The organism is Shewanella halotolerans (assembly GCF_019457535.1).
Taxonomy (GTDB): Bacteria; Pseudomonadota; Gammaproteobacteria; order Enterobacterales; family Shewanellaceae; genus Shewanella; species Shewanella halotolerans.
On the sequence record NZ_CP080417.1, the window covers coordinates 3,629,679 to 3,687,349 of the forward strand.

Annotated in this window: 52 protein-coding genes (2 of these 52 cut by a window edge); 23 read left to right on the forward strand and 29 right to left on the reverse strand. The window is 54.8% G+C overall.

Features of this window, described 5'->3' with window-relative positions; translation table 11 throughout:
• Nucleotides 1-602: the 5' portion of a ferredoxin--NADP reductase gene (locus K0H81_RS15785; protein WP_220058937.1), read on the reverse strand. 139 nt of this gene lie to the left of the window's left edge; 602 of the gene's 741 nt are visible here — the first part of the coding sequence; its start codon is at nt 600-602; its stop codon lies off the left edge, out of view.
• A 129-nt stretch (nt 603-731) separates the two neighbouring features.
• The gene (locus K0H81_RS15790; RefSeq protein ID WP_220058938.1) at nt 732-1,313 is read right to left on the reverse strand and encodes a DUF5610 domain-containing protein; all 582 of its coding nucleotides are present in this window, start codon (nt 1,311-1,313) and stop codon (nt 732-734) included.
• Between the two features lie 152 nt (nt 1,314-1,465).
• Between K0H81_RS15790 and K0H81_RS15795 the strand changes: the two genes are divergently transcribed.
• The gene (locus K0H81_RS15795) at nt 1,466-2,002 is read left to right on the forward strand and encodes a phosphoglycerate mutase family protein (RefSeq protein ID WP_220058939.1); all 537 of its coding nucleotides are present in this window, start codon (nt 1,466-1,468) and stop codon (nt 2,000-2,002) included.
• 113 nt (nt 2,003-2,115) lie between these two features.
• Entirely contained in the window at nt 2,116-2,325 is a 210-nt protein-coding gene (locus K0H81_RS20270; protein ID WP_258406311.1) for a hypothetical protein, read from the forward strand.
• Nucleotides 2,326-2,355: 30 nt separating this feature from the next.
• Here the strand turns inward: K0H81_RS20270 and K0H81_RS15800 are convergent, their stop codons facing one another.
• On the reverse strand, nt 2,356-2,613 hold the full coding sequence (locus K0H81_RS15800; RefSeq protein ID WP_220058940.1) for a hypothetical protein: 258 nt from the start codon (nt 2,611-2,613) through the stop codon (nt 2,356-2,358).
• A 75-nt stretch (nt 2,614-2,688) separates the two neighbouring features.
• Nucleotides 2,689-4,464, reverse strand: a complete 1,776-nt coding sequence (locus K0H81_RS15805; RefSeq protein ID WP_220058941.1) for an ABCB family ABC transporter ATP-binding protein/permease — start codon at nt 4,462-4,464, stop codon at nt 2,689-2,691.
• 291 nt (nt 4,465-4,755) lie between these two features.
• Here K0H81_RS15805 and K0H81_RS15810 point away from each other — a divergent pair, with 291 nt between their 5' ends.
• Nucleotides 4,756-5,040, forward strand: coding sequence for a hypothetical protein (locus K0H81_RS15810; protein WP_041406420.1), 285 nt, complete (start codon nt 4,756-4,758; stop codon nt 5,038-5,040).
• A 125-nt stretch (nt 5,041-5,165) separates the two neighbouring features.
• Here the strand turns inward: K0H81_RS15810 and aroG are convergent, their stop codons facing one another.
• Complete coding sequence (gene aroG, locus K0H81_RS15815; RefSeq protein WP_220058942.1) at nt 5,166-6,218, reverse strand: 3-deoxy-7-phosphoheptulonate synthase AroG; 1,053 nt, start codon at nt 6,216-6,218, stop codon at nt 5,166-5,168.
• Nucleotides 6,219-6,595: 377 nt separating this feature from the next.
• Here aroG and K0H81_RS15820 point away from each other — a divergent pair, with 377 nt between their 5' ends.
• Entirely contained in the window at nt 6,596-7,405 is an 810-nt protein-coding gene (locus tag K0H81_RS15820; protein WP_258406312.1) for a substrate-binding periplasmic protein, read from the forward strand.
• A 199-nt stretch (nt 7,406-7,604) separates the two neighbouring features.
• On the opposite strand, the gene K0H81_RS15825 is transcribed toward K0H81_RS15820, so the two are convergent.
• The 4 genes from K0H81_RS15825 to K0H81_RS15840 form a co-directional block, all read right to left on the reverse strand.
• On the reverse strand, nt 7,605-8,786 hold the full coding sequence (locus K0H81_RS15825; protein ID WP_220058944.1) for a tetratricopeptide repeat protein: 1,182 nt from the start codon (nt 8,784-8,786) through the stop codon (nt 7,605-7,607).
• A 92-nt stretch (nt 8,787-8,878) separates the two neighbouring features.
• Complete coding sequence (locus K0H81_RS15830) at nt 8,879-9,205, reverse strand: hypothetical protein (protein WP_220058945.1); 327 nt, start codon at nt 9,203-9,205, stop codon at nt 8,879-8,881.
• A 118-nt stretch (nt 9,206-9,323) separates the two neighbouring features.
• The gene (locus K0H81_RS15835; protein ID WP_220058946.1) at nt 9,324-10,574 is read right to left on the reverse strand and encodes an ammonium transporter; all 1,251 of its coding nucleotides are present in this window, start codon (nt 10,572-10,574) and stop codon (nt 9,324-9,326) included.
• A gap of 12 nt (nt 10,575-10,586) precedes the next feature.
• A complete protein-coding gene (locus K0H81_RS15840) occupies nt 10,587-10,925 on the reverse strand; it encodes a P-II family nitrogen regulator (protein WP_011864652.1) in 339 nt (112 codons plus the stop codon).
• 252 nt (nt 10,926-11,177) lie between these two features.
• Here K0H81_RS15840 and K0H81_RS15845 point away from each other — a divergent pair, with 252 nt between their 5' ends.
• Nucleotides 11,178-11,720 carry a hydrolase gene (locus tag K0H81_RS15845; RefSeq protein WP_220058947.1) on the forward strand — a complete coding sequence of 181 codons (543 nt, stop codon included), beginning with the start codon at nt 11,178-11,180 and terminating at the stop codon, nt 11,718-11,720.
• Nucleotides 11,721-11,825: 105 nt separating this feature from the next.
• On the opposite strand, the gene nrfA is transcribed toward K0H81_RS15845, so the two are convergent.
• Nucleotides 11,826-13,226, reverse strand: coding sequence for an ammonia-forming nitrite reductase cytochrome c552 subunit (gene nrfA, locus K0H81_RS15850; protein ID WP_011864650.1), 1,401 nt, complete (start codon nt 13,224-13,226; stop codon nt 11,826-11,828).
• A 247-nt stretch (nt 13,227-13,473) separates the two neighbouring features.
• Between nrfA and narQ the strand changes: the two genes are divergently transcribed.
• A complete protein-coding gene (narQ, locus tag K0H81_RS15855; protein ID WP_220058948.1) occupies nt 13,474-15,177 on the forward strand; it encodes a nitrate/nitrite two-component system sensor histidine kinase NarQ in 1,704 nt (567 codons plus the stop codon).
• A gap of 61 nt (nt 15,178-15,238) precedes the next feature.
• The gene (locus K0H81_RS15860; RefSeq protein ID WP_011864648.1) at nt 15,239-15,868 is read left to right on the forward strand and encodes a response regulator; all 630 of its coding nucleotides are present in this window, start codon (nt 15,239-15,241) and stop codon (nt 15,866-15,868) included.
• A 128-nt stretch (nt 15,869-15,996) separates the two neighbouring features.
• Here K0H81_RS15860 and K0H81_RS15865 read toward each other — a convergent pair whose 3' ends face one another.
• The gene (locus tag K0H81_RS15865; protein ID WP_144203928.1) at nt 15,997-16,371 is read right to left on the reverse strand and encodes a YacL family protein; all 375 of its coding nucleotides are present in this window, start codon (nt 16,369-16,371) and stop codon (nt 15,997-15,999) included.
• 217 nt (nt 16,372-16,588) lie between these two features.
• On the reverse strand, nt 16,589-17,353 hold the full coding sequence (fkpA, locus tag K0H81_RS15870) for an FKBP-type peptidyl-prolyl cis-trans isomerase (protein WP_144203929.1): 765 nt from the start codon (nt 17,351-17,353) through the stop codon (nt 16,589-16,591).
• Nucleotides 17,354-17,532: 179 nt separating this feature from the next.
• Between fkpA and K0H81_RS15875 the strand changes: the two genes are divergently transcribed.
• From K0H81_RS15875 to K0H81_RS15900, 6 genes are all read left to right on the forward strand, one after another.
• On the forward strand, nt 17,533-18,501 hold the full coding sequence (locus K0H81_RS15875) for a WD40 repeat domain-containing protein (protein WP_220058949.1): 969 nt from the start codon (nt 17,533-17,535) through the stop codon (nt 18,499-18,501).
• A 13-nt stretch (nt 18,502-18,514) separates the two neighbouring features.
• Nucleotides 18,515-18,727 (forward strand): SlyX family protein, encoded by a 213-nt coding sequence (locus K0H81_RS15880; RefSeq protein WP_011864644.1) that lies wholly within the window; start codon nt 18,515-18,517, stop codon nt 18,725-18,727.
• Between the two features lie 64 nt (nt 18,728-18,791).
• Nucleotides 18,792-20,201: a COG3014 family protein gene (locus K0H81_RS15885; protein ID WP_258406313.1), complete on the forward strand. Its 1,410-nt coding sequence runs from the start codon at nt 18,792-18,794 to the stop codon at nt 20,199-20,201.
• Nucleotides 20,202-20,226: 25 nt separating this feature from the next.
• Nucleotides 20,227-20,820: a penicillin-binding protein activator LpoB gene (gene lpoB, locus K0H81_RS15890; protein WP_011864642.1), complete on the forward strand. Its 594-nt coding sequence runs from the start codon at nt 20,227-20,229 to the stop codon at nt 20,818-20,820.
• A gap of 242 nt (nt 20,821-21,062) precedes the next feature.
• Nucleotides 21,063-23,648: an ERAP1-like C-terminal domain-containing protein gene (locus K0H81_RS15895; RefSeq protein ID WP_220058950.1), complete on the forward strand. Its 2,586-nt coding sequence runs from the start codon at nt 21,063-21,065 to the stop codon at nt 23,646-23,648.
• Nucleotides 23,649-23,793: 145 nt separating this feature from the next.
• Complete coding sequence (locus tag K0H81_RS15900) at nt 23,794-24,006, forward strand: hypothetical protein (RefSeq protein ID WP_011864640.1); 213 nt, start codon at nt 23,794-23,796, stop codon at nt 24,004-24,006.
• A gap of 82 nt (nt 24,007-24,088) precedes the next feature.
• On the opposite strand, the gene K0H81_RS15905 is transcribed toward K0H81_RS15900, so the two are convergent.
• Both K0H81_RS15905 and K0H81_RS15910 read right to left on the reverse strand, forming a co-directional pair.
• The gene (locus tag K0H81_RS15905; protein ID WP_011864639.1) at nt 24,089-24,655 is read right to left on the reverse strand and encodes a phosphoribosyltransferase; all 567 of its coding nucleotides are present in this window, start codon (nt 24,653-24,655) and stop codon (nt 24,089-24,091) included.
• 262 nt (nt 24,656-24,917) lie between these two features.
• Nucleotides 24,918-26,690, reverse strand: a complete 1,773-nt coding sequence (locus tag K0H81_RS15910; RefSeq protein WP_220058951.1) for an alkaline phosphatase D family protein — start codon at nt 26,688-26,690, stop codon at nt 24,918-24,920.
• A gap of 358 nt (nt 26,691-27,048) precedes the next feature.
• Here K0H81_RS15910 and K0H81_RS15915 point away from each other — a divergent pair, with 358 nt between their 5' ends.
• Entirely contained in the window at nt 27,049-27,468 is a 420-nt protein-coding gene (locus K0H81_RS15915; RefSeq protein WP_220058952.1) for a CBS domain-containing protein, read from the forward strand.
• A gap of 40 nt (nt 27,469-27,508) precedes the next feature.
• Here K0H81_RS15915 and K0H81_RS15920 read toward each other — a convergent pair whose 3' ends face one another.
• Both K0H81_RS15920 and K0H81_RS15925 read right to left on the reverse strand, forming a co-directional pair.
• Nucleotides 27,509-28,198 (reverse strand): LrgB family protein, encoded by a 690-nt coding sequence (locus tag K0H81_RS15920; RefSeq protein WP_220060876.1) that lies wholly within the window; start codon nt 28,196-28,198, stop codon nt 27,509-27,511.
• A gap of 13 nt (nt 28,199-28,211) precedes the next feature.
• Entirely contained in the window at nt 28,212-28,631 is a 420-nt protein-coding gene (locus K0H81_RS15925; protein ID WP_011864635.1) for a CidA/LrgA family protein, read from the reverse strand.
• A gap of 100 nt (nt 28,632-28,731) precedes the next feature.
• Here K0H81_RS15925 and K0H81_RS15930 point away from each other — a divergent pair, with 100 nt between their 5' ends.
• Nucleotides 28,732-29,625 (forward strand): LysR substrate-binding domain-containing protein, encoded by an 894-nt coding sequence (locus tag K0H81_RS15930; protein WP_220058953.1) that lies wholly within the window; start codon nt 28,732-28,734, stop codon nt 29,623-29,625.
• A 4-nt stretch (nt 29,626-29,629) separates the two neighbouring features.
• Here K0H81_RS15930 and K0H81_RS15935 read toward each other — a convergent pair whose 3' ends face one another.
• Both K0H81_RS15935 and K0H81_RS15940 read right to left on the reverse strand, forming a co-directional pair.
• On the reverse strand, nt 29,630-30,277 hold the full coding sequence (locus tag K0H81_RS15935; protein WP_220058954.1) for a peptidylprolyl isomerase: 648 nt from the start codon (nt 30,275-30,277) through the stop codon (nt 29,630-29,632).
• 110 nt (nt 30,278-30,387) lie between these two features.
• Nucleotides 30,388-31,311 carry a DUF808 domain-containing protein gene (locus K0H81_RS15940; protein ID WP_220058955.1) on the reverse strand — a complete coding sequence of 308 codons (924 nt, stop codon included), beginning with the start codon at nt 31,309-31,311 and terminating at the stop codon, nt 30,388-30,390.
• A gap of 330 nt (nt 31,312-31,641) precedes the next feature.
• Between K0H81_RS15940 and rpiA the strand changes: the two genes are divergently transcribed.
• Nucleotides 31,642-32,301, forward strand: coding sequence for a ribose-5-phosphate isomerase RpiA (rpiA, locus tag K0H81_RS15945; RefSeq protein ID WP_144203939.1), 660 nt, complete (start codon nt 31,642-31,644; stop codon nt 32,299-32,301).
• Between the two features lie 79 nt (nt 32,302-32,380).
• Here the strand turns inward: rpiA and K0H81_RS15950 are convergent, their stop codons facing one another.
• A complete protein-coding gene (locus K0H81_RS15950) occupies nt 32,381-33,022 on the reverse strand; it encodes an NAD(P)-dependent oxidoreductase (protein WP_220058956.1) in 642 nt (213 codons plus the stop codon).
• Between the two features lie 118 nt (nt 33,023-33,140).
• Between K0H81_RS15950 and K0H81_RS15955 the strand changes: the two genes are divergently transcribed.
• From K0H81_RS15955 to K0H81_RS15970, 4 genes are all read left to right on the forward strand, one after another.
• Nucleotides 33,141-34,046, forward strand: coding sequence for a LysR family transcriptional regulator (locus tag K0H81_RS15955; protein ID WP_220058957.1), 906 nt, complete (start codon nt 33,141-33,143; stop codon nt 34,044-34,046).
• Between the two features lie 247 nt (nt 34,047-34,293).
• Nucleotides 34,294-34,887, forward strand: a complete 594-nt coding sequence (locus K0H81_RS15960) for a LysE family translocator (RefSeq protein ID WP_220058958.1) — start codon at nt 34,294-34,296, stop codon at nt 34,885-34,887.
• Between the two features lie 66 nt (nt 34,888-34,953).
• Nucleotides 34,954-35,241, forward strand: coding sequence for a helix-hairpin-helix domain-containing protein (locus K0H81_RS15965; RefSeq protein WP_220058959.1), 288 nt, complete (start codon nt 34,954-34,956; stop codon nt 35,239-35,241).
• A 144-nt stretch (nt 35,242-35,385) separates the two neighbouring features.
• On the forward strand, nt 35,386-36,573 hold the full coding sequence (locus tag K0H81_RS15970) for an AAA family ATPase (RefSeq protein WP_220058960.1): 1,188 nt from the start codon (nt 35,386-35,388) through the stop codon (nt 36,571-36,573).
• An 80-nt stretch (nt 36,574-36,653) separates the two neighbouring features.
• On the opposite strand, the gene K0H81_RS15975 is transcribed toward K0H81_RS15970, so the two are convergent.
• The 5 genes from K0H81_RS15975 to nagB all read right to left on the reverse strand — a co-directional run bounded on the left by K0H81_RS15975 (nt 36,654) and on the right by nagB (nt 41,104).
• Complete coding sequence (locus K0H81_RS15975; RefSeq protein WP_220058961.1) at nt 36,654-37,028, reverse strand: PH domain-containing protein; 375 nt, start codon at nt 37,026-37,028, stop codon at nt 36,654-36,656.
• 40 nt (nt 37,029-37,068) lie between these two features.
• Entirely contained in the window at nt 37,069-38,982 is a 1,914-nt protein-coding gene (locus K0H81_RS15980) for a peptidase U32 family protein (protein ID WP_144203945.1), read from the reverse strand.
• 167 nt (nt 38,983-39,149) lie between these two features.
• Nucleotides 39,150-39,467 (reverse strand): cupin domain-containing protein, encoded by a 318-nt coding sequence (locus tag K0H81_RS15985; RefSeq protein ID WP_144203946.1) that lies wholly within the window; start codon nt 39,465-39,467, stop codon nt 39,150-39,152.
• Nucleotides 39,468-39,484: 17 nt separating this feature from the next.
• Nucleotides 39,485-40,021, reverse strand: a complete 537-nt coding sequence (locus K0H81_RS15990; RefSeq protein ID WP_220058962.1) for an SRPBCC family protein — start codon at nt 40,019-40,021, stop codon at nt 39,485-39,487.
• 276 nt (nt 40,022-40,297) lie between these two features.
• Entirely contained in the window at nt 40,298-41,104 is an 807-nt protein-coding gene (gene nagB / locus K0H81_RS15995; RefSeq protein WP_220058963.1) for a glucosamine-6-phosphate deaminase, read from the reverse strand.
• A gap of 318 nt (nt 41,105-41,422) precedes the next feature.
• Between nagB and K0H81_RS16000 the strand changes: the two genes are divergently transcribed.
• A complete protein-coding gene (locus K0H81_RS16000; RefSeq protein WP_258406466.1) occupies nt 41,423-41,971 on the forward strand; it encodes a pseudouridine synthase in 549 nt (182 codons plus the stop codon).
• A gap of 39 nt (nt 41,972-42,010) precedes the next feature.
• Here K0H81_RS16000 and K0H81_RS16005 read toward each other — a convergent pair whose 3' ends face one another.
• From K0H81_RS16005 to prfB, 3 genes are all read right to left on the reverse strand, one after another.
• Entirely contained in the window at nt 42,011-44,491 is a 2,481-nt protein-coding gene (locus K0H81_RS16005; protein ID WP_258406315.1) for a sensor domain-containing protein, read from the reverse strand.
• A gap of 297 nt (nt 44,492-44,788) precedes the next feature.
• Nucleotides 44,789-46,291: a lysine--tRNA ligase gene (gene lysS / locus K0H81_RS16010; RefSeq protein ID WP_144203950.1), complete on the reverse strand. Its 1,503-nt coding sequence runs from the start codon at nt 46,289-46,291 to the stop codon at nt 44,789-44,791.
• 12 nt (nt 46,292-46,303) lie between these two features.
• Nucleotides 46,304-47,402 (reverse strand): peptide chain release factor 2 gene (gene prfB, locus K0H81_RS16015; protein ID WP_186300663.1). Its coding sequence is split into 2 segments (ribosomal slippage): nt 46,304-47,326 and nt 47,328-47,402, totalling 1,098 coding nucleotides; the frame shifts between segments, so codons are not numbered across the junction.
• 189 nt (nt 47,403-47,591) lie between these two features.
• Here prfB and K0H81_RS16020 point away from each other — a divergent pair.
• Both K0H81_RS16020 and fdhF read left to right on the forward strand, forming a co-directional pair.
• Nucleotides 47,592-48,572, forward strand: a complete 981-nt coding sequence (locus K0H81_RS16020; RefSeq protein ID WP_220058965.1) for a pentapeptide repeat-containing protein — start codon at nt 47,592-47,594, stop codon at nt 48,570-48,572.
• 265 nt (nt 48,573-48,837) lie between these two features.
• On the forward strand, nt 48,838-53,070 hold the full coding sequence (gene fdhF / locus K0H81_RS16025; protein WP_220058966.1) for a formate dehydrogenase subunit alpha: 4,233 nt from the start codon (nt 48,838-48,840) through the stop codon (nt 53,068-53,070).
• Between the two features lie 130 nt (nt 53,071-53,200).
• Here fdhF and K0H81_RS16030 read toward each other — a convergent pair whose 3' ends face one another.
• Together K0H81_RS16030 and K0H81_RS20335 are read right to left on the reverse strand one after the other, a co-directional pair.
• Entirely contained in the window at nt 53,201-54,865 is a 1,665-nt protein-coding gene (locus K0H81_RS16030; protein ID WP_220058967.1) for a methyl-accepting chemotaxis protein, read from the reverse strand.
• A 334-nt stretch (nt 54,866-55,199) separates the two neighbouring features.
• Nucleotides 55,200-57,671, reverse strand: partial view of a S8 family serine peptidase gene (locus K0H81_RS20335; protein WP_220058968.1) — the final stretch only. Its footprint extends 2,646 nt past the window's final position; the window shows 2,472 of its 5,118 coding nt (coding positions 2,647-5,118); its start codon lies beyond the right edge, outside the window; it ends in the stop codon at nt 55,200-55,202.

The window sequence follows — 57,671 nt, forward strand, 5'->3', positions numbered from 1 at the left end:
AGCTTGAGCCCAACCTGCTGCTCGATCACACCACTCTCGACGCCTTGGGTGATGCGGCAACTGAGCGCGCCTTCCACCGGCTCCCGAGTCACGGAGGTGACTAAGGTAAACTTTCCGGGATACTTGGTCTGGAACGCCTTAAGCTCTTCATAATAGGCGAGATCCTCTTGATAGCGTACGCCATAGACTAAGATCACCCGCTCAAATCGCTGCCAGGGCTCATTGGTTCTCATCATGGAGATAAAAGGGCCTACCGCGGTTCCCGTAGCAAAAAACCACATATGCTTGCCCTGGGCAGGGAGCTCATCCAGCGTCATGAATCCCGCCGCCTTGGTGGAGATATCGACGCTATCCCCCGGAGCCAATGCCTGCAACCTAGGCGACAGCAGGCCATCGTCAACACTGACCGCCAGCACCTCCAGCAGCGGCGCATCGGGCGCATTGACCAGTGAATAGGCCCTGGCGACACGTCTGTCGTCGATATGCAGCGACAACTTAATGAATTGCCCGGCAATAAATTCGCCGATATCGGCCGACAGCTTCAGAGTAAATAACTGATCGCTCCAGTCAATCCGCTCTACAACCTTTGCCTCTCCCCACATATCGCCACCTCTGCTGGCATCAATCGATACTGATACTCCCATGATTCATAGATTTTCTATCCGAGTCAAGATAACAAAAAACCCCTTATCTTAAGGGGTTTATCGAAATCAAATGGGAGTCAGAAGGCCTTATTCTTGCTCTGTCTCTTGATTGAAACTGTCTCTGAATGCCTGCAGCCCTTCCTGTACTAAGCCATAGGTCTTGTCGACCCCAGCCGCAATATCGCCTTCAAGCACCTTGAGTCCGGAGAGGATATCTTTGGCCTCATCGAAACCTTGATCTATGGCGCCGCCAATAATGTCCATGAAGGAGCTGAGCTGCTCATCGAAGGACATGCTGCTGTTTTGCTCTTGATGTATGGCGAAGAATTGAGTCGCGAAGCTGACGATGCGCTCGGCCGTCGCCTCGGGAGAGGTATCCACCCCTTGAGCCGCCGCCGTTTCGATGGCGTGCTCACCCATGGTCGGTGCCAGCTCTTCATTAATCGCCTCAATCGCCGCCTTATACAGCAGCTGCATAGGCTCATTGCCCGCGCTCAAGTTCACCTCTTGCTGCGCTTCCAGGATCGCCGTATTCATCAGCTGTTTACTGGCCGCCAAGGCCGTCTTGTTCTTGGCCACTTCGGAGACTTGTTGACCATGGTTAGTCGTCGAATCTGTCTTGTTGTGCGCCGCCGCAGATACGGCTCCGCCGTGATTTTGAATCTCCATAATCGCCTCGCTCACCAAATTAAAATAACTCTCAGCTATTATTATCGTCCATTTTGTAAGCAACTTTAGCGCAAAGGCCCAATTAATCTGTCATCGGCAATACAGCCAAAATGCGATATGCTAGCCAATTCGTTAATTAAATAGGGGTTCCCATGTTACGACTCATCAGCTTTGGACTTCTCGCCCTAGTAGCTTACCTGCCTATGGCACAGGCCAATCCAGCGATCGCCAGCAAGACGGTAATTCTGGTGCGTCATGCCGAAAAAGCCGACCAGGGACGCGACCCTAGCCTGAATGACGCGGGCAAGTTGCGGGCACAAGCATTGGTTGAAAGCTTGGGCGATACCCCACTCAGCCTGGCCATATCCACACAATTTAAGCGCACCCAGGAAACCTTAACGCCGCTCATAACCGCCAGAGGAATTCCTTTAGTTGTCATCGACGCAGGCAGGGATATGGACAAACATATTGCGACCATTGCCGACAAGGTGATGGCGCAGCAGGGCAATGTGATCATCGCCGGTCACTCCAATACAGTGCCACTGATCATCAAGGCACTTCGAGGACCCGAGATACCTCAATTGAGAGAGGATGAATATGACAATTTATTTATCCTTTCCCTGCCCCAAGATGGCGCAAGTAGCCTGATAAAAACCCAATATGGTGCAACTTCAGGCAATACCCAATAAGGATTAGACATTAGTCTAGATAGCGCTAGCTTTATGAACTAAACTTGATTACATTAGCGATATATGGAATAGCAGCACGCGCTGGCGTTTAGCGCAGCCACGGAGAATCACTGGTGAGTAATTCGTTTTTTGGAGCGGGAAATAAAAGTAAACCTTTGTCGGTTAGCTGTCAAAACTGCAACCGATTAACGGTTATCGAAGGCGAGACCATCTGCTTCAAGGGTGGAGAGATCATTAGACTGACCCCCTATGAGCCGAAAAATACCAAGCTCAGCCTCCTCTGTGACGGTTGGAAGCCGATCAACACCTCAAAGACAGCCTAATCCTTCTGCCAACCACTGTGGCGGCAAACCCTACATCATCCCCGCATAGTCATTCGCGCAGTGCTTTACCTCACGCGTAAGGCCTTCGATTACGGTCGAGGGCGGGATCATGGCAAGGGTCAGGCCCCGTGTCGTGACCCTCAGGTAGGAACTCAGCTGAGCATAGACTACCACCAACTCCTCCTGTCCCAATCCCCGCTCTCTTAAGGTCGCCATGATGGCAAGCCAATCGGTATCAACGATCCGTGCCTGGCCTTCGATACTTGCATGTATAGGGATGTTTTTCATGGGACCGCCTCCGTAGGTTAGTTATTAACAAATATTATGCAAATCAAACCTGAACGAATACTTAATCCCACACAATTAATGCTGATTTTGTACGGTCCACAATTTCTTATACAGGCCATCGGCCGCCAACAGGCTCTGGTGATCGCCACGCTCAACTATCTTGCCCTGACTCAGCACCAAGATCTGGTCGGCATCCACGACCGTCGACAGCCTGTGGGCGATAACCAGACTCGTATGCCCCTTGGCCATCTCCTTGAGCGCATTGAGGATCGCCTGCTCCGAATGGCTGTCCAGCGAAGAGGTCGCCTCGTCGAACACCAGTAATGGAGAACCCTTGAGGATCGCCCTGGCGATCGCCACCCTCTGTTTCTCGCCGCCGGAGAGTTTTAATCCGCGCTCACCCACCTTGGTGTGCCAGCCTTCACTGAGTTGTGAGACGAAGTTTGACAGATGCGCCAGCTCTATCGCCGCCTTCACCTGCTCATCGCTCGCCCCCGGCAGACCATAACGAATATTCTCCAATAGGGAGTCGTTAAACAACACGGTATCTTGCGGCACTATGGCGATGGCGCTACGCAGCGCGTGTTGAGTCAGCGCCTTGGTATCATGGCCATCTATAGTGATCGTCCCCTGCTGCGTCTCATAGAAGCGAAACAACAGCTTCACTATGGTAGATTTCCCCGCGCCACTATCCCCCACTATCGCCACCTTGTGACCGGCGGGGATCTCGAAACTCACATCGGACAAGATAGGCCTGTCACCGTAACGAAAACTCACGCCCTCAAATTTAAGGCTCCCTTGGGCGATATGGGGCGATGTAGCATCGGGGGCATCCTCAATCTTGGGCTGCCTGTCTAACAGGCTAAACATGCGTTCTATGTTGGCCAGGGCGCCGCGGATCTCACGATAGACGAAGCCTAAAAAATTCAGTGGCATAAACAGCTGCATCATAAAGGCGTTGATCAGCACAAAGTCACCTATGGTCATGGCTCCCTGGCTCACCTGAGTTGCCGCCAGCGCCAACATCAGCGTCATCGCCAGCGAGATGATCAGCGCCTGACCGGCGTTGAGCGCAAACAATGAGAGCCGATTCTTACGCTTGGCCACTTCCCAGCGCTCGAGGGCATGATCATATTGCTCAGATTCATAGGCCTCGTTGTTAAAGTATTTCACCGTCTCATAGTTAAGCAGGCTATCTATGGCGCGGGTATTGGACTGAGAATCGGCCATCGCCGCCTCACGCACGAAGCCAGTACGCCATTCAGTGGCGAAGATAGAGAAGAGAATATAGGCGACAACGGCGCTCAGGGTAATTAACGCAAACGCCCAGCCATAGTTATAAAGCAAGATACCCACCACCAGGGCGATCTCAAGCAGGGTCGGCACTATATTGAATACCATGAAGCGCATCAGGAAGCTGACCCCGCTGGTACCGCGCTCGATATCCCGCGACAGTCCCCCGGTACGCCGCTCAAGATGAAACGCCAGATCCAACCTGTGCAGATGGTCAAACACAGACAAGCCAAGGCGTCTTATCGCCCGCTCGGTGACCCGGCCAAATAGTGTGTCTCTCACCTCTGAGATCACCGTATTGAGCAGGCGCAGGCTGCCGTATGCGAGCACCAGGGCGATGGGTACGGCGATCATCTGCTCGACTGAGGCCTCACTCAGGGTATCCACCAGCTGTTTGAGTACGAATGGCAGGCCGACACTCGCCATTTTGGCCACCACAAGACAGGCCAGCGCCAGCACGACCCGCCCCTTAAATTCCAACAAATAGGGCCAAAGCAATTTCAGGACATGCCAGTTCAGTTTATCGATAGGACCATCAAAATAGAGCGTGGGACGCATGGCAACTCCAGCTAGCATCAAGATAAGGACGATGGCATTTAGGTGAGGTTAAGATAAAAGCCATAACATACACCATCTTACCTCAGTAGACTTACCCGCCACTAGCTCAATTATCCGCCTTTGCCAAGGGGTTAGCATTTTGCCTTAGATAAGGAGGTCAATTTCAGACTTTTGGCGCAGTCCCCCGTACAAACAGGTACAACTTTAGACTGATTAAATGATGGCAAAACCAGAAAAAAGCATTATTCTTGAGAGAATAATTATCAGTTTAGTGTTTCAACGGGGTAATTATTGTTATCTCTTGCCGGAGATTTTGATAATCTCAAGATCAGCTTAAGGCAGTTCAAGCTGAGTAAAAAGCAGAGCGGGAATAACCCCAAATTTTTAAAGGAAGCCGATATGCCACAATCATCTGACGTGCAATACCCTCCATTGCCATTGGTACAAACTTGGGTATGGATGATGACAGAATCGAACAGCCCAGAAATCCAACAAAAGGGTCAAAACAATTTAATATCGTCTTTTGGCAGTCTTGCTAAAGCCAACGAATATCTGGTGAAACAACAAGCCAAATAAACAGGCCAGCAAAACGCAAAAAAGGAAGCCAATTGGCTTCCTTTTTCATATTAGGGTCGGCATAGCATCAAGCGACTGTCGCTAACTCCGCAACCAACAAAACCTTGGGCAAAGCTGGCATAGCGTTAGCCGCGGCGCTCGAGCACACACTGATTCAAATTTGCCAGCAAGGTTTCGGTATCTTCCCAACCGATACAGGCATCTGTGATGCTCTGGCCGTAACACAGCGGCTGCCCTTCGATATAGTCCTGACGTCCCTCAACCAGGTGACTCTCAACCATCACACCGAAAATCGCCCGCTCACCGGCGCTTATCTGACTAGCCACATCCTCGCCCACCAGCATCTGGCGCTTAAACTGTTTGCTGCTGTTGGCATGGCTAAAGTCCACCATGATATTTTGCGGCAGCTTGGCCTTAGCCAACTGCTCGCTGATCGCCTGCACGTGCTCGGCGCTATAGTTAGGCTCCTTGCCGCCACGTAGAATGATGTGACAATCTGGATTGCCCTTGGTGGAGACGATCGCCGAATGGCCATACTTGGTCACCGACAGGAAATGGTGCGGCGCACTCGCGGCGCCTATAGCGTCGATAGCCACCTTGATGGTGCCATCGGTACCATTCTTAAAACCAACGGGGCAAGAGAGGCCAGATGCCAGCTCTCTGTGTACCTGTGACTCTGTAGTGCGAGCACCGATAGCGCCCCAACACATGAGATCCGCCACATATTGGGGCGTGATCATATCCAAAAATTCACCCGCGGTCGGCACACCTAACTCATTGAGATCTAAAAGCAGTTTTCGAGCTGTGCGCAGGCCATCATTCAACTTGAAGCTATTGTCCATGTAAGGGTCGTTGATCAAGCCCTTCCAGCCCACTGTGGTGCGCGGTTTCTCGAAATAGACGCGCATCACTACCTCGAGTTGATCCTTATATTGCTCGCGTAATTTGGCGAGCCTCTCACCATATTCCAGCGCTGCCTTAGGGTCGTGGATAGAACAGGGACCAATGATCACCAGCAGACGATCATCTTCTTTTTTCAGGATATTGTGAATATTCTGCCGCGCGTTAAACACTGTTGCCGATGCATTTTCGCTTGCCGGAAATCGCTCGAGTATGGCGACAGGGGGTAACAACTCTTTAATTTTATTAATGCGAACGTCATCAGTTTGATAATACATGATATTTATTTTCCACTCCGGCTCTGGATTAAATAAGGGTCTCTCTATTGCACTACTGATTTCAATTTATCCAGTATCCACAGCTATTGCAACCAAACATTAATAAAATAAAGAAGATAAAAATAACCATCTGTTATATAAGATATAAATATTATTTTTAATTAAAACTTCCTCAGCTAAGCGTGCTAGAAAAAACAGAAGTAACAAAACAAAGTGTTAACATTTATCTGGAAATCGACCAAAAGCCTATCTATAGTAGATTATTAATGGTCATGAGAGAGTCATATTTAGGCTCTCGATACCGCGCCGATGGCGCTACAGCCCCTGTTGAGGTAACCATCAACCCGATGAGAAGATTGCTGCTGGCATCTGGTTTTATGCTAGTTTCTAACCCACTCCTGGCACAAAATGCTAATACTGAGATCTCCTTTGCGGTCAGCAACACCATACCCCCTTACTTCTTTGCTAACGGTCAAAGCGGAATTCAATATGAGCGTCTCGCCTCCGCGTTAGCCAAGCAGTCCCTATCGATCGGCCATATCTATCTGTCACCCAATAAGCGTGCCTTTCGTCAGGTCGCCGGCGGCAATGTCGACTGCCTCATCAATGCGCCGGAAAACCTGGTTGGTCTCTACTACACCCGAAGCCTAATCAGCTACCAAAACAGCGTGTTTACACTGGCCAGCAATAAACTTGTGATCGACTCGGTTGCCGATCTGGCCGGGATCTCTGTCATGGGGTTTCAGAACGCGACCCAATACTTAGGTAGAGACTTCTATCAGATGGCGCTCAGTAACCCACAATATGGCGAATCCAATAGTCAGAAGAGTCAGGTGATGATGCTGTTTTCCGGGCGGGTCGATGCCATCATCCTAGAGGGGCGCATCTTCGACTACTACCGCGAGCAACTCAAGTTTAGAGTCGACACCCAACAGCCAACCTCTCGCCACTCCCTATTTGCAGCGGCGCCACGCAAGATAGCCTGCCACAGTCAGTCCATAGCACAAAAGATAGATCTCGGTATAGCACAACTGGATAGAGAAGAAGCCGAGGAGATGAGGAAAAGCATTCCCTCTGCGCCCGACCCCAAACTCGAACCAGAGCCAGAGCCAGAGCCAGAGCCAGAGCCAGAGTCTAAGCCTAAGTTGAAACTTGAACCAGAAAAGATGCCTGAAGATCTCAAGTAACCCGCCAGTTATTCATGCGGCTAGCGATTCATTGAGTGAACTAATTATACGATCTATAAACCAAGGCATACATGCCTGTTTGCCTTGGCTTATGGAAGGCTTAATCTTTGAATGACCTGTCTATGAATAAACTGGTCTGTGAAAAACCTTCTCTCTGAATAACATTTTCTCTAAATAACCTTTTCTCTGAATAAACAGACTAATGGATCCCTTGATGGGACTGCATCGCCTGCAGCTTGGCCTGATAACGTCGCTGATTATATTCATCCACCGACAGCGACAATGCCTTTTGCATATTCAGCTTAGCCCTGCGCTCATCGCCCGTGGCCCAATAGGCTCTGGAGAGACCAAAGTAAAACTCATGGCGATAATCGGCCTTCTCTACCGCACGTTTATACCAGGTTAGCGCCGTCTGATATTCATGCTCCGAGTAGGCTTGCTGCGCCATGTCATAGTAGTAATAGGGATTGCGGATCCTGACCAGTTCAAGGGTCTTATGCACCTTGGCCCACTCCTCTAACCTGTCTTGACTGGCGAGTAACACCCCATAGTTAAACAGGGCGTTCATATCCTCGCTATCTCGGGAAAGCGCCAGCTTATAGAGACTTTCCGCCCTATCATCCAGCCCCTTGTAGCGATAGAGGATCGCCAGGGTATTCAAGGCGGGAATAAAATCGGTCTTTAACATCAGGCTCTGTTTCAGGTAGGCATAGGCCTGATCGTAACGTCCCTCCACCAGAGACTCTGCCGCGACATTGTTATAGAACATCGCCATGACAGTGGTTCTGTCGATACGCCGCTTGGCATAGCCACGCATGGTACGCTCGGGCAGAAAATCTATCTGCAACGCATTTTTGTCGGCAAGGAAGGTATCACTCGTCTCTCTTGGAATTAGGCGCAGATTGATATGACCATTTACTAAATAGAAGTCACCGGCCTTGTCCCACACGGGCGGCACCTCGACCTCTTGAAACTCGACATCGACCCCCAAGGCATCGGCGAGCGAGGCACTGAGCAGCACCAGCGACAGGCAGTTACCGGCGCGCGCATTAAAGGTATCCGCCGGGATCTTTGTTAGATTATCTTGGTATTTGAAACCGCCTTTATCGGCGTTGATGTAGTTAGCTAGCCACAAGTTAGCGGCAATATAGTCTCGCGCCATTCGGCTGCGCTTATAATCTTGCCGCAGATCGATCGTTACCTGAGTCGGCAGCGCAAATAGCTTATCCGGCGTGACTTGAACCGCAACCGCCGCGAATTCATCGTCGGCAAAGTACTGATCGATATTAGCGAGGGTTTCCTTACCCGGGCCGCTGGCACAACCGCTCACTATGAAGAATAACAACAAGATAGCGCGCTTATACTCAATTAGCCTTTTCATATTAAACCTACGCTGATGAGGGCACCGTAAGATCTATCATAAAGTAGGCTTTTTCATTTTGCCCCACGCAAAGCGTTACAAAATATTAACAATCACTGAGATTCTGGCGGATCGACCTGAATATAGAGCTGTTGAGGATTTTCGCCCTCGGTTTGATACAGATAGGGGCGATAGAACCTCACGCCGCAACGATAGTAGGCATAGGGCAACTTAAACAACACGCAGCCTAGGGGCAGACTCTGTAATATCTCAATCTGCTGCTGCAAACGCAGGGATTCCCGCCACTCAAAGTCCTGCAGCACCTTGTCGCGCACGGCGAAGGCATCGAAGGGTTCGCTCGACTTACGCACCACCACCTGTCCCGCCTGCAACTGAATTGAGACCAGCAACGAAAACAACACCCAAAGAGACAGCTTCATGTTAGCGCTCCTCACACCACACTTTTCGATAGCATAATACAAAAGACAGGGTCCGCACCATGAGGTACGGACCCTATTAATTCTACTATCAGTTTTGGCAATCTGTTTTGACTAGCGGTTAGTTGGCACTCTTGAGTGAGACAAACTCTGGGTAAGCATCGATGCCACAATCCGATGCATCCATACCGTTGTACTCTTCCTCTTCCGAAACACGGATCCCCATGGTGATCTTGAGGATATACCAGGCCGCAAAGGAAACCCCGAATACCCAAGCAAAGATGACCGAGGCGCCATAGAGCTGACCCAGCACGGTCGCATCGGCATTTGACAGCGGCACCAGCATCACACCGAACAGGCCGGCAACCCCATGCACCGAAATTGCCCCGACAGGATCGTCAATCTTGACTCTGTCGAACATCACGATGGAAAAGACCACCAGACCGCCGGCCACCATGCCGATAACCCCGGCCAGAGGCAGTGATGGAGACAAAGGATCTGCGGTGATAGCCACCAGGCCCGCCAATGCGCCGTTTAAGATCATGGTGAGATCTGCCTTACCCCATACCATCTTACACACCACCAGGGCAGAGACAGCGCCGAAGGCGGCTGCAGAGTTGGTGTTAACGAAGATCTTCGCCACCGCCGACGCGTTCTCGGCATCAGACACCAGCAGCTGAGAGCCACCGTTAAAGCCGAACCAACCCATCCACAGGATGAACATACCTAAGGTTGCCATCGGCAGGTTAGAACCAGGGATAGGATTCACCTGACCGTTAGGGCCATACTTGCCCTTACGAGCGCCGAGTAACAAGACACCCGAGATAGCCGCAGCCGCGCCCGCCATGTGTACTATGCCACTACCGGCGAAATCGACAAACCCAGCCTCAGAGAGGAAACCGCCGCCCCAGGTCCAGTAACCTTCGACAGGATAGATAACCCCAGTCATCACCACGGAGAAGATCAGGAATGCCCACAGCTTCATACGCTCGGCAACGGCGCCGGAGACGATAGACATAGCGGTCGCCACAAACACCACCTGGAAGAAGAAATCCGATTCCAGCGCGTGATCGGCATCGCTTGCCTGAGCACCAATGAGGCTGGCAAACGATGGCAACCAGCCACCCTCGGCATTATCCACATACATGATGTTGTATCCCACCACCAGATACATGATACAGGCGATGGAGTAGAGACAGACGTTCTTGGTTAAGATCTCTGTGGTGTTCTTGGAGCGCACCAGACCCGCTTCCAACATGGCAAACCCGGCTGCCATCCACATCACCAGCGCGCCTGAGATCAAGAAATAAAAGGTGTCGAGAGCAAACTTTAACTCAGATACTGTCGCACCTAGTGTTACTAACTCTTCCATTGGAATTCCCCCTTAAAGTGCTTCGTTATCGAGTTCGCCGGTACGGATACGGATCACCTGATCGAGATCCGTCACGAAAATCTTGCCGTCGCCTATCTTGCCCGTATGCGCCGCAGCGACGATTGACTCGATAAGGTGATCGACGTTTTCAGCCTTAGTGGCGATATCCAGTTTGACCTTAGGCAGAAAATCCACCTGGTATTCGGCGCCACGATAGAGCTCTGTATGGCCTTTCTGACGTCCGAACCCCTTCACCTCGGTCACCGTCATCCCCTCAATCCCCAACCCTGCAATGGCTTCTCGCACATCATCGAGTTTGAATGGCTTGATTATTGCGCTGATTAATTTCATTACCGCCTCCGACTCATCTTAGTATTCTTGCTGATGCCAAAGGCAATTCAATCATCAGGCCAACATTACAAAACCTTAACATTCATAAACTTAGTAATAACGACGCCCTTCATGCTGCATATAAATGCACCAATTGGGTGCGACTATGCACAGAGCGCACAAAAATAGCGCAGTCGCCTATTCGACTTATGACGGATTGGGTGGCGAAATTATCCGGGTATGATGGAGTCATCACCCATAGAGGAGCGCCCTATGTTGCAACCACAGGAATGTGTACTCATCATCGTCGATGTTCAGGGAAAGCTGGCCACCCTGATGCACCAGGCTGAGGAACTCGAAACCCGGCTCACCACACTGATAAAGGCGGCCGAGCTGTTTGATATCCCTGTCGTCTGGCTGGAGCAGCTGCCCGATAAGCTGGGGGCCACTAGCCCGGCATTGGCCGAGCTGCTTACGCCTCATTATCAACCTATCCCTAAGGCTCATTTTAGCGGCTGGCACGCCGAGCTCTTCAGGCAGGCACTGCAGCGGTATGGCAGGCCCAAGGTGTTGCTCGCGGGCATAGAGACCCACATCTGCGTCTACCAGACCTGCCGGGATCTGCTGGACAACGAATATGAGGTGCACTTGGTAACCGACGCCGTCTCCTCGCGAACCGAGGCCAATAAGCAGTTAGGCTGTGAGATGATGACCCAGAACGGCGCCTTGCTAACCAATAGCGAGTCTTTATTATTCGAGTTACAGGCAGAGGCTAGTGGCGACAGATTCCGGGCCCTGCTGAAGATGATAAAGTAGTGACGAAATAAAGCGGTGAAAATATAAGATCGTGCAAGTATAAAGTCGTGAAGATATAAAAAAGCCCCGGATAACCGGGGCTTTTACTATGCAGGGGGGGAGAAATTAGTAAGTTGCTTCGCGCTTCTTAGCTTCGGCATCCCACTTAGGCAGTACAGTCTTCTTGAACTCTGCCTTGTCGGCATTCAACTTGTTCATGTCCATACCCAGTGCAGCTTGCGCCTTGGCCTTGGTAGAAACATCTGGGAAGGCGATAGGCTGCTTAACACCTTTAGTTGCTAGCAGTTGAGCTAGTTTGATGCGTGCATCACCAGCCTTATCAACCGCAGTACCTAAGATGCGTAGCGCTTCGTCAGCTGCGTGAGCCGCAACACCGTGAGAAGCGGTTGCATAGTCCCAGCGCCATTGTGCATGACGGATATCCATTAAGATTGGCTTCATTTCAGCTTCAGTTGCACCTGCATCCCAAGCCGCTTTAGCTTCGAAGTGCGCCTTAACTAGCTGAGACTCGGCACGTGCCTTAAGGTCAGCAACCTTAACTTTGCGCTCCTTCGTCAGGTTAACCATGAACTCTTTGCTTTGAGTATGACAAGTCGCACAAGTCTCTTCAAAGCGATCGAATGGGTTACCTACTTTATGGTCGGTAAACTTACGACCTTCAGCATTCTTCACCTTAGGCATATGACAGTCAGTACAGGTCACATTGTTCTTACCATGTACGCCTAGCTGCCAAGTTTCATAGCCTGGGTGCTGTGCTTTCAGCATAGGTGTCTTAGATACGGCGTGAGTCCAGTCTTTGAACTCCATATTGTCGTAGTAGACTTCCATCTGCTCAACAGTTGTGCCCATATCCCAAGGGAACTTAACAAAACCTTTGCGATCTTTGGTCTTCTCGAAGTAGTACTCTACGTGACACTGACCACACACCATAGACTGCTTGTCTTTCTTAGAAGCCTTGTCAAATGGAGTGCCTAGTGTTGCCATGGCGCGCTCGGCGAATGGACGAGACATACGCAGTTTAGAAGAGCCTTTCTCATGACAGTCAGAACAACCGATAGTGTTCACGATTTCTGCGCCGCCTTTGTACCACTTACCAGTGAAGTAGCCATCTTCGCCCTGCTCCTCGATCACGCGAGGCACGTCTGGGCTCTTACATGACCAACATGCCATTGGCATTGGACCATCTTCGGCAGACTTAGGTGCACCGGTACGCAGTGTGTTACGTACGTCGGTTACCGCATACATATGACCACGAGGTGCATTGTAATCTTTGGCGAAGCCGTAACCTGCCCACAACACAACCAGGCTAGGAACTTCTTCAAGCATATCGACAACTTCTTTGCTTTCGGCTGTGTCATGCCAGCTGTTGTACTGCTTAGAAAACTTATCTTTGTAGACTTCGTTACGTGGCTCAGTCTTGTCACTTGCCATCACGCCGGTAGCCATCAGGCCAGCGGCGACCAAAGCACTCAGTGCAAAGGTTTTTGTAGTTAATGTTCTCACCATCTCATCTCCGTGTTACTTTTTATAGTAGTCTTAAAAACCACAACATCTCCAAGGCCAAAGTTAGTCCCTTAACCCCGTTAAAAATATACCCCTTATGGGGTATCCGGGTTAAAACTTGAGGCAGATCATAATGTGAATGTGTTGTTGGTCACATTTTTATCACCTTGTTAATTTTATCAGCAATTGCTAAACAAGTATCATAGTCCAAATTTCCGATTTTTCCCTATAATTTAATGAGTTCTAATACATGAAGAAAGGCAGCCTCACCTCCACCATATTAAGGTTAATGCTGGCCTTAATTTTACTTTCCAGTGGACTCGCCACCTTCGCCATAGCTAATTTGGCTTATAGCCTGGGAGACGCCAGAGCCATCAACGCCTCCGGCTCTCTGCGTATGCAGAGTTACCGTCTGATGTTTTACGCCAACTCTGGCAGCGAGGGAGCCGACGACAAAATTAGAGAGTTTGAGGCCACCCTCCACTCGGATGCGCTGAAACGCTCACTCGACTGGATGACGCCGGACGATCTCGCCTCCCAGTATCTGTTGGTTATCCAGAAGTGGCAGGTGATGAAGCAATATATCGAAGAGGAGAACTCCCGCCTCTATGTATCCGCCCTCAAAGATTTCGTCGACACCATAGATCTCTTCGTGCTGGAAACAGAGGAGTTCGCCGCCTTCAAGCTCAAGCTACTGGCCGCCAGCCAGATCACCGGCCTGGGCCTCATGTTACTGATTGCCTTCTTCGCCGTACGCTTTACCAAGCGTAAGGTGGTCACTCCCCTCAACCAGTTGATGGAGTCGGCCAACACCATCTCTAAAGGGGAGTTCGATGTCACCATGCCTGATAGCGAATATATCGAGCTCAGCTCGCTCAGCAACGCCCTGGCCACCAGTGCCAGGGAGCTGTCGACCCTCTATAACAACCTGGAAAATCAGGTCAAAGAGAAGACCTTCGCCCTCACCCGCGCCAACAACGAGCTCAAGCTGCTCTACGACAACCTGGTAATGCTGCACTCGGGCAAGCTGGAGATCAGTACCCTGAAACAGGCGCTGAATCAGCTCAGGGCCCACGAACCCAACAGCTTCCTGCGCCTGGTGATCGCCCAGGATGACAAAGAGAAGCTCTACATAGATGCCGACGGCGGCTGGCCCATCGCCTCGCGCAGCCAGACCCGTTTCCCGCTAAAATTTGCCGACAACGAACTGGGCTATCTTGAGGTCACTGCCCTGGGTGAGATCAATCATCCCCTGTTCGAGAACTTCGCCATCATGCTGGCCCGCTCAATCGTCATCTATAACGCCGGCGAGCAGCGCCAGCAGCTGGCACTGATGGAGGAGCGCGGCGTGATCGCCCGCGAGCTGCACGACTCTCTGGGTCAGCTACTCTCGTTTCTCAAGATCCAGGTCAACCTGCTCTCCAAGGGGCTGGACAGCCAGTGCCGTAGCCCTCAGGTAGAGGAACAGCTCAAGGAGATCAACGAAGGAGTCAACACCGCCTATGTGCAGCTGCGTGAGCTACTATCGACCTTCCGCCTGACCATTAAAGATCCCAACCTCAATCATGCGATCGAGATGATGCTCGACCAGCTCAGGGGACAAACCACGGCCAAGATCACCCTGGAAGACAAGCTGCCGATCCAGCTGCTCGGTGCTCACCAACACATTCATGTGCTGCAGCTTACCCGTGAGGCGACCCTCAACGCCATTAAGCATGCCCAGGCTGATCATATTCATATCTGTTGCACCCGCAGCGGTAACAACGTCAAGATCAGCATCAGCGACGACGGCGTCGGCCTGGAAAAGCTCAAGGAGAGGGATCAACATTTTGGCATAGGAATCATGCATGAACGCGCAAGTCGCCTCTCGGGTGTGGTAGACTTCAGCAGCAATGAACAGGGCGGAACCACGGTCACCTTGCTGTTCCCGCCCGAACAAGTGCCGCGCCAGTAGGGATACTGGCGATATAAGATACTAATTTTTAAATAAAACAGACCTCAGTGGAGGCAATAAAATGGGCAAACCATATTCAGTTTTGGTCGTAGACGATCATCCCCTGTTACGTCGCGGGATCTGTCAACTTATCACCTCTGACTCAGACTTCACCCTATTTGGTGAAGCAGGCAGCGGCCTAGATGCCCTGTCGGCAATTGCCGAAAACGAACCGGATATCGTGCTACTAGACCTCAACATGAAGGGGATGACAGGGCTAGATACCCTCAACGCCTTGCGTCAGGAAGGGGTCACCAGCCGTATCGTGATCCTCACGGTATCCGATGCCAAGCAAGACGTTATCCGCCTGGTCAGAGCCGGCGCCGACGGTTATCTATTGAAAGATACCGAGCCGGATCTACTGCTGGAGAAGCTGAAGAATGCCATGCAGGGTCACCGAGTGATCTCTGAGTCGGTGGAAGACTTCATCTATGAGCTAAAAGATGGCGCCGACGAGCAGGCCTGGATAGACAACCTGACCCCGAGAGAGCTACAGATCCTCGAGCAACTGGCCGAAGGCAAGAGCAACCGGGTGATCTCAGAGCAGCTGCATATCAGCGAAGGCACGGTCAAGGTGCATGTGAAGAATCTGCTGCGCAAGGCCAACGCCAAGTCGCGCACAGAGATGGCGGTACGCTACCTTAACCAATGAGCCTAGGTGCTACGCCGGTCAAAACAGCTAAAACGTAAAAAGGCAGCCTAAGCTGCCTTTTTCTTTGCAAGATTTCTCACGCTTTATCTACACGATTTCTCTACACACTTGCCCTGCATAGTCCCTGCCTATCGGCTCTCTTCGATGAAGGTCTGCCAGCTCTTGAGCGCCGCCTCAAAATCCTCAAGGCCGCAGAAGGCCTGTGACTCACCGTCATACAGGGACATGGACTCATCCAGCAGGGTGTCGTCATCCATCTCAAGGGCGTTGGCAAATACTCTGGCCTGCTCCTCATCCAGCTCGAGAGAGATCCCCTGGCCGACAAAACGTTGTTCTGTCAGCCTCCCCTGCTGCAGCGCCGCTATGGTCGAGGCTATCTGCTCGATTAAGGCCTTGTCTTCGCCCAGCTCATCGACAAACCAAAGCCCCATAATCTCATGATCCATGGTGAACTGAGCCACCAGGGTGCCGGTCAATGTGTTGCGGCGAAATTCATATTCCATAAGCTGTCTTCCCCAAGGTTACCTTGCAAATTCTAACCTAAGGCCGAGACATTGCCAGAGTTATCCGATTCCCCTTACGCTAAGCGGCGAAAATTCCCCCTAGCTGGTCACACATGCGGTTTACACAGACAGTCCTACACTCAGTTCACGCTGTCTTTTCTTTCGCCCACAAAAAAGGGCGCCTAAGCGCCCTTTTTCAAATCTTTAATAGCCAGGCTTACTTAGCCGCTGCGGCTTCTTCTGCTGGCGCAGCTTTCTCGATAGAAAGCAGCTCAACTTCGAAGATCAGCGTAGAGTTAGCTGGGATGCTACCTGTGTCGCGGCTACCATAGGCCAGCTCTGCTGGGATCACGAAACGGTACTTAGAACCCACAGACATCAGCTGAACACCCTCGGTCCAACCTGGGATAACGCGGTTTAGCGGGAACTTAGCGCTCTGACCACGAGCGATAGAGCTATCGAACTCGGTGCCGTCGATCAGTGTGCCCACATAGTGCACTTCAACCGTATCTTCGGCGCTTGGCTTGTCGCCAGTACCTTCGGTGATCACTTCATACTGCAGACCTGAATCTGTAGTCGTTACGCCTTCTTTCGCCTTGTTGGCTTCTAAGAAAGCCGCGCTCTCTGCCTGGGCTTTCTCGGCTAGTGCTGTTGCTTGCGCCTGACGCTTCTCATTTAGCTGCTCGTCTAGGCCTTGCAGTACTGTCTGCATCTCTTCTTCGGTCAGCTTAAGCTCATCGTTCAGACCATTGCTAAAGCCTTGAATGATCAGGCTACGATCAACTGGTAGACCTAGCTCTTCCTGCTCTTTGATATGACCAGACATATATTTACCGATAGACGCGCCTACGCTATAGGCTTGCTTCTGCGCCTGGGTCTCAAGTTTAACTTCTGCCGGTTTTGTTACTTTTTGTTCTTGGTTACAAGCAGTTAGACCAACCACCGCCAACGCGACCAGTGACATTTTATAAATGGACTTCATTAAAGCTTCCTCAGCATTTTCTTGTGGTTACAATAACCTTACTCTTCTAAGACGAACCACTTTATACTAGTTAATTAACATATACCAATTACATTGATTAAGTTTCATCAATGTCGCCTGGCGCCCTTACGCCAGGCGAAAACCTTTGAGCTAGAGACAACGCAACCAGGAACAAGTTCATGAGCAGAACCAGATTGCTACATTTTTGTACACTGATTGCTTGTACGCTCCTGCTGAGCGCTTGCCAGCCTAAGCCCGAGGTGAGCAGCCTGGTCGCCGAACCCAGCTATGACGCCAGCCTCTCCTCCCAGGCCCGATATCTTTTGGTCAGCACCACGAGCAACAACCTACAGCTCTGGGATCTCACCAAGAAAGCGCTTAAATATCAGTGGATCCACGGCAAAGCGGGCGGCACGGCGATAGCCACAGCCCTGTCTGATAACCTGAAATATGCCGCCTCCCTCAGCCGCAACTCGGTGGCCCTGTGGAACATGGACGACGGCCAGCCCTTGGGATGGTGGTCATTGCCCGCCAACGGTCAGTGTCTGGCGCTGGCCGATAATGGTACCCTACTCATCGGCCTCACCGACGGCAGCGTCATGTCCCTCAATCACCAGACAGATACCCTGATCAAGTTTCTCGGCCACAGCGAGAAGGTCAACAGCGTCGCCCTGTCCGCCGACGGCCGCTGGGCACTGTCCGGCGGTAACGACAGTAAAGTCTTCCTCTGGCAGGCCAACACCGGCCAGCCCCTTCACCAGTGGCAGCTCCCCAGCCGGGTACTAGAGGTAAGCCTGAGTCAGGATGCCAGCCTGGCGTTTGCGGCCGACAGCACCAACAAGGCCGACATCTGGCAGACCCAGACCGGAAAACCTGTGTCGTCACTCAAAATAAAACGCCGCACAATGAACTTTTCCACCGCGCGCTTTACCAAAGATAACCAGACACTGCTAACGGGCACCCCCGCCAGAGAAGTGAGCGTTTGGCGGGTCGCCGATGGAAAAATGCGCGCCAACTGGCAAGTTACCCGTACCGAGCGTGCCCAAATCAAGGGCGCCGTTGTATACTCTGTGGCTGAAACCCTTAATGGGCAGATCATCAGCTTTAGCAGCAATGGCTTGCTGGAGACCTGGCCCAAGCCCGATTAATAGAGGATTTAAATTGGTGCAACTAGAACAACGAATCGAAGATCTTGAGATGAAACTGGCTTTTCAGGATGACACCATAGAGTCGCTGAACCAGCAGGTGATCAGGCTCAATGACCTGCTGGCGGACCAACAGGAAAAATTACGCCTGCTCACCAGCAAGCTCTCCCAGGTCGAACCCAGCAACATCGCCAGTCAGGCAGAAGAAACGCCACCTCCTCACTATTAAATCGATGCCGCGCTGGGCGCGGAGCCATTTGACGGAACTTGCTTTACAGAGGATCTGACCCGCTATGCCACACCAAAGCAGCCCATACAACCGAGTCTCAAGACGACACCGCGCGGCGTTTGCCGGCGCGCTCTTGTCGCTCACCCTATCGGGCTGCGCCTTTAACAGCGTGTTCATCAGCTACCCCTCTCAGCTGGCACCGGTAAAGGCCGACCTCAGCAGGCAAGGCGATGCCGCCCTCTATCGACAGTTCGACGATGCCATCACGGGGCAAGATGGGCTGCTGTACGCCCAGGAGGCGGGGCGTATCGCCCAGATCACCGGCAACTTCGAGGCCAGCAAAGCCTATTATCAGCAGGCGGTCGATGCCTACCAGAAGTTTGATGAGCAGGCGGTGATCAGCGCATCCGACCTCGGCGCCACCGCCAGCAGCCTGTTTATCAACGACAATGTTATCCCCTATCGCGGCCCGGGTTATGAGCGCATCATGCTGCACCAATATCAGGCCTTAAACTATCTCTTTAGCCGAGACAGTCAGGGGGCACTGGTGGAGGTCAGGCGCAGCAACGAGCTACAACAGAGCGAACAGGCCAGATACCAGAAATCCCAGGCCTCGGTGCAGGCGATGGCCAACGGCACCATAGATGCCGAGGTCAATCGACTCGGGCAGGCGGCAGGCACCACCACAAGCTCCTTCCTCAACGCCTATAGTTACTACACCACAGGCTTGCTGCATGAGCTGCTGGGGGAAGAAAACGACGCCTTCATCGATTATCGCAAGGCGGCGCAGATAAGTCCTGATAACCCCTATCTGCAACAAGATCTGGTGCGTCTGGCCAAGAAACTGGCCATGCCACAATATGAAGAATTTAAGCGTCGTTGGGGCGACGCCAAGCTGGCAAAGGCGGGACAGGGCCAGGTGGTGGTCCTGCTCGAGCGGGGATTTGTCCCCGAGAAGCAAAGCTTTACCGTGCCTTTTCGCATTAGCGGCAACTGGCAGACAGCCTCACTGGCCACCTATGCCCCGGGCAGGGTAAGCGTGCCTCAAGGCGAGGTCATCGGCTTGGGCACTGTGCTGAATACGGCGCCACTCGCCAACATCGACGCACTGGCGATCACCGCCCTCAAGGAGGAGCTCCCCAGCGCCCTGTTTCGTCAGGCCGCGAGGATCTACGCCAAGTCTGAGATGGCCCGCAGCGTACGCAGTGAATCGAAGCGGCGCAAAGATGAGTTCGATGCCGGCGCCATCGCCATGCAGATCTTTAACGTGGTCACAGAGCAGGCCGACAGACGTAGCTGGCTGACCCTGCCCAAGCAGGCGCAGTTAGGACGTCGTTATCTGGATGCGGGCCAGTATCAGATCCGCCTGGGGCAGTCCCAGACGCAAGCGATTGACGTACAAAGCGATAAAACCACATTAATTTGGATAATTGAGACTGGTAATTTCACCCGTTTTTATTCAATAATCATCTAATCAAGACTAAGGAATCGGTATTTTTATGAAAAAATTCAACCTCATTTTTATCATCGCCGTGGCGATTGGCCTGGCGGGCTGTCAATCTAAGGTGCAGTACGGTGATGCAACTGAAGTCGAAACCGTTAATGAAAACTTCGGTTCTACGGATCTTCAGGCAATCACTGCCAAGATGGTCGACAGCATGCTGAGCTTCCCGCCAGTGGTCGCCATGACAGCCAAAGATCGTCCCGTCATCTTCGTCGACAAGATCAAGAACAAGACCTCAGAGCATATCGACACCGAATCGGTTACCGACTCCATCAGCAACAAGCTGCTCCGCTCGGGTAAGTTCCGCTTCATCGACATGACTAAGGTCGACACGGTACGCAAGCAACTGGATTATCAAAACAATGCCGGCATGGTCGACCCATCGACCGCCATCAACTTCGGCCGTCAGATCGGTGCTCAGTACATGCTGTACGGCAACCTGTCGAGCATAGTTAAGCAAGATGGCAGCACCAAGGATGTCTACTACAAGATGACCATGCGCCTGATGGATCTGGAAACCGGGCTGATCGAATGGTCTGACGAGAAAGAGATCCGCAAGACCAAGTCGAAGTCTTTCCTCGGCATGTAAGCCAGCATCTGTTTTAAAAAAACCAGCCCAGCGCTGGTTTTTTTATGCCTTGTCATCGGCTAGCAAACGCCTAAAGCAGGTGAAGGTACAGAATTTTTGTCGATAAATTCTACTGCCGAGCGGTAGAGTCGGGTAGAATATGGCGGCCTTTGGCACTCATACTCGATGCGGCTATTTACCCGCCCCTTGACTGCCAGCCAAACCGACAAGCCCTCGAGCATATAGAATAAGAAGGACCCATTTTGAGACTGTTTTCCCTGTGCGCTAGCCTCCTCCTCTGCCTCCTTATCGGCGCATGTCAAAGCACCTCCCCCGGCAGCAAACAGCGCAGCGAAAAGTCCCTCGGCATCAGCGCCAGTATCGCCAAGCAGCGCGCCAGCAGAGTCAGTCAGGTCAGCTACCAGCTACATCTCGACCTTACCCAGGCGAGGCACTTCAAGGGCGAGGCGCAGATCCAGTTTCAGTTAGCCGACACCCAGCAGGCCTTGAGCCTAGATCTGGAGCAGGCGCTCATCAGCCAACTTGTCATCAACGGCCAGAAACTATACCCCAACTATGATGGCCACAGGCTGGTGATCCCGGCCAGCCTGCTACAGGGCGGCGACAACCTGATAAAGGTGGACTTTAGCAGTCCCTACAGCCATGAAGACCAAGGGCTTATCGAGTTTATCGACCCCAAGGATGGTCTGCGCTATCTCTACAGCCATTTCCTGCCCTCCAGCGCCCAGACCCTGGCGCCGCAGTTTGATCAGCCAGATCTCAGGGCCAGCTATCGGCTGAGCGTGTTGGCGCCCAGCGACTGGCAAGTCGCCAGCGCGGCCAAGGTGCTGAGCCATCAGCCAATAAGCCAAAGCAGTCTTTGGCAGTTTATGCAGAGTGAGCCGGTCAGCCCCCATAACTTCTCCCTGCTCGCGGGGCCTTATCACACCTGGCAGAGTGAGGCCGAGGGCATAGCGCTGCAGCTGTTCGCCCGTCAGTCCCAGGCAGAGTCAATCGATGCCGAGACCTGGCTATCACAGACCCAGCAGGCCCTTAACTATTATCAGCAGCGCCTGGGCAGCAAGTACCCCTTCGGTCACTACACCCAGGCAATCGTGCCTCACCTGCCGAGTGAATTTCGCGCCAGTCAGGCACAGACCAGCTTCGATGAGCGAAGCCTGCCTCAAGGCACGCCTCGCCGTGAGATCCTACGGGCATTGGCCGAGCAGTGGCTGGGCAATCTGGTCACCCTCAAGTGGTGGGATCAGCTCTGGCTCAATCAGAGCCTGGCCTATTTGGTTGCCGACGACGGCGAGGCCCAGCTGTTTGGCCCGACTCAGGCCGATGAGCAACAGAGTTTTATCCGCAGCCCCGAGCAGGTGGAGCAGCAGATCGCCAACAGCCTGGAGCTGTTTTCGCAAGATCCCCTGCCGAGTCAAAACAAGGCGATCGCCCAACTCAATCAGCTGAAATTTATGCTGGGCGATACCAGCTTCTACCAGGGCATAGCTTATTATCTCGAACATTTCGCCCTACAAAATGCCGACCTGAATGACTTTATTTCGAGCCTAGAGCAGGTTACCAAACAGCCCCTGAGCCAATGGAGCCAGGCGGCCTTTAAGCGCGCCGGCGTTAACCGCCTTGAGGCAGAATTCAGCTGCGCAGGCGATCGCATATCGCGCTTTGACCTCAAACAGCATAACGGCGATCTGGGAAGCACACAGAGGGTCAAGCTAGGTCTGTTTACCCTGGGGCGACATGGCCTGCACAAGAATCTGGTGAGCGAAGTCAATTACCAAGGCGCGAGCACCGAGGTCAAGCGCCTCAAGGGAGTGCGCTGTCCCGACTTGGTGTTTAGCAACTATCAGAACAAGGCCTATGTCAGGGTCAAGCTGGACAAGTCCTCCCTAGAGACGGCCCTCTTGCACCTTGGCAGCCTGGAAGAAGCCGATCTCAGGCGTATGCTGTGGCAATCCCTGTGGGAGTCTGTGCTGGCCGGCGAACTGCCCCTGCCCCGCTTTATCGGCAGCGCCCTGGTGAACCTGCCAGCTGAAACCGATCCCCAGGTGCTGGTCAGTGCTCAAGACCAGCTTAAACAGGCCAAGGCCCTGCTGGAGCAGATGAGTCCCAATCAGCAGCGCTATAGCCGTCAGGCCCTCAACGCCATCGCTCAGATGAGCCTACGCCTGACCATAAGCAACAAGGCTGATCCCGCACTGCAATCTCTATGGTTCGACAACTACCTGCACTTTGCCGTCAGTCATCAGGCTAAGAGTCACCTTGCTGCGCTGCTCGAGGAGAGTGAGTCACTGCCTGGCATCACGCTCACACCAGAGCGCCGCTGGCAGATAATCACTCATCTTAATCGCTATGACTACCTGGGCAGCGAACGCCTGCTACTCAAGGAGAAACAGAAGGATAATTCGACTACGGGGCAAGCGGCGGCGCTCGGCGCCCTGGTGGCCCGTCCCAGCGCCAAGGAAAAACGCCAGTGGTTCGAGCGTATCCAGGCCCACAGCAAGGAGAGCGATCCTCAGCTGCTGGCGAAATTAACTCAGGTGATGCGCCACCTATACCCCAGCGAGCAGAAGGCCCTGAGCCAGGCCAGCGCCGAGCAGCGTCTGGCAGAACTTGCCGAGGTGGACAAACGCAACAGCCAGGCATTCATGCAGAGCTACACGGCTAACCTGCTGCCCAGGAGCTGCAGTTACGCCAGCCTACTCAGGCTGCAGGCACTACTCGATAAACCAGAGGGCTATAGCCCAACGACCCTGAGAGGCATCAATCAGACCATAGCCGCCGAGCAAGAATGTATCCGGGTGCAAGAGGCGATGCAGCCAAATCCCTAACATTGGTAGCTCTAGTCAGCCCCTCGTAAGCAGCATAGATAAAACAGGATAAGGGCCTAGTAGCGAAACATTTTTGGGTTATAGTGAGATAACAGACATTGGGACGTCTAGGTCTACAGGCCCTAGCATAAACAGGAGCAAGCCCATGGGCATTTTTCAACTCGCCGCCATCGCTATCATAGGCGCCTTCGCCTTCGCCGCCTTTAAGGAACATAACAGGCGACAGGCCAGCGTAGACAACAGCGAAATTGATGCACTTAAGGCCGAGATAGATAAACTCAAATCCCGCATCGCCACCCTAGAGAAAATAGTCACAGACAAGGCCTATCAGCTGGGTGACGAGATAGACAAGCTCTAGCCTGGCTAGAGCAAGAATTAGCACCAATAAAAATGCCACCCTAGGGTGGCATTTTTATTGGTGCTAATCATGTCTTAACGCGTTATACGAAAAGCTCTTTGATGTTCTTCAAATCGCCCTTACCGTTGGCGATCTCCTCTGGCGACAGGCCAGAAACTTCGTGTGGGAACACCAACCAGTCTTCAGACTCGTGGATGAAGTAGTCAGGCTTCAAAGATACCGCGGTATTTTTCGGCTTGTAATAAGGGCAGGCAATACGCACGTCGGTTGGCATGTTGAGGCGCATCAGCTCCGCCAGTTTCTCTTTCAGGGCGTGGATGCTGCGGCCAGAGTCGAACACATCATCAACAATCAGCAGGCCGTCATCGGCGTTGGCGTTCTCGACGATATAGTGCAGGCCATGTACCTTGATCTGCTTGCTCTGCTTATCGGTGCCAATGCCATAGTAAGAGGAGGTACGCACGGCGATATGGTCCGTCTCGACCTTCTTGAAATCGAAATATTCCTGGACTGCGATCCCTATCGGGGCACCGCCACGCCATATGCCGACAATAAACTGTGGTCTAAAACCGCTCTCATAAACTTGCGCCGCTAGGCGAAAAGAATCTTCCAGCAATTCCTGTGCGGTAATAAAGTGTTTCTCAGACATCAGGCCGTCCCCATCTTGTTCTATTTGGTCTTTGAGAGGGAGGAAGGTAATCCATCGATTAGGCTTCGCCCCAAATCCAGCGTAGCACAAGGGGCGCGTATTGAACTTCAACACGACGACAATCGGCGCTGCAGGATTTGGAGCTGAATTTTATACTAAAAATTTCCCCCATGCAGAACTAAATAACGAAACTTGGACGGGGGATGCACTTTTAAAGGTAAAAAAGCCGCCTCGAGGGCGGCTTTATCGGCTGAAAACAGGCTTATGCCGCAGTGATCTTAGGCTCACCCGCCATGGTCATCGCCGCGTAGTGTTTGTCAGTCGCCTCGCTGAACTCGCTGTCGAGAATGGTATCGACAAAGTGCCAGTCGCTGCGCACCGCCTCTGAGGTGAAGGTCAGCACCATGAAGCCACGATCTCTCAAGTTGGTGTACTTGAGGCCATCGACCAGGTCGACGACGCCGGCCTCAGTCACGCTCTGCTGGTCGGCAGGGATACCTAGGTAATACTCGAGTCCAGGAGAGGATACCGAGCTGGTCGCATACTCGACGCCCACCAGGTCCCCATGGCTGTCCTTAAGCTCGTTGGCCCAGGCGTTATGGGTATCACCGGCGATCACCACCAGGTTAGCGCCCTTCTGCTTGGCCGTTGCCAGGATCACCTCACGCTCATAAGCGTAGCCATCCCAGGCATCCAGGTTGTAGGGGATAGAAGGCAGTTGCAGCAGCGCCATCACCTCAGGGGTCAGCTTGTGCTGATTCCCTATGAGGTAGCTGTATTCCTGTGGTGTAAGGGTGGGATCGTTGGCCGCCGCACGGGCCGCCAGCTGCGCCAGCGCACCGAGCTCGGCATATTCATAGACGGAGAGCTTCTGCATGGCGATCGCCGCAGGCAGCATCATGGTGCCCATCAATATTTGTTGTCCCAGCACCTGCCACTTACCCGTGGCGCTCAGTAGGCTTGCCTGCAGCCACTGCAGCTGATCGGCCCCCAGCAGAGTACGCTCTGTGCTGGTAACATCCGCCATGAAGCGAGCACTGTCCATGGCACCTGTGGCGGCATCGACATAGTCGGCGTAGTCCAGCTGCTTGTCACGAGCCAGTACGCGGGTGTCTAACATATGCAGGTCGACCAGTTCGCCGAAGCTGAATGAGCGATAAATCTCCTCGTGGTTGCCCTCGCGCCATGGACGGATAGGCAGCCATTCGAAATAGGCTTGCAGGGCGCCCATCTTGCGAGCCTCGAAGTCACCCTCACCCTCGTTGTGGTTCTCGGCGCCGCCAGACCAGGTGTCGTTTGCCACCTCATGGTCATCCCAAACTGTGATGAAAGGCACCTTGGCATGCAGGGTCTGTAGAGACTCGTCGCTGCGGTATTGACCGTAACGGGTGCGATAGTCAGACAGGGTAAAGAGTTCACCGGCAGGCAATACCTCACGGCCAAGCTCGGCAGCATGCTCGCTGGCATAACCGCCGCGGCCATACTCATAGATGTAGTCGCCCAGGTGCACCACGGCGTCCAGCCCTTCCTGCTGACTCGCAAGCTCATAGACGTTGAAGTAACCGGCAGGGAAGTTGGCGCAAGACATCACCGCCAGCTTGACCTGCTCGACGGCGCCTTCAGGCAGTGTCTTGGTCATGCCGACACTTGAAACCTGCTCACCCGACATGAAGCGATAATAATAAGCGGTACCCGAATCCAGGCCGATGGCATCGACCTTCACAGTGTAATCGCGATCGGCGTTTGTGGTGGTCTCACCGTTTGAGATCATCTGGGTAAAATTGGCGTCGGAAGCTATCTCCCAGCCGACCTTGACGTCACCGTCTGTGTCGGGGGTTACTCGAGTCCAGAGGATCACTGCGCTGTGGGTAGGGTCACCACTGGCGATACCGTGTAGAAATTGAACCTTAGGGGCGGTTTCTTGCTTATCGTCGTCACTGCTTGAACAGCCCATCAGGCCATAGGAGACAACGGCGGCACCGACACCCTTGGCCGACATGGCCAGAAAATCCCTGCGAGAATAATTGGTTTTCATTGTTATTCCTTTATTTGAGCCGGTTATCCCTTGTGCCCTCGGTTCACACCATGTGAAGCTGAAAACGCGTACTGCGAAAGATAACTGACCTTGTTATTGTTATTCCTGGTAAGAGGTCTAATGACTCTAATTATCAATTAACAATATTGCAAAATTATTATGATCACGGCAACCGCTAGTTTCAACTAAGGGACGCAGCGGCGGCAGCAGAACATCTCGGCAGGGGCATGCTTATTGCCATAGCACAGCATTTTTCGCCAAGCAGAGGTCAAGATCACCACTTGCAAGAGTGCGTTTTTCAACCACGGCGTAAATAACTGTTATGATGAAGGCATCCCCATAGTTGAAGGAGTCGACCATGAGAGTCAGCGACATAATGACCAAAGACACTGTGTGCATCAGCGATCAGGCCACCACCAAGGATGCCCACCTCTTGATGAGCAGTCGCGGCGTGCGCCATCTGCCCGTCATCAGCGAAGCCGACGGCAGCCTAGTAGGCATACTGACGCACAAGAAGATGATCAGCACCGTCATGGGCATGCTGACCCATTACGGCAACGAAGGGCTGGATCGTCAGGAGCGGCGCACCTCGGTGGCCGAGATCATGGATAGGGAGTTTCAAAAGGTCACGCTGGACGAGCCACTTGCGGTCGTGGTGGACTACTTCATCGACAACAAGCTGGGCTGCCTGCCTGTGGTCGACGACAATCACAAGGTGATCGGCATTTTGACCTCGTCGGACTTCGTTAAGCTGTGCGCCTCACTGCTAAAACAATGAGGCATCAGATCAGATAGCCGCTCTAGCCGGTAACGCCCGGCTAGACCAGCAGATAGGCGAACAGCGGCGCGCCGATCACCATGGCGATGCCGGTAAAGATCATGGTGAGACTGGCCACCACGCCCTCCTCCCGGCCATATTCGGCGGCCTTGGACGCCCCTACCCCATGAGCACTGGCGCCTAAGGCGGCGCCCTTAGCCAAAGGGCTAGAGATCTTCGCCAGCCTGAACACAGGGCCGCACAGCAACATGCCCAGCACACCCGTCATCAACACCAGCACGGCGGTGAGATCCGGCACGCCGCCAAACTCGCGGGTCGCCTCCAGGGCAAAGGGGGTCGAGACCGAACGCACCAGCAGGCTGTGAGACAGCTCAGGCGGCAGATAGATCACCCTAGTCAGCAGCCAGGAGGAGACCAAACCCGCCAACAGGCCGGTGAGCACGCCCAGACTCAGGGTCAGCGGATAACGGCGGATAAGATGGCGCTCGCGGTAGATAGGCAGGGCGAAGGCGATGGTCGCCGGTGCCAGCAACAAACTGAGATAGTGGTTGTACTCGAAATAAGTGGGCAGCGGAATGGCAAACCCCACCACCAAGGCCAGCAAGAATCCCGGTGTCAATATCATAGGTGACAGCCACCAGTGACCGAAGCGGCGATAGAGGCGCTTACTCAGGCCATAGCTGACCAGGGTCGCCAGCAAGCAGCCAAGGCCAAGCAGCGACAGGTGCATTGAGCCCAACATATCAGACGCCCACCGCTTTGGCCGCGCCGGCCTGTCTGAGGCGGCGCTCATACTTGAAGACCCTGTCTATCACGAAGCCGGTGATCAGCAAGACGCTGACACTCCCCAGCACTAAGGTGCAGAGCAGGCTGACGCCATACTGCTCCAGCAGCGGCGCATAATGCATCGAGGCCACTACGGGCGGAATAAAGAAGAGCAGCAGCTCGCCGAGCAGCCAGGCGGCGCCGCGGGCCACGAAACGTTCGGGCAACCAGTTTAGCGCCAGCAGGGCCAGAAGCGCCGCCAGGCCAATCACGCCACTGGGTAGCGGCAGTGCCAGGCGAGTCACCAACCATTGGGCGGCCAGGGCCAATAGAGACAATAACCCCACCTGCAACAACAGCTGCAGCAAGTTTCTAAGTGGGGGGAGATAAGTTGCCATGAAAAACTCTGTCTAACGAGATGATATGGCGATCTTACGCTTGCCATTTAAATAAAAAAAATGAATATTATTTATAAAATAAATCACCAAAAGCTATTTAATGGATCTTAAGGCACTACACTACTTTGTCGAGATCGTCGCCTCGGGAGGCTTTAACCGCGCCGCCGAGCGGATCCATATCAGCCAGCCCGCGCTTTCAAAGTCTATCGCCCAGCTGGAGAGCGAGCTGGCATTGCCCCTGCTCACCCGGGGCAAACGCGGCACTAAGGTGCAGCTCACCCCCCATGGCGAGGTGGTCTACCGCCACGCCCTCAGGCTTTTGGAAGATAAGCAGGCGATGATGGAGGAGCTGGCACAGCTGAAGGGGCTCAATCGCGGCATACTAAAACTGGGGCTGGCACCGCTGGGCAGCGCCGAGCTGTTCGCCCCCATCATCGCCAAGTATCGCCAGACCTACCCAGAGATAGAGACCCAGCTGCTGGTTCGCGGCGGCGTCGAGCAGACCCAGGCCCTGCAACAGGGGGAGATAGAACTCGCCACCGGCATTATCGATCTCAAGGACCGCTATGAGGGGATCGCCATCCATACCGAGCCTATGGTGGTGGTACTCCCCCGCGAGCATCTGCTAGCCAGGCGCTCGGAGATCCCCCTTGGCGAGCTCGATGGCCAGGCGCAGATCCTGTTTGAATCGGAATTTTCCCTGCATGAGATGGTGATCAATGCCTGCCAGCAGGCCGGTGTGAGCATCAAGAACCCCACCCTAGTGAATCAGCCGGAATTTGGCGTCGCCCTGGTGGCCGCCGGGATAGGCCTGATGCTACTGCCTAAATTTATTGCCGAGCGCTACCGCCCAGACGCAGTGATCACCCGCCCCCTGACCCAGACGGATCTCAGCTGGCAGATGAGCCTGTTTTGGCGTAAAGATCTCAGCCTCTCCTTCGCGGCTCAGGCGATGATAGATCTGGTCAAACATCATCAGGCGAGCGGCGACTAGCGTATCATTCTTCCAGCACAGGGCACTCGCTGGGGGTGATACGTTCGATCACTATCTCCTCCAGCGGCACATCGGCGTACTCCCCTACCCGGGTGGTGGCCACTATGCTTATCTTATCCACCAGCTCCATGCCAGACAGCACCCTGCCAAACACAGCGTAACCTTCACTGCTGGCGCTATAATCCAGCTGCGGATTGTCTAAGGTGTTGATGAAAAACTGCGAGGTGGCCGAATCGCTCTGTCGGGCGCGCGCCATGGCCAGGGTGCCCCTGAGGTTACTAAAGCCCACGCTAGCCTCGTTTTTAATGGGCGCCTTGCCCGGCTTAGGTACCATGCCAGAGGTAAATCCGCCCCCCTGGATGATAAAGTTGTATATCACCCTGTGGATCAGGGTGCCATCGTAAAAGCCATCATCGACATAGCCGATGAAGTTGGCCGCCGATTGCGGCGTATGGCGGCTATCGATACCTAGCCTAATCTCCCCCAGACTCGTGGTCATGGTGAAGCAGGCATCTATGCTCATATCGGGCACTGGGCCGGTCACCGGTGGATTGACTATCACACCATTGCTGCCCTCTTCACCGCCGCAGGCGGTTAAGCCCAAGAGCAGCAATATTCCCAGCGCCAACTTGCCTCTTATTTGCTTTTTCATCACAGTCCCCAACGCGTGTCACCTTAAGGATGTTACGAGGCACTAAATTAGAAAACAATATAAGATACAAGTTGTTACCGATACATTATGCTACATCTGACCTTCAAATATCAGTTGCGAAACCGCCCAATCAGCGACATCAGAATAAGAGCCACCGCGCCTACCAGGACACCAAACAGGGCGTTGAGCAGACTCGGGGTCATCCAGGCCAAGACTGGCCCGACTATAGCAAGCCCTGCCACCCAATGGGCTGCCTGCTCAAACACCTCGGCAATCTGATTAATACCATGGGTGAGGATACCGCCGCCCACCATAAACATGGCGATGGTGCCCACCACGGTAAGGCCGCGCATCAGGTAAGGCGCCGCATTCACCAGGCCACCACCTAGCTTACGCCCCAGACGGCGCAGCAGGCCATCCCCCTGACGCTGACTCAGATAGAGCCCGGCATCATCCAGCTTGACGATGCCCGCCACCAGACCATAGACACCGACTGTCATCAGCACGGCGATGATCGCCAGAGTCACCACCTGGGTCATGAAACTGCTCTCGGCCACCACCCCAAGGGTGATGGCGATGATCTCCGCCGAGAGCACGAAGTCGGTACGAATAGCACCGGCCACCTTCTGCTTCTCGAAGGCCTTGAGATCCTCGACCGCCTTAGCCATCTCGCTCTGACTCATGGCAGGTTCATGCTTGTGGGTCAGGGAGTGATATACCTTCTCGAAACCCTCATAGCAGAGAAACAGGCCACCGAACATCAAAAGCGGCGTCACCGCCCAGGGGATAAAGGCACTGATCAGCAGCGCCGCCGGGACCAAGATACACTTATTGCGCAGCGATCCCTTAGCCACCGCCCACACCACGGGCAGCTCGCGATCCGCATTCACCCCAGACACCTGCTGGGCGTTTAAGGCCAGATCGTCCCCCAACACACCGGCCGTCTTGCGCGCCGCCACCTTACTCATCAGGGCAACATCATCCAATATTGCCGCGATATCATCCAACAGGGTCAACAGACTCGCGCCCGCCATGCTCTCTCCTTACTCTCTTCTATATCCTTTCCCCACCGCCTTGTGCGTGAGGGCGCTCTCGCGAATTAAGCGCTAATCTTTAACGCTAACGGCAAGCTAAAGTACGCTTGTTGAGAGCTAAAGTACTCTGCCTCAATACATTTTTCCAGAGGACGCCAGACAAAACCCCGGCCGCAGGCCCAAGTTGGGAGATTTCACACAAATTTCCCCTAGGATCTGGGTAATAAATTCTGCGCTAAAGCAACAAACTGCGTCATTTGACATACTCCCGAGGAGAACTAAAGGTATAATGACGACAAAATGCTTCGTTTATCCTTATAGGAACTCCTTATGACTCAAGATGAAATGAAAAAAGCCGCCGGATGGGCAGCGCTCGAGTATGTAGAGAAAGACAGTATTGTCGGCGTGGGTACCGGCTCGACCGTTAACCACTTTATCGATGCACTGGCCACCATCAAGGCCGATATCGAAGGTGCAGTGTCTAGCTCTGAGGCCTCGACCGAGAAGATGAAGGCGCTGGGGATCCCGGTATTCGACCTGAACTCTGTCGATCAGCTCTCTGTCTATGTCGATGGCGCCGACGAGATCAACGGCCACATGGACATGATCAAGGGTGGCGGCGCCGCGCTGACCCGCGAGAAGATTGTCGCCGCCGTGGCCGACAAGTTCGTCTGCATCGTGGATAACACTAAGGAAGTCGAGGTATTGGGCGAGTTCCCGCTGCCGGTAGAAGTGATTCCTATGGCACGTTCTTACGTGGCCCGCGAGCTGGTCAAATTAGGCGGTGACCCTGTCTACCGTGAGGGCGTAGTCACAGATAACGGCAACGTGATCCTGGATGTCTACAACATGAAGATCTTCAATCCAAAGGCGCTTGAAGAGCAGATCAATCAGATCGTTGGTGTGGTCACCAATGGTCTGTTCGCCAACCGCGGCGCCGACGTCCTGCTGGTCGGCACCCCTGAAGGCGTAAAGACGGTTAAGCCATAGGCCGAATTAAAAGCCATTAAAAAAGCCACTCATAGAGTGGCTTTTTGTTTTTCAGGCCCTAATGCCCTTCTTCGCGGCTCTAGTAAGCCAAGCTGATCCGCTGGCGGACATAGTCGCCTGAATCAACCAAATCCAGCATCGCCTTGGCGTAGTCCGCGACCGAGATGCGGCTGCGTCCCTCCTCGTCGGTAAAGAACTTATCGCCGCCGATGCGATAGGCCCCTTCGCTGGCGCCGGGATAGATCTCGGCCGCCGGGCTGACAAAAGTCCAGTTCAGCGGCGAGTCACTCGCCCTGAATACCTCCAGCGCTTCGCCCTGGGCCAAGGCCTCATCCCTGTATTCTGGCGGGAATCCTGGCGATTGTACCAGGGTCTGGCCTGGGGCCAGCTCGAGACTGCCGGCGCCGCCGACCCACAGCAGGCGCTTAACCTGAGTCTTGGGCAGCAGCTCGAGCAGCGCCTTGGCGCTCTGGGGCACCAATTGATGCTGGCCAGAGGCTCGTCCACCCACGGAGGCGATCACCAGATCGATCCCCTCGAATACCTGAGGGTCGATACCCTGCTCGAGATCGACGACCCGCGCCGTGACCTGACCGGCTAACTCACCGGTTAATTTAGCCGGGTCTCTCACCAGGGCGGTGACCGACAATTGGCGGCTCAAGGCCTCCTGCATCAAGGTACTGCCTATCCAACCTGTGGCACCAATAATCGCGATATTCATCTTCTGTTCCTCACTATCTGACTAAATTGGCATCAGTTTACTTAGCCCGCTTATCGTGATAAACAGCGTAGATAGAGCATCATTGTTTCATTTTAGGTTACTAAATAAGGTCACTAATATGGATAAGATCAGCGCGATCCGTAGTTTCGTCGAGGTGGCCAGTTGCGGCAGCTTTACCCAGGCCGCCGAACAACTAGGCCTCAGCCGACTACAGGTCTCCCGCCATATTCAGGAAGTGGAACGTTGGCTGGGACTGCGCCTGCTGCATCGCACCACCCGCAGTGTCAGCCTGAGCGTGCAGGGGGAAGAGGCCTTCATCTATTGTCAGAAGATCCTCGATGAAGTCGCGGCGCTGCAAAACCGCGCCCAGCGTCATAGGCAAGAGCTAGTCGGCAGCATACGTATCGCCTCCCCCATCGGCCTGGGTCAGGCGCTGCTGTTCGATGCGATCGATGACTTCACCCGCGAGCATCCCGAAGTCAAGGTGCAGTTGCTGCTGTCCGATGAGATGGTGCAGCTGGTCGATGAGCGGGTTGATATCGCCCTGCGTTACACCCAGCAGCCCGATGAGAGCCTGATCGCCCGCCGCCTGATGCATATAGACTCAGTGCTGTGCGCCTCGCCTGACTATCTCGCTGGCCATGCGCCCATCACCAACCTCGACGATATCACGGCGCACAACTGCCTGCTCCACGCCAGCCAAACCAACTGGTTGTTTGTCAAAGACAATCAAAATATTGAAAAAAAGGTCGGCGGTAACCTACAGGCCAACGACATGGGCGTCCTCCTCAAGGCGGCGCTACGGGGCAAGGGCCTCATTCATCTGCCCTGCGATCTCGCCAATGCCCATCTGGCCTCGGGGGAGCTGGTCGAGCTGCTGCCGGAATATCATCTGCCGGGCAAGACGCTGTGGGCCGTCTATCTCTCGCGCAGCTATCAGCAACACCTGATTCGACACTTCATCGATTTTCTCGCCGAGCGCTGGCAGCAAGATATCCTCAAGCACCCCGCTCCGGCCCGATAGGTAGGATTTCGAAAGTGTAATGAAACCTGTGCAGATCTCGCGAGGTGTCGCCCCCAGGTTTATCGCAAGATTTACCACGAGGTTTACCGCCGAGTTACCAAAAGGGCAGTGCTAGGTGTAGCGTTAGCCTTGCAGCGAGGCGCCGCGCCAAATCGGCCCCTTGGCTTTACAGATAAACCAATCAGGCTAAGATGCTCAACCCGGGCAAATGAGTTGCCCATCAAAAGCGCGCCACAAGGAGCCTGGCATGTTGGAATCAATCGTTTCGTTAATCGCCGCCACCGGATTACTCCTGGGCTCACCCGGCCCAGCGCCGCTGGCACTGGCCGCCACGGGCGCCACCTTTGGCATAAGACGCGGCGCCCCCTTCCTGGCGGGCATACTCCTTGGGCTGTCGGTAGCCATCATAGGCGCCAGCGCCGGACTCGCCGCCCTATTTAGCCGCTTTCCCGACCTCAGGCTCACCTGTCAACTGCTCGGCGCCGCTTATATCGCCTTCATCGCCTATAAGATTGCCAGCGCCCCCTGCACCCAGTTAGATGACGCGCAGCAGGCACCGAGCTTCAAAGATGGCTTTATCCTCAACCTGCTCAATCCCAAGGCCTATGCTGCCTTCCTGGCCATCTTCTCCCAATTTTTACTGCCGCTGGAAAACACGGCCCTGGGTTATCTGGCCACGGGGATCTGCGCCTTGCTGGTCGCGACTCTGGTAGATAGCCTCTGGCTGATCTTCGGCGGCCTGCTACGCCCGCTATTTTCCAGGCCAAAGGCCGCAAGGGCACTGCGCATCTTCTTTGCCGTCGCCATGCTAGCCGCAGTTGGTTACGCCTTGCTGGCCTAGGGAGCCGCTGACAAACCGCGTTAAACGCCGTACACTTAAAACCACACAGATAAGAAGAGAAACCAGATGTCAGCCCGCGATACCATCACTGAGTTCACCATGATCCCCAACGTGGGTAAGGCCACGGCGGAGGATTTTTACAAGCTCGGCCTGCATCACCCCAAGGAGCTTATCGGGCTGGATCCATATCAGATGCACGCCCAGCTAGAAGCCATCACCCAGTGTCGTCACGATCCCTGTGTCATCGATGTGTTTATCGCCGCGGTGCGTTTCATGGAAGGGGAAGCGTCCCAGCCCTGGTGGCACTATACCCCGGAGCGCAAGGCACATCTGGCCAAGCTGCAACAGAGATGATCGGCTAAAAGATAAGCTCGCCCAGCGTTTGAGCACTTATGGCATCGAGAGCCTAAAGATGCCACTGTTGCCCCAAGCCAAAATTACGCTCATGCTCAACCCAAACTACTAAAACCAATACTAAAACCACAAAAAAAGAGCGCCATGCTGACCACCTTAGCCATCAACAACTACCGTTCGCTGCGAGACATACGTCTGCCCCTGGGGCAGCTCAATCTGGTCACGGGCGCCAACGGCAGTGGCAAGTCCAACCTCTACAAGGCGCTTAGGCTACTGGCACAAACGGCCCAAGGCGGCGTGGTTAATGCCCTGGCCCAAGAGGGCGGACTGGACTCCTGTTTCTGGGCGGGGCCGGAAAACCTCACCAAGGGGATGTTGAGCGGCGATACCGAGATAACCCCCACGGTACGCCAGCAGACCAAGCGGCTTAAACTGGGCTTTGCCGGCGATGAGTTCAGCTACCTCATCGAGCTTGGGCTACCCAAGCCCGACAGCACCACCCTCTTCGGGCTAGATCCTCAGATTAAGCGTGAGGCGATCTGGGTCGGCAACAAGTATCGACCCGCCGCCGTACTGGTGGAGCGACGTGGCCCCATGGTGAAGGGGCGCGCCCAGCAAGGAGGGCAAGATGGCTGGCAGAGCCTGAATCAGCATATGCAGCATGGCGACAGCATCTTCACCGAGCTGTCGGATCCCACCCGCACGCCCGAGGTGCTCAGGCTCAGAGACAGCATTCGCGCCTGGCGCTTCTACGATCATTTTCGCAGCGATAGCGAGGCGCCCGCGCGTCAGCCACAGCTGGGTACCCGCACCCCAGTGCTGCACCATGACGGCCGGGATCTGGCCTCGGCGATTCAGACCATCTTCGAAATAGGCGACAGGGAAAGCTTCGATGAGGCGGTGAGTGATGCCTTTCCCGGCGCCCATGTCACCATTGGCTACCAGGCCGGTGGCCTGTTAAGCGTCAACTTTCATCAGCAGGGGCTGCTAAGGCCCCTCAACGCCCAGGAGCTCTCCGACGGCACCCTCAGATATCTGCTGCTGATCGCCGCCCTGCTCACCCCAAGGCCGCCTGAGCTGATGGTGCTCAACGAGCCGGAGACCAGCCTGCACCCGGATCTGTTACCTGCACTGGCCCGGCTTATCGCCAAGGCATCTAAGGTGTGTCAGCTCTGGGTGGTCTCCCACGCCAATAGGCTGATCAATGCCCTCAACGAATTTGAGCAGTGTCAGCTTATCGAACTCGACAAGCAGCTGGGGCAGACCAAGATTGTGGGGCAAGATCTGCTCTCCACCCCAAGCTGGAATTGGCAACAAAAAGCCCAGGGCTAGGCCTGGGCTTGTTCACTCTAAAAACGCACTCTAAAAAGAGTCGCGGCTTTATAACTAGCCAGCTTTATAAAGAGCTTGTTTTATAATGAAAAGTTAGCAATCGTCTTCTGAATGCCCACGACGTCGGTGCCTTTCTTCAGCTCCTTCACCAAGGGATCTTTCTGCCCCGAGATCCATAGCTTTAACTCGGCGTCCATGTCGAAGGTCCCGGCGGTTTCCACCTCAAAATGGGTGATCGCCTTATAGGGCACAGAGTGATAACTCACCTTCTTGCCGGTAACGCCCTGCTTGTCGATGAGGATAAGACGCTTGTTGGTAAACACGAACATGTCGCGAATGACACGGTAAGCCAGCGCTAACTGCTCGTTATCGCCCATGATAGGCCCCAGCTCCTGCGCCAATTCTTGCAGGTTCACTTCGGCGGCATTGCCCATCAGTGCATCTAACAGTCCCATACTTTATCTCCTTTAAAGTGAACTTAATTTGTTCTCTAGCCTATACCTGACGGTTAGCGCCGACAACCATCATTTCGCATTTAGGACAGTCGAAGACCAACTTAAGCACATCTTTACCTATCTCAATCTGCAGCGGCTCCGCCTTGATGCCGGGCACCTCTTTCGGGCAGAGGTTAAAGTTAAATCGCAGGCAGTGCTTGGTCACCATCAGCGGCGCATCTTCGGTCACGCCGTTCTTCTCATAGGTGTCTTCGATCTCGATCACCCCATGACGTGTATAGAAGTCTTTCGCCTTCTCGTTGGCCACATTACCCATGAAGCTCAGATGCTTAAAGGGATAGACGGCGTCTTGGTTGTATTTCCACGCCTGAGGACGCTCGTAGCCCTCAACGCGCGCCAGCTCCAGGGCAGCAACCGTGTCACGGCGCAGCCCATTAAGCAGAGAAGCCGGCATAAACCAGGGACTGGCGGTCTCGATATTGATCTCGCGGGCCTCGAAGTCTGTGCTACCCAGCTTACCCAGCTGCTTACGCAGATTCTTCAGCGCCTTCTCGGTATCTGTGGCTGGAGTCTTGTCGAGTTCCAGCTCGCGCGTAGCGCTCAGACCATATTGGTCCGTCATGGTCAGGGCGACCCCTTTTTCGGTATCGCTCAGGGTCATGTCCACCTTGATGATACGCTTGGAGGATTCCTTGGCCAGCACTGTCTCGAACGCCTGGTCATGGTTACGATACAGAGTGGCGCCCACCTTAAGATCGCCCGGCACGGCGATCACATACAGCTTGTTGCCGTCGGCGCGGTTAACCCTGAGTCCCTGCAACTTATCGTCAGACTGCTTGGCCTTCTCATAGTTAGGCGGGAAGTAACACAGGCCGTCACCGTTGTTGAAGCTGTGGCTCGACTCGACCTGAATAAAGTCTTTACCCAGGGCCGCCACCTTGCCCACCTCTTCGCCGATATATTTCGGCGAGCGGAAATCGCTAACTCCTTGGCTACGCTCGTTGACGAAATAGTCGGTGCGGCCACGGTTAAAGGTCTTCTCTGTGTTAGGCGTGAAGCTGTGCTCACAGCGTCCATGACTTGAGGCAACAAACTCTGGGCGACGGGCGATGATCTTATCCAGCTCCTGACGATAGTGAGCGGTCACGTTTTTCACATAGCTGAGATCTTTAAGGCGACCCTCGATCTTAAAGGAGCGAATACCGGCGTCGATCAGCGCCTCTAAGTTATCTGTCTGGTTGTTGTCTTTGAGCGACAGCAAGTGTTCGTTCTGTGCCAACACCTCACCCTGACGCGTCTTGAGATCCCCCGGCAGACGGCACATCTGCGAGCACTCGCCACGGTTGGCGCTGCGGTTACTGAAGGCGTGACTCAGGTTACACAGGCCGCTGTAGGCGACACACAGGGCGCCGTGGATGAAGAACTCCAGCTGCATATTGGTCTTAGCCGCCACATCACGGATCTGACTCAGGCCCAGTTCACGGGCGAGCACCACCTGAGAGAAGCCCACCTGCTCCAAGAAGGCGACCTTCTCTGGGTTACGGTTATCCATCTGGGTACTGGCGTGCAGGGCGATAGGCGGAATATCCAGCTGAAGCACCCCCATATCCTGCACGATCAGGGCATCGGCACCGGCCTCATACACCTGCCAGATCAACTTCTGCGCCGCGTCCAGCTCATCGTCCATCAAGATGGTGTTGATGGCGACAAACACCTGGGCGTGATAGCGGTGGGCAAACTCACACAGACGCGCGATATCCTCGACGCTGTTGCCGGCAGTCGCCCGGGCACCGAAGGCTGGGCCACCGATATAGACGGCGTCGGCACCATGCTTGATGGCCTCGATACCATAGTCGGCATTCTTGGCGGGGGCCAACAGCTCGAGGCGGTTTGAGCGGGTAGTTACCGGCGCGATCGGGGCGCTATCGGGGATAAAAATCTCAGGCTTGTCCATGAGGAGTCTCGAATCAGATCACAGATAGATAAAAATTAGGGGCGCGATTATACCAGACCTGGCTCACAAAACACCTCTAAGGTGCGCATTTTTTCACCAAGTTAGCCATTCATCAGGCTCACAATCCACTCGAGCATCGGCTTTTGCTAGTGCCGGTCGCCTTATATTCAGTAATGCACCGCCAGCCAGAGGGTCTCCTCATGCTCACTGGTCCAGCTGACCCTGTGGCGGCAATGGGCAGGAATATTAAGATGATCGCCCACCTTAAGGTGCACCACCTCGGCACCCTCGAACACTAAGGTCGCCTCTCCCTTAAGCACCATGACCCACTCGTTTCTATCCTGATCGTACCATTGTCCTTCTGGCGTACGATGGGCCTTAGAGACGATACGCTCGATCAACACGCCGCCGGTATCCACCAGGGGCTCGAACACCTCCAGGGTGAGATCCTCCGGCAGGGACGCAAAGATATTGTGCTTTTCCATGACCATCTCCCTCAGGTTCACATGCTCTCGAGTAGGGTCTTGAGGTTACTCAGCCCCTGGCTGAGATCCCGCTCCACCATGGCATCTACCTGCATCAGCGGCAGCAATATATTCATGGGATAGGCCATGTGGCCACTAAAGCCCCAATGCACCTCGGTCTGATTCGGCCCCAGGGCATCTGTGGTGATATAGGCGGGCGAGACCGCCTCGAAGGGCATCTTAAACCTCAGCTCATACTCGATACGCTTGCCGGGGAAGATAGCCATAATCTCCTGCTCTCCCGCGCCGACATCTGGGTTATCGCTCCGCCAGCTTGAGACAAAGCCGACTGTGCCATCCTCGCCGCGATAACTCTTCTCCATGGCCGCGTCCATCTTGGCCCAGACGCTGAATTGATCCTGGTTTTTGAGCTTTCTCAAGAAGTCGAACACCTGGTCCGCCGGTCTGTCGATAACGATTTGGGTATCCACACGGTAATCTTCTTCGATAAACAGGGCGGCAATAAAGGGGGATGAGAGTAGCAGGAGTACGAGTATCAGGAGTTTCTTTAGCATGGCGAGTTCCTTAGCAGGCGGGCGATGCCCCTTGTGGCTGGCACAAAATGGTCTGGCCTAGTTGTATCTGTCATAACATAGTCAAAAATCAGGGTGTTGGAAAGCTGCACTAGCAGCTAACATCGGCTCCTAATGCCAGATCCTAGTACCAGCTCTTAGTACCAGCTCCTAGTACCAGCAAAGAGCCGATTAATAACAAGGCCTTGCCATGGCAACGCCACAAAACAGAAAGGGCGCCTCCAGTGAGAGACGCCCTTTGTTTACCAATAGCTGTTACTACTCGCCAGCCTTGAGCGCCGCCAGTCTGGCCTGCAGCAGCTGGTTCTCCGCCTCGATATGACGATAGAACTCCTTGTCGGCCAGCTTAGATGCGGCCGCCTCATCGATCACCAGCACGGCGTCGCGATGCAGCTGCAATGCCGATGCCGGGCAGGCAGCGCTCAAGGCGCCCTCTACCGCGGCGCGAATGGCGTCGGACTTGCTCTCACCTGTGGCCAGCAACAGCACCTTCTTGGCATCTAAAATGGTGCCTATCCCCATGGTGATCGACAGGTGGGGTTGATATTCCCCCTCGGCGAAGAAGCGTGCATTGTCCTCGATAGTCGCCTGGGTCAACGTCTTGACCCGGGTACGCGACATCAAGCCAGATGAGGGCTCATTGAAGCCGATATGCCCGTTGCGGCCTATACCGAGCAGCTGAATATCTATGCCGCCGGCGGCCTGGATCTGCGCCTCATAGGCCTCGCAGGCGGCGATGGGATCTTCGGCATCCCCCGGCGGCACATGGGTGTTGGCCTTATTGATGTCGATAGCATCAAACAGTTGGCTATCCATAAAGTAGCGATAGCTCTGGGGATGACTCCCCTCCAGCCCCAGATATTCGTCCAGGTTAAAGCTGGTCACGCCCTTGAAGGAGACGGCGCCCGCCTGATTGGCGGCCACCAGGCGCTGATAGAGAGACACAGGGGTCGAGCCAGTCGCCAGCCCCAGCACAGAGTCCGACTTACGCTTAAGCTGATTGATGATGAGATTGGCACCATATTCCGCCACCTCGGCGCTATCTTTTAGAATAACAATTTGCATGATTTGATTCGTCTCGGCCCTGGTAGTTAACGCCCTCTCACGGCAGCTGACAGCAGCAGCTCAACGCGCCGATGAGAGAAATTAACATTACTATAACCACAAATGACAGCGTTGTCATTATTAATCTGACCATAAAAACGCCGCGCCATTCGTGGTAAACTGCCCCGGCCCATTACCACAGAGAAGCCCATGTCAGCGCGTATGCCAACAAAAGTCACGCCTATAAAAGTTACCCCAGATTCAATTGAACAGACTCAAGGCGAAGCCCAAGAACAGATGCAATCTACTGGGCAAACAAGCACGCCTGCCCAACACTTCATGATCTTTAAGCCTTACGGCTATCTGAGCCAGTTTGTCGGCGAGCGCCGTAAACGTAAGCCTTTACTTGGTGAGCTGGCCAACTTCCCAACGGATATCATGGCGATCGGCAGGCTGGATCATGACTCTGAGGGATTGCTGCTACTGACCACTGATGGCAAGACCAGCCATGCGGTGCGCAGCAAGTCGATCGAGAAAGAATATTATCTGCAGCTCGATGGCGAGATCACGGAGCAGGCGATATTGAGGCTCTGCGAGGGGGTTGAGATAGGCATCAAGGGCGAGAAGTATCGCACCCTACCCTGCCGCGCGCGCCGCCTCGACCAGGCGCCAGACCTACCGCCGCGGGGACGCAAGATCAGAGACGCCCGCCACGGGCCTACCAGCTGGCTGGCGATCACCATTACCGAGGGCAAGAATCGTCAGTTGCGTAAGATGACCGCCGCCGTCGGCTTTGCCACCCTGAGGCTGGTGCGGGTACGCATAGGCGATATCCACCTGGGTGCGTTGCAGCCAGGCGAAGTTAAACCGCTCGCGACACTAGGCTAGGCGCTAGCCCAAGAGCAAATCTAAATACTAACCCTAGGGCTAACCTAAGAACTCGGCCAGCTCCTCGACCACTCTTGGCTTGCTGTAGAGATAGCCCTGGGCCTGATCGCACCCCGCCGCCTCGAGGAAGGCCGCCTGCTCCGGCGTCTCCACCCCTTCAGCTATGATGCAGAGGTTCAGCGCATGGCCAAGGGCGATCACCGCCTTGGCGATTGCCGTGTTGTTGCCGTCTCTGGGAATATCACGGATGAAGGACTGATCTATCTTCAGCTTATGTATCGGCAGGCGCTTCAGGTAGTTCAGCGACGAATAGCCGGTCCCGAAATCATCCACCGACAGCTCGACCCCGAGCTCGCCCAATTGTTTAAGCACCTCGATCACCGCCAGGGGATCGGACATCATGCAGCTCTCGGTGACCTCGAGCTCAAGGTATTCGGGCGGCAGCCCAGCCTCATCGAGCACACTTTTAACCTGGGCGCAAAACTGTTTCTGCTGCAGCTGAGGCCCGGCAACATTCACCGAGATGCGACCAAAACGCTTGCCCTCGGCTAGCCATTGGGCGCCCTGGGTGGCCGCCTGCTTCAGTACCCAGAGGCCTATCTCGTTGATCAGACCGATATTCTCCGCCACCGGAATGAAGATGGCCGGCGAGATAGTGCCAAGCTGTGGGTCTTCCCAGCGCAGCAGCGCCTCGAAGCCGACACACTGACCCGTGCTCAGCGCCAACTTGGGCTGGTACACCAGGTAGAAGGCATCCTTGTTGATGGCATCGTGCAGCGCACTCTGTAGCTTGAGATGCTCCACCGAGGCCAGGGTTAAAGATTGGGTATAGAAGGCGTAGTTGTTGCGGCCATTGGCCTTAGCCCTGTGCATGGCGGTATCGGCGTTACGCAGCAGGGTGTCGCCGCTCTCGCCATCACCCGGGTAGATGGCCACCCCCATGCTGGCGGTGAGGCGCACGCTGCCCTCGTCATCCAGCAAGAAGGGCGCGTCGAAGGCTTCGCGCAGCCGGCTCACCATGAGGGAGACGCTGTCGTCACTCTCCACATGGGGCAGGACGGCGATAAACTCATCACTACCCAGCCTAGCCAGAGTCGCCTCTTCCCCCAGCTTCTGTCCCAGGCGTCTGGCGACCTCCACCAAGATGGCATCGCCGGTCACATGGCCGTAGCTGTCATTGATATGTTTAAACAGATCCACGTCGATGAAGATCAGCGCCAGCTCAGTCTCTTCACGGGCGGCGTGTCTCAGCTCCTGCTCCAGGTTGGCCGACAGCATCATACGGTTAGGCAACTTGGTCAGCGGGTCGTGGTACACCAACCGCGCCAGCTCCTTCTCGCTCTGCTTCTGGGCCGAGATATCGGCAAACACGGCGACGAAATAGCGCACCTGATGATCGTCGCCATACATGGAGCTGATGGTAAGCTGCTCTGGATAGATGGCGCCGCTCTTACGGCGGTTCCAGATCTCGCCGTGCCACTTGCCGTTGGTCAGCAACGAGCGCCAAAGACGCTCGAAGAAGGCCTTGTCGTGACGACCAGAATTTAAGATGCGCGGGTTTTCCCCCAGCACCTCGTCGCGGCTATAGCCGGTGATCTCGGTAAAGGCGCCATGAACCTCGACGATATTGCCGTTGGCGTCTGTGATCACCACCCCTTCCACCGAGTTCTCGAAGATGTTAGCCGCCAGTTCCAGCTGTTCCTGGGCCGCCTTATGGGAAGTTATGTTACGGGAGATGCCGATCACCCCTTCGAGAGTGCCGTCAGGTGAGACGACGGGGACCTTAGTGGTCTCCAACCAAGAGTTGGACTGGTCGATATCTTTAGCCTCGCACTCTGCGGCCGTCACCTGCACGCCGCGCACGATTGACTCATAGTCCCCCTGAACAAACTCTTCGGCCAGCTCTGGGGAGAAGATCTCATCGTCGGTGCGATTGAGCAGCTGCTCTTTGCTGCGTCCCCAGGCGATCTCGACGCTCTGGTTGATCAGCACATAGCGACCCGCTACATCCTTCATCCACACATGCTCAGGCAGGCTGTCGATAAAGAGTTGCAGATCCACATTCGGCGCCGCTTGCGGCGCTATCTCCAGTAACTGCTGACGATGGGTCTGATAGAGATTTACCAAGGTATATTGCATCGCCTGACAGGTCAGCTTGACTTGGGTATTTAGCCGCTTGTCGTGGTTAGGCTGTTCGTTTGGCACCAGACACAGGGCGCCATAGAGGGCCTGGGAAGGCCAGAAGAGCGGATGCAGTATGATACCGCCAACATCCACAGGTGCACGGGGATGATGAGGATGTTCGATATAGTCGCGAAACAGGCTGAGTCCCTGGGCGCATAGCTGGGCGATACTCTGGCGATGGACCTGATTGTCATCGCACAGGCTTAGCTGAGGCGTCAGACCATCAGTGGCCGTGAGGGCCAAGAGGAAAAGACTGCCGTCAAATGCCAGGGCTAAGCTCTCTAACGCTTCCTGCCAATCTTGTAACGCTTCATCTGGAATCTTGATATCTATCACTATCCTACTCCGAGAGCGACGACCGAGTGTCACTATCCCTGAATCCTTTACGCTAGCTTATCGCCAATTAGTCGCAATGGACACCTGCAAATGCGATAAATTAACCTTAATTTAACAAAAGTGTGTTAGTCCCGACAAAAAATGGCGCAGGCAGCGGCCCAACCCATCTTATACTAGAAATCAATTAATTTATCAGTGGTTTAATCTAAAACTCCATCTCAGACGGTCATTTTAACTGCAAATGCCGCAGATAAAAAAACCAGCCTTGAGGCTGGTTTTTTCTTAAGCGTTGCCTGCTTATCCCTGAGGACGCATCGCCGGGAAGAGGATCACGTCACGAATGGTGTGAGTGTTGGTAAACAACATCACCAGACGGTCGATACCAATACCCTGACCGGCAGTCGGTGGCAGACCATGCTCCAGCGCCGTGATGTAGTCGGCGTCATAGAACATGGCTTCATCGTCGCCCGCATCTTTAGCATCTACCTGCGCCTTGAAGCGCTTGTCTTGATCTTCCGCATCGTTCAGCTCGCTGAAGCCGTTGGCCACTTCGCGACCACCGATGAAGAACTCGAAACGGTCGGTGATGAAGTGGTTTTCATCGTTACGACGGGCCAGCGGCGAGATATCGGCCGGGTAGCCAGTGATGAAGGTAGGCTGCATCAGCTTAGGCTCGGCGGTTTCACCGAAGATCTCTTCCAGCAGCTGACCACAGGTCCAGAACTTCTCGATAGTCATGCCCAGGCTCTTGGCTAGGTTACGCATAAACTCGACGTCTTTAACCTCTTCATAGGTCATAGACTGAATCGTCTCGTTGTCTGGGTTGTACTTCTTGATCGCATCCAGCATGCTCAGACGCTCATATGGACCGCCGAAGTCGATAGTGTGATCGCCGTATGGCAGCTTGGTATCACCCAGCAGATCTTTGGCGATTGACGAGAGCATCTCTTCGGTCAGATCCATCAGATCTTTGTAGTCGGCATAGGCCATATAGAATTCCATCATGGTGAATTCTGGGTTATGGCGTGGCGACAGGCCTTCGTTACGGAAGTTACGGTTGATCTCGAACACGCGCTCGAAACCACCTACCACCAGACGCTTGAGGTATAGCTCAGGCGCGATACGCAGGTACATCTCGATATCCAGCGCATTGTGGTGAGTAATGAAAGGACGCGCAGAGGCACCACCCGGGATGCTGTGCATCATAGGGGTTTCCACTTCCATGAACTCTTTGCTTACCATGAAGTTACGGATAGCGGTTACCACTTTAGAGCGCATGATGAAGGCCGCACGTGACTCTTCGTTCACGATGAGATCTACATAACGCTGACGGTAGCGGGTCTCCTGGTCGGTCAGGCCGTGGAACTTCTCGGGCAGGGGACGCAGCGCCTTGGTCAGCAGCTGGTACTCTTCCATGTTGACATAGAGGTCGCCCTTGCCAGACAGGTGCAGCTGGCCGGTAACACCGATAATGTCACCGATATCCAGACCTTGATACTTGGCCTTAAGATCTTTCTGAACGTCTTTACCGGCATAGGCCTGGATACGACCGCTCACATCCTGGATCACCAGAAAGGGACCACGCTTAGCCATGATACGACCGGCGATAGAACGCTGGACATTCATCTCTTCCAGCTCTTCCTTGCTGTATTGACCATACTCGGCCTGGATGTCGGCAGCCTTATGTTTTCGATCGAAGTTGTTCGGGTGACCGTTAGCAGGGCAAGAAGCGCGAACGTGATCTAACTTGGCACGGCGCTCTGCAATTAACTTGTTTTCGTCTTGAGTTTGTTCAGTCATCTTCTTCTCTCGTTAAAGGCCAGATTTCAGGCTAGCTTCAATAAACTTGTCCAGATCGCCGTCGAGGACGCTCTGGGTATTACGGTTTTCCACGCCGGTACGCAGATCTTTGATACGGGCATCGTCCAGCACGTAAGAGCGGATCTGGCTGCCCCAGCCGATATCAGACTTGGCGTCTTCAGCGGCTTGCTTCTCGGCGTTTTGCTTATGCATTTCCAGTTCGAACAACTTAGCTTTCAGCTGTTTCATCGCCGTGTCTTTGTTCTTGTGCTGTGAACGATCGTTCTGGCATTGCACCACGGTATTGGTCGGCAAGTGGGTAATACGCACCGCAGATTCGGTACGGTTAACGTGCTGACCACCAGCGCCCGAGGCGCGGTAAACGTCGATGCGCAGATCCGCCGGATTGATATCGATCTCGATAGAGTCGTCGATCTCCGGATAGACAAACACAGAGCAGAACGAGGTGTGACGCTTACCCGAGGAGTCGAACGGCGACTTACGCACCAGACGGTGTACCCCAGTTTCGGTGCGTAGCGACCCGAAGGCGTACTCGCCGGTAAACTTGATGGTGGCGCCCTTGATACCGGCGACATCGCCGTCGGTGACTTCGATAAGCTCAGGCTTATAGCCCTTGGCTTCGCCCCAGCGCAGATACATACGTAGCACCATGTTGGCCCAATCCTGAGCCTCGGTACCACCAGAACCCGATTGAATATCAAGGTAGCAATCAGAGGCGTCGTTCGGACCCGAGAACATGCGGCGGAACTCCAGCTCTTCCAGGCGCTTCTCTAGACCAGCCAGCTCGCTGTTGGCGTCGTTGAAGGTGTCTTCATCTTCCTCTTCGACCGCCAGCTCCAGCAGGCCTTCCACATCCTCTAGGCCACTGTCCATATCGTCTATGGTCTTGACCACGGCCTCGAGAGAGGCGCGCTCTTTACCCAGGGCCTGAGCATTATCGGGATTGTTCCAAACGTCGGCGCTCTCTAGCTCTCGACTGACTTCTTCTAGACGCTCACTCTTGGCATCGTAGTCAAAGATACCCCCGAAGAAGTTGGGTGCGCTCGGCCAGCTCCTTGATTTTAAATTTAACCGGATTTACTTCAAACATGACTCTTTCTACTTAAAATTCGATTGGCAGGAATGCAAACGCGGTATTTTAACGCAATCGCCCCAATTCGCATAGGGGCACACTCAGTCTTATTGAGCGAATTTCATCGCAAAAAACAGCATTATTGCTCCCAATGACTCGACGGGAGAATCCCCACCCCTTTTCGACAGGCTGGCTATAATGTTCAATATGAAACAGACGAACCAATGCTGCTATCACGAAGACGAAGGTTTCTCCTGCACCGAGCCAGCCGAAGCCTCAGGGCTCTGTTATTGGCATGATCCTAAAATCATTAAAGATAAGCCGGAAGATGTCGCCCGTCTGGAGGCCTTCGCCCGCAACGGCGGCATGCTGCGGGGCATCTCCCTCAAGCGTGCCAACCTGCCCGGCATCGATCTGGTGAGGCACCATCAGAAGACAGGCTTCGACATGAGCCACGCCGAGCTGTACCGCGCCAATTTGCAGGGGGCGCACATGTTTAACCTCAACCTGCAACACGCCAGCCTGATGAAGGCAGATCTACGTGAGGCCAATGTTCACTGCGCCAATCTGGTGGGCACCAACCTGCTGGGGATCAAGTGGAACGGCGCCAAGATAGAGAACATCAATACCGGTAAGCTCCTCAGGCAGGAACGCCTGGCCAACGAGGCAGAGAGAGTGGGCGAAACCGAGATCGCCCTCGACTATTTCGAACAGGCAGAGGAGATCTACCGGGATCTGCGCAAGGCCGCCGAGCGTGAAGGTCTGTTTGCCATGGGCGGCGACTACCTGCGTAAAGAGCTCACCATGCGCCGCCATCAGATGCCCAAATACAGCTATTCCCGCGCCCTCTCCAAGATGATCGACATCTTCTGCGGCTATGGCGAGGCGCCCACTAGGGTGATCGGCTTCTCCATGGGGCTCATCTTCGTCTGCGCCCTGCTCTATCTGTTTACCGGTCTCAACTATGACGACAATATTCATGTCTTCAACTGGCAAAACGATCTCACCACCAACCTGGCACTCTTCTTCAACTGCATCTATTACTCGGTCGTCACCTTCACCACACTAGGCTATGGCGACTTCACCCCCATTGGCTATTCCCGCGCCATCGCTGCCGTCGAGGCCTTCACCGGCAGCTTTACCATCGCCCTGTTCGTGGTGGTGTTCGTTAAGAAGATGACCCGCTAAAACCAGAGTGTGATCCACCTCAAATCACACTAATTCCGCCACGGTGCAAGCCAACAAACTCAGCACAATTTGTGAGCAGCACTGCAAATGCAGCACAAAAAATCACTACTAAGACCTGTGGTGAAAAAGCCTCTGGGTATACTCAAGCAAACCTTGTTTCGCTAATTTACGATAAGCCTCTTTACCCATAGGCAGTCCATAAAAAATCATCGACGAGACCAAGGTAGCCAAGCTCAAGCTTAGATTCTAATAAAAGGTCCCTACCATGATAGAACTCACCTTCGACGGCCAGGTCGTCAAAGCCAACCGGGGCGAAGATCTGCTCACCTGTGCCAAGGCCGCAGGCATAGCGATCCCTAATTTATGTCATCTGGGCAAGCAACTGGACGACAAACTCGCGGGCAAACAAGACTGTAACCTCTGCTATGTCGAGGTACGCGACGAAAAGGGCGACTTTCACACAGTCAAGGCCTGTAAGACACAGGTCGAGGCACCGCTCGAGGTGATCACCCATTCGGCCGCCCTCAGCAAACGCCGCCAAGCGGCGCTGAAACACCTTTTGAGCGACCACTTCGCCGACTGCGAAGCCCCCTGCCAACAGGCCTGTCCGGCCGGCGTAGACGTGCAGTCCTATCTGCTGCATATCGCCCAGGGCAACCACAAGAAAGCGGTCAAGGTGATCAAACAAACCCTACCGCTGCCGCTCTCTATCGGCCGTGTCTGCCCGGCGTTTTGCGAATCGGCCTGTCGCCGCGGCGAGCTGGATGAGCCCCTGGCCATTCGCCAGCTCAAGCGTCACGCCGCCGATCTGGATCTGGACAGTGAAGACACCTATGTGCCGCCCAAGGCGCCCGCTACCGGCAAACGCGTCGCCATCATAGGCAGCGGCCCGGCGGGGATCAGCGCGGGTTACTACCTCTCTAACGCAGGTCACGAGGTAACCATTTTCGAGTCCATGCCCAAGGCGGGCGGCTGGCTAAGATACGGTATTCCCGAGTACCGTCTGCCCAAGCAGATCCTGGACAGAGAGATAGACCTCCTGTGTCAAAATGGCCTTGTGATACAGACAGATACTCGCCTCGGCCGAGACATCCACCTCAAGGAGCTGGTCAACCAATTCGACGCCGTCTGTCTCGCCATCGGCGCCCAGAAGGCGGTGCCCATGAACTACCCGGGTGTAGACCTCGAAGGTTGCTATTTAGGCGTGGATTACCTTAAGGATCACTGCACAGACAACAACTACCACACGGGCCAGAAGGTGGCGGTGATCGGCGGCGGCAACACCGCCATCGACTGCGCCCGCACCGCGCTGCGCAAGGGCGCCGAGGTGACCCTGTTCTATCGCCGCACCCGCGACGAGATGCCGGCTGAGGCCTATGAAATAGAGGAGGCCGAACATGAGGGTGTGCGCTTCTATTTCCTCACCAACCCCATCGAAAACCATGGCGACGCCAATGGCCGTATCAATGCCGTCACCTTCGAGAAGATGCGCCTGGGCGAGCCAGATGCCTCCGGCAGACGCTCACCCCAGGCCACGGGCGAGACCTTCACCGAGGCGTTCGATACGGTTATCCCGGCGGTCTCCCAGACACCGGACATGACCTTCCTCGAGCATCCAGAGAGCCAGCTCTCCACCGGCGAGGTGGCCCTGACCCGCTGGAACACCTTCTCCGGCTGTGAACATACTATGTCATCAGGGGTGGAGAAGCTGTTCGTGCTTGGGGATTCGCGCACCGGCCCCGCCACGGCAGTCGCCGCAGTGGCCGATGGTCGCAAGGCGGCTAACGCCATCGAGAAACTGCTGAGCGGCGAGCTGAGCTGTGAGCTGACACCCGCGCCCTTCAACTCCCAGAAGCAGGATGAGCAGAAGCCAGACAGCCGTCACTTCCCTGCCCGTCTGCTACAGGCCAAGGCCAAAATGCCGGAACTCGCCATCAACAAGCGCCTGGATAATTTCGACGAGATTGAACTTGGCTTTAACGATGAGGAGGCGATGCTCGAGGCCGCCCGCTGCCTGGAGTGTGGCTGTCAGGCCAACACTGAGTGTGCCCTGCGGGACTACGCCACCGAGTACCGTGTCGATGGCGCCGCGCTCGATAAACAGGGCCACCGCGCCTTTACCCAAGATGCCAGCACACCTTTTATCAACTTCGACCCCAACCGCTGCATCAGCTGCGGTGCCTGCGTCGCCATGTGCCGCCAGCAGTCTGGCCATCAAGCGATCAGCTTCGAGCCCGACAGCTATCTAGCCCTGCCCCAGGAGATGGCCGCCTCGCACACTCGCCAGGCGCCTCGCGCTGGGTTCAGCGCCACCATGGCCGACAGCCAATGTGTGCAGTGCGGTAACTGTATCCAGGTCTGCCCCACAGGGGCACTGACCGATGCCAGAGACAAGCGTCAGGGGGTTAAACATGAGCTGAAACAGACCTCCACCGTCTGCACTTACTGCGGCGTGGGTTGCCGTGTCATCATCCACAGCGATCCCTTAACGGGCGAGATCAAACGGGTATCGGGCGACAACCGATCCCAGGTCAACGAGGGGATGCTCTGCGTCAAGGGCCGCTTCGGATTCGACTTCATCAACAGCCAGCAACGCCTGACCCAGCCGCTGCTGCGCAAAGATGGCGAGCTGGTGCAGGTCAGCTGGAATGAGGCGATCGACTACATAGGCACCCAGCTAGATCGCATCAAGGCAGAACATGGCGGCGACGCCATCGCCGGCCTGGCCTCGGCCAAGGCGACCAACGAAGACAACTATCTGTTCCAAAAGCTGTTTAGAAGCGTCATCGGCACCAACAACATAGATCACTGCGCCCGCCTGTGTCATGCCTCGACGGTCACCGCCCTGCAAGAAAGCCTTGGCAGCGGCGCCATGACCAATGATATTCCGTCGATAAAATCCTCGGATCTCATCTTCATCCTGGGCTCGGATACCGAGGCCGCCCACCCCATCATCGCCTCCAAGATCAAACAGGCGGTGAACCAACACGGTGCCCGCCTAGTGGTGGCCGACCCCAAACGGGTGAGCATCGCCGACAGCGCCGAGCTCTACCTGCGTCACCGCCCCGGCAGCGACGTCATGCTGCTCAACGCCATCATGCAGGAGATCATCAAGCAGGGCTGGCACGACGAGGACTATATAGACCGACGCGTAGAAGGATTCGACGCACTTCGCGCCGAGGTGATGAAGGACGACTATAGCCTGAGTAACGCCGCCAAGATCACAGGCGTCGACGCCGATGAGATAGCGCATCTGGCGCGCATGATAGGCACGGCAGAGAAGACCGCCATCTACTACGCCATGGGGATCACCCAGCACACCTCGGGACACGACAATGTCACCGCCATCGCTAACCTGCAACTGCTGTGCGGCAACATAGGCGTCGAGGGCGCGGGGATCAACCCGCTGCGGGGCCAGAGCAATGTCCAGGGCGCCTGTGACATGGGCGCCCTGCCCAACTACTTCACCGGCTACCAGAAGGTCACCGACCCCGAGGTGCAAGCCGCCTTCAGACAAGCCTGGCAACAGGAGTGGCTACCGGAACAGATAGGCCTGGCGGCTACCGAGATGATGCACGCCCTGGCCCACGGCAGACTCAAGGCCCTCTATGTGATGGGGGAAAACCCTGTGCTGAGCGATCCCGATCAGGCCCATGTGATGCAGGGGCTGGAGTCGGCCGAGCTGCTGATCGTCCAGGATATCTTTATGACGGAGACGGCCCAGCTGGCCGACGTGGTGTTGCCGGCCGCCAGCTTCGCCGAGAAGCCAGGCCACTTCACCAATACCGAGCGCCGGGTGCAGCGCCTGCAGGCGGCGATTAACAGCCCAGGCCTGGCGCGCCGCGACTGGCAGATCATCACAGATATCGCCAAGGCACTCGGCGCCGACTGGCGCTATGAGAATGAGGAATCGATCTGGCAGGAGCTGATCCGCGTCACGCCCCAGTACCGTGGCATCGGTTGGCAGGACACAGACCCGAGTACGCCACAAGGCCTGCTGGGTAAACATTGGCCCTGCCCAGAGCCTGGCCATGAGGGCACCCGCCTGATGCATAAAGAGCGCTTTACCCGCGGGCTCGGCAAGATGACGCCCGTCGGCTATCGCCTGCCGGCCGAACTGCCCTGCGAAGATTACCCCTTCACCCTCTCCACCGGGCGCCTGTTGGAGCAGTTCCACACAGGCACCCTGACCCGCAAGACGGACGGCCTCAATACCCTGGGGTCGCCCAGGGTGATGATGTCGGCCATCGACGCCGACCGTCTGGGGGTGAACAACGGCGACGTGCTGACTCTGTCGACGAGACGCGGCAGCATCAACATCGCCGCCTTCGTCACGCGCCGCGCCCAGCCGGGAGTGCTTTTCCTGCCCTTCCACTTTGCCGAGGCGGCGGCCAACAAGCTAACCAACAATGTGCTGGACCCTGTGGCCAAGATCCCTGAATTTAAGATCTGCGCCGTCAGGGTCGAGAAGGCCAACGAGGCGATCTGCTGGTCTTAGGGCAAGCTGACGTAGTAAAAAGGCCACAACTCCTGTTGTGGCCTTTTTCTTTGCGGCGAAGCAACTTAAGCGTAATGCTTCGAGCAGGCTGCTACACCTTAGACTGCCCGCTACACCTTAAACTGACCCTCTACACCTTAAACTGGCCAACTAGGGTATCCAGGTTGCGCCCCTCGTTGGCCAGTCCCTGACTGGTATCCGAGGCGCTGTTACTGGCCTGTAGCAGCTCGTTGACGATCTCCTGAATCGCAAACACGTTGCGGTTGATCTCCTCGGTCACCGAACTCTGCTCTGTGGCTGCCGTGGCGATCTGGGTACTCATGTCGTTAATCGAGGTCACCGCCGAGGTCACCGCCCCCAGGCTATCTGAGATCGCCCGCGACGAGGTCACCGAGCGATGACAGCTCTGCTGGCTCGACTCCATGCTGCTCACCGCCAGCGACACCAGATTATGCAGCTCAGACAGCATCTCGTTGATCTCTAAGGTACTGGCCTGTGTCCGGCTGGCGAGGCTGCGCACCTCATCGGCTACCACGGCAAAGCCGCGACCCTGCTCACCGGCGCGGGCGGCCTCGATAGCGGCGTTGAGGGCAAGCAGGTTGGTCTGCTCGGCGATGCCACCTATCACACTCAACACGCTGTTGATCTTCTGTGACTGCTCGTTGAGGGAGTTGATATGTCCGGCCGCCATATCGATCTCCGCCATCAGGGTCGAGACCTCATGCAGCGAGCTGTCGACGCACTCCTGAGCGTTACCCACATCCTGGGTGGCCGCCTGAGTTGCCTCGGCCACCTGAGTAGTGCTCATGGCCACCTCGGAGGCGGTCGCCGACATCTCGGTGATCGCCGTGACCACCTGATCCGTCTCGTTGTTGTGGCTGATCAGCTGCTGCGCCATGGCGGCGGTCTGGGAGGAGATATTATCCGCGCCGCTCTTCACCTCGACGGTGGCCCTGGCCACATCCTTGATGATCCCCTGCAGCTTATCAACAAACTGGTTGAAGGCGCGGCCCAGCATGGCGATCTCATCACTGCCCTGCACGTCCAGGCGCTTGGTCAGATCCCCCTCACCCTTGGCGATATCTTCGAGGTTCTGCACCATGTTGTGAATGGGGTTAACCATGCGTTGGGCGGCCACCAGCATCACCACGGCGGTGATCGCCACCAGCACCAATGCAAAGAGCATGATCATCATCGCCTTGTCATTCATGTGCTTGGTCATCACCTCACGATAGCTCTCCACCTGGGCGTCGATATCGTCGGTGTAGGCACCTGTGCCCAAGATCCAATCTTTACCCGGCACGGTTGCGGCATAGCCTATCTTAGGCACCAGGCCCGTGACCCCAGGTTTGGAGTAGTCATAATTGAAGAAGCCATCGCCGCTTCTGGCGGCATCAATCAGGCCGACAACTATCTTCTTGCCGTTAGGGTCTGTCATGCCGATCTGCGCCGTGCCCTCCAGCGCGGGCTTGACCGCGTGGAAACGGTTGAAGCCGTCAAAATCATAAATGAAGAAGTAACCGGCGGTGCCGAAGCGCACGTTACGCAGCGCCTTGTTCACATCGCCCGCCGTCCCCAGGGAGAGCTGATGCTCGACGATATCCAGGGCGATATCGACCTGATCCTTGAGCTGCGCCTTACGCTCGCTATAGAGGCTCGCCTTGAAGGTCGACATATTCTCTTCGAGGGAGTTAGATTCCAGGTTATAGGTGATTGAAACTAAAAAGATAAAACTCAAAATCAGGGGCAGGAGAGCAAATACCAACAGCTTATTTTTCATTCTTAATTGCCACATGTTCCACTCCAACAGGGTTTATTACATTTGTAAGTAAAATATAGCTAAAAAGTACCAGTGTCAGTGCTTAATGCTAGATAAATTGTAGTAGATCAATAATCTTAGCCAACTTGCCCGAAATTTCCGCCTAACATAAAAAAAGCCAGCATTCCATCCCTGGAATACTGGCAATCACTTCAGTAATTGGTTTGTGCTAACAGATAGTGCTAACAAATAGTACTTAGGTGTCACTCCGACGGCTAAGCACAAATTTTACACACTCACTTTCCGGCTTAGTATGAGGCGGCTTAGTATCAGGCGGCTCAATAGCAAACCGCCTGACACCTTGACCTGATTAGCGCGCTAGCTTGCGGCGCAGGCCGGCAAACATCAGCAGCATCAGGGCCGCGAAACCGAGCGCGCCACCATCGTCTTTCTCTTCGACTTCAGGTTTGGTTTCTGGCTCAGGCTGTGGCTCGACGCCATCAGACTCAACGGTCAGCATGAAGCTGGTCGATGCCGCATCGCTTGGGTTTTCCACATCACTCACGGTAACCGTGACTTCCACTTCGCCGTAGAAGTTGGCTTCCGGCGTGATGGTGATTTCGCTACCTGAGGTATGGCCATCGACCACAGCGGTAATGTGCTCACCGGTAACGGTGATCTGGTTAACGCTGTTTTGCTCATCGGCGTACATCACGGCGATGCCTTCCAGGCTAGTGTTCTCTTCCACACTCTGGTCGGCGATGGCGCCCAGGGTGATGTTAGAGGCAACACTGACTGTGTGACTCATGCTGATGTCGGCCATGCCTTCGACCTGGCTCACGGCGTTAACCGTCAGGTCTTGACCAGCAGCGCTGTCTTTCACGCGAGTCCAGGCTGTAACCTCGAACTGCGAAGACTCAGGGCCCACGTAGTCGTAACAGATCACCAGACCGTCAGATAATTTCTTATCCAGCTCGCCGTAGCTAAACTGCTCACCCAGGTAGGCATTCAGTGGACCATAGGAATAGACACCGCCCTTGAAGCCTTGGATACCGATAGAACCACGACCGTCTTGGCTACCGAAGTCCAGATTGTCATAGGCCATCATCATCTCGTACTCGCCGTCACCGTGACGGGTATTGACGTTGAAGATCAGCTCGAAATCGAATCTGTCATCCAGCTCTTGCCACTGATAGACGCGGTTTGCATCGCGACCCGCAGGCAGGTATGTACGTGCGTTATCGTATTCCAGGATACCCCAACCGGTTTGCGTGCTGGCGATAGAGATGCCCGAACGCTCGCTGAAGTTGTTGACCAGTGGCGCCGACAAGATAGCCTTAGGTGCACTTGGATCCAGTACCTCGAAGCCACGCCACAACATGCCGATCGTCTCATACGGGAAGCTGTTATACGGGAAGATGTCATGGTATGGGAAGAAGAAAGGCTGACCTTCCCATAGCGACACGATGCCGTGCGCATGAATATCCAGGGCATTTTGCTTACCGACATTGAGCGCTTCATTGTTGTTATACAGATGGAAGCTGTCATAACGACCACCGAAGATCACATCGACTGGCAGTACGATACCGTTGCGGCTCAGGATGTTGTTGTCCTTACCATTAACGGCGCGGCCGTTGGCGTCGTATTCCACCGGCGCGAAGCCACTGAAGATCGGATAGATACGGAACTCTTCGAGGTCAACATAACCACCTGGATTCTTGTTACCAAAGTCTGGCGTACGACACATGGCGTCTTCCAGGTTAGTGGTGACATTGTAGCTAGGCGTCTGGTCGACGGTATTAGGTTGAACACCGCTGATGGTCAGCTTACCTTCTTCCAGGCTGATGTCTGTCACTATCGCCTTAGATGAGGTCAATACATCTTCCACATTCAGGCTCAGGCCTGCCGGGATGTCGGCACTAATGGTGAAGGCACGATCCGCGCCGCTGTCATTAGGCTGCACCTCGAAGGTGAAAGGCACCTGCTCACCCAGATGGGCACCGGTTTGCGGTACATCCAGATGCACATCATCGATACCACGCTCAAGCTTGAAGGCGACCTTGCCTATGTTGCCGGCGTTGATCTCTGAGGTACCAAAGTCAATCAGTGAGTAGTAAACATCGCCCTCAACCATCTCAGGCAGGTTCCAGTTCACCTGAATATCCACCGGATCCTGACCATTGCTGGCAGGCACGTCCACGCTCATGTCTGAGGCAACATTGTCGGTCACAACGGTTGTCGCGAACTGGAAGGTCTCTTCCATGAAGTCGTGGTAGTTGTTCTGCGCCGAGCCCTTTCTTGGGTTGTAGAAAATTGCCCAGTATTGGCCCTCTTCCGGCTGGTTGATGTTACAGAAGTTGTCGTACTGGATGTGGTTAGAGACACACAATAGCTCTTCGAACGGATCCGCCTTGCCATTGCCGTTGTAGTCCTTACCCACGTACACCAGCAGGTTACCTTTCTCTAAGGTACCTTCCAAGCCACTCTCTGTGGTGCCGAAAGATTCGACCATCAGACGACGAGCATTAGCCGGCACCTGAATCATCTCCACATGGGTCGCCTCATCTAAGCGCTCTTCCATCGGCACGCTCTGATCGGCATTGCTGCTCCAAGGGAAGCTAGCATCGTTATCCTTCGGCAGCGTGATGGTTTTCACATCCGCCTTCACAGGCGCGAAGATGCGACCTTGGATATTGTCGCCTTCCGGCAGGCTGATCCCCTTGATGATCGCATTGCCATCATTGCGGTGAGCCGTTGCCGCCAGACGTCCTGGCATGCCGTTCTTGTCATACTTGAACACCACTGGCCAGTGCGCCTCAGACGCCGCGCCGCTGGTTTCGGT

Coding starts and splice junctions, on each gene's coding strand:
- lysS (WP_144203950.1), bottom strand. CDS start 46,291: ATGACTGAACAAACTCAAGACGAAAACAAGTTAATTGCAGAGCGCCGT.
- K0H81_RS15835 (WP_220058946.1), bottom strand. CDS start 10,574: ATGGAAGAGTTAGTAACACTAGGTGCGACAGTATCTGAGTTAAAGTTT.
- K0H81_RS15985 (WP_144203946.1), bottom strand. CDS start 39,467: ATGGAAAAGCACAATATCTTTGCGTCCCTGCCGGAGGATCTCACCCTG.
- lpoB (WP_011864642.1), top strand. CDS start 20,227: ATGAAAAAATTCAACCTCATTTTTATCATCGCCGTGGCGATTGGCCTG.
- K0H81_RS15950 (WP_220058956.1), bottom strand. CDS start 33,022: ATGAATATCGCGATTATTGGTGCCACAGGTTGGATAGGCAGTACCTTG.
- K0H81_RS15935 (WP_220058954.1), bottom strand. CDS start 30,277: ATGAAAAAGCAAATAAGAGGCAAGTTGGCGCTGGGAATATTGCTGCTC.
- K0H81_RS15965 (WP_220058959.1), top strand. CDS start 34,954: ATGTCAGCCCGCGATACCATCACTGAGTTCACCATGATCCCCAACGTG.
- K0H81_RS15830 (WP_220058945.1), bottom strand. CDS start 9,205: ATGAAGCTGTCTCTTTGGGTGTTGTTTTCGTTGCTGGTCTCAATTCAG.
- K0H81_RS15820 (WP_258406312.1), top strand. CDS start 6,596: ATGCTAGTTTCTAACCCACTCCTGGCACAAAATGCTAATACTGAGATC.
- K0H81_RS15960 (WP_220058958.1), top strand. CDS start 34,294: ATGTTGGAATCAATCGTTTCGTTAATCGCCGCCACCGGATTACTCCTG.
- K0H81_RS15865 (WP_144203928.1), bottom strand. CDS start 16,371: ATGGAATATGAATTTCGCCGCAACACATTGACCGGCACCCTGGTGGCT.
- K0H81_RS15910 (WP_220058951.1), bottom strand. CDS start 26,690: ATGAAAACCAATTATTCTCGCAGGGATTTTCTGGCCATGTCGGCCAAG.
- K0H81_RS16030 (WP_220058967.1), bottom strand. CDS start 54,865: ATGTGGCAATTAAGAATGAAAAATAAGCTGTTGGTATTTGCTCTCCTG.
- aroG (WP_220058942.1), bottom strand. CDS start 6,218: ATGTATTATCAAACTGATGACGTTCGCATTAATAAAATTAAAGAGTTG.
- K0H81_RS15930 (WP_220058953.1), top strand. CDS start 28,732: ATGGATCTTAAGGCACTACACTACTTTGTCGAGATCGTCGCCTCGGGA.
- fkpA (WP_144203929.1), bottom strand. CDS start 17,353: ATGAAGTCCATTTATAAAATGTCACTGGTCGCGTTGGCGGTGGTTGGT.
- K0H81_RS15900 (WP_011864640.1), top strand. CDS start 23,794: ATGGGCATTTTTCAACTCGCCGCCATCGCTATCATAGGCGCCTTCGCC.
- K0H81_RS16000 (WP_258406466.1), top strand. CDS start 41,423: ATGATCTTTAAGCCTTACGGCTATCTGAGCCAGTTTGTCGGCGAGCGC.
- K0H81_RS15970 (WP_220058960.1), top strand. CDS start 35,386: ATGCTGACCACCTTAGCCATCAACAACTACCGTTCGCTGCGAGACATA.
- K0H81_RS15800 (WP_220058940.1), bottom strand. CDS start 2,613: ATGAAAAACATCCCTATACATGCAAGTATCGAAGGCCAGGCACGGATC.
- K0H81_RS15840 (WP_011864652.1), bottom strand. CDS start 10,925: ATGAAATTAATCAGCGCAATAATCAAGCCATTCAAACTCGATGATGTG.
- K0H81_RS15790 (WP_220058938.1), bottom strand. CDS start 1,313: ATGGAGATTCAAAATCACGGCGGAGCCGTATCTGCGGCGGCGCACAAC.
- K0H81_RS15805 (WP_220058941.1), bottom strand. CDS start 4,464: ATGCGTCCCACGCTCTATTTTGATGGTCCTATCGATAAACTGAACTGG.
- K0H81_RS15905 (WP_011864639.1), bottom strand. CDS start 24,655: ATGTCTGAGAAACACTTTATTACCGCACAGGAATTGCTGGAAGATTCT.
- K0H81_RS15875 (WP_220058949.1), top strand. CDS start 17,533: ATGAGCAGAACCAGATTGCTACATTTTTGTACACTGATTGCTTGTACG.
- rpiA (WP_144203939.1), top strand. CDS start 31,642: ATGACTCAAGATGAAATGAAAAAAGCCGCCGGATGGGCAGCGCTCGAG.
- nagB (WP_220058963.1), bottom strand. CDS start 41,104: ATGCAAATTGTTATTCTAAAAGATAGCGCCGAGGTGGCGGAATATGGT.
- K0H81_RS15990 (WP_220058962.1), bottom strand. CDS start 40,021: ATGCTAAAGAAACTCCTGATACTCGTACTCCTGCTACTCTCATCCCCC.
- fdhF (WP_220058966.1), top strand. CDS start 48,838: ATGATAGAACTCACCTTCGACGGCCAGGTCGTCAAAGCCAACCGGGGC.
- narQ (WP_220058948.1), top strand. CDS start 13,474: ATGAAGAAAGGCAGCCTCACCTCCACCATATTAAGGTTAATGCTGGCC.
- K0H81_RS15925 (WP_011864635.1), bottom strand. CDS start 28,631: ATGGCAACTTATCTCCCCCCACTTAGAAACTTGCTGCAGCTGTTGTTG.
- K0H81_RS15975 (WP_220058961.1), bottom strand. CDS start 37,028: ATGGGACTGTTAGATGCACTGATGGGCAATGCCGCCGAAGTGAACCTG.
- K0H81_RS15915 (WP_220058952.1), top strand. CDS start 27,049: ATGAGAGTCAGCGACATAATGACCAAAGACACTGTGTGCATCAGCGAT.
- K0H81_RS15885 (WP_258406313.1), top strand. CDS start 18,792: ATGCCACACCAAAGCAGCCCATACAACCGAGTCTCAAGACGACACCGC.
- K0H81_RS15920 (WP_220060876.1), bottom strand. CDS start 28,198: ATGCACCTGTCGCTGCTTGGCCTTGGCTGCTTGCTGGCGACCCTGGTC.
- K0H81_RS15940 (WP_220058955.1), bottom strand. CDS start 31,311: ATGGCGGGCGCGAGTCTGTTGACCCTGTTGGATGATATCGCGGCAATA.
- K0H81_RS16020 (WP_220058965.1), top strand. CDS start 47,592: ATGAAACAGACGAACCAATGCTGCTATCACGAAGACGAAGGTTTCTCC.
- K0H81_RS15955 (WP_220058957.1), top strand. CDS start 33,141: ATGGATAAGATCAGCGCGATCCGTAGTTTCGTCGAGGTGGCCAGTTGC.
- K0H81_RS15795 (WP_220058939.1), top strand. CDS start 1,466: ATGTTACGACTCATCAGCTTTGGACTTCTCGCCCTAGTAGCTTACCTG.
- K0H81_RS15825 (WP_220058944.1), bottom strand. CDS start 8,786: ATGAAAAGGCTAATTGAGTATAAGCGCGCTATCTTGTTGTTATTCTTC.
- K0H81_RS15845 (WP_220058947.1), top strand. CDS start 11,178: ATGTTGCAACCACAGGAATGTGTACTCATCATCGTCGATGTTCAGGGA.
- nrfA (WP_011864650.1), bottom strand. CDS start 13,226: ATGGTGAGAACATTAACTACAAAAACCTTTGCACTGAGTGCTTTGGTC.
- K0H81_RS15980 (WP_144203945.1), bottom strand. CDS start 38,982: ATGGACAAGCCTGAGATTTTTATCCCCGATAGCGCCCCGATCGCGCCG.
- K0H81_RS15860 (WP_011864648.1), top strand. CDS start 15,239: ATGGGCAAACCATATTCAGTTTTGGTCGTAGACGATCATCCCCTGTTA.